51 protein-coding genes and 1 riboswitch (1 of these 52 only partly in view) are annotated in these 56,306 nt (G+C 67.5%); of the genes, 32 read left to right on the forward strand and 19 right to left on the reverse strand.

Annotated elements, in window-relative coordinates:
- From C1922_RS01055 to ubiB, 3 genes are all read left to right on the forward strand, one after another.
- Positions 1-315, forward strand: a 315-nt coding sequence (locus C1922_RS01055) for an IS3 family transposase (protein WP_159092053.1), incomplete at its 5' end; no start/stop codon positions are given.
- A 174-nt stretch (positions 316-489) separates the two neighbouring features.
- A complete protein-coding gene (locus tag C1922_RS01060; RefSeq protein ID WP_108748087.1) occupies positions 490-1,125 on the forward strand; it encodes an SCP2 sterol-binding domain-containing protein in 636 nt (211 codons plus the stop codon).
- On the forward strand, positions 1,122-2,777 hold the full coding sequence (gene ubiB, locus C1922_RS01065; protein ID WP_108748088.1) for a ubiquinone biosynthesis regulatory protein kinase UbiB: 1,656 nt from the start codon (positions 1,122-1,124) through the stop codon (positions 2,775-2,777). Before C1922_RS01060 ends, ubiB begins: the two co-directional genes overlap by 4 nt.
- A 50-nt stretch (positions 2,778-2,827) precedes the next feature.
- On the opposite strand, the gene C1922_RS01070 is transcribed toward ubiB, so the two are convergent.
- From C1922_RS01070 to C1922_RS01085, 4 genes are read right to left on the reverse strand one after another with little or no spacing between them, the layout of a single operon-like run.
- Positions 2,828-3,613 carry a YaiO family outer membrane beta-barrel protein gene (locus C1922_RS01070; RefSeq protein WP_108748089.1) on the reverse strand — a complete coding sequence of 262 codons (786 nt, stop codon included), beginning with the start codon at positions 3,611-3,613 and terminating at the stop codon, positions 2,828-2,830.
- A 5-nt stretch (positions 3,614-3,618) separates the two neighbouring features.
- Positions 3,619-4,224 (reverse strand): acetyltransferase, encoded by a 606-nt coding sequence (locus C1922_RS01075; protein WP_108748090.1) that lies wholly within the window; start codon positions 4,222-4,224, stop codon positions 3,619-3,621.
- Complete coding sequence (locus C1922_RS01080) at positions 4,211-5,350, reverse strand: glycosyltransferase (RefSeq protein WP_108748091.1); 1,140 nt, start codon at positions 5,348-5,350, stop codon at positions 4,211-4,213. Before C1922_RS01080 ends, C1922_RS01075 begins: the two co-directional genes overlap by 14 nt.
- The gene (locus C1922_RS01085; protein ID WP_108748092.1) at positions 5,350-5,961 is read right to left on the reverse strand and encodes a PIG-L deacetylase family protein; all 612 of its coding nucleotides are present in this window, start codon (positions 5,959-5,961) and stop codon (positions 5,350-5,352) included. The genes C1922_RS01080 and C1922_RS01085 overlap by 1 nt, the downstream gene beginning before the upstream one ends.
- Positions 5,962-6,190: 229 nt before the next feature.
- On the opposite strand from C1922_RS01085, the gene C1922_RS01090 reads away from it, so the two are divergent.
- The gene (locus C1922_RS01090; RefSeq protein ID WP_108748093.1) at positions 6,191-6,772 is read left to right on the forward strand and encodes a class I SAM-dependent methyltransferase; all 582 of its coding nucleotides are present in this window, start codon (positions 6,191-6,193) and stop codon (positions 6,770-6,772) included.
- A gap of 88 nt (positions 6,773-6,860) precedes the next feature.
- Entirely contained in the window at positions 6,861-7,586 is a 726-nt protein-coding gene (locus C1922_RS01095; protein ID WP_108748094.1) for a pseudouridine synthase, read from the forward strand.
- 58 nt (positions 7,587-7,644) lie between these two features.
- Here the strand turns inward: C1922_RS01095 and C1922_RS01100 are convergent, their stop codons facing one another.
- Positions 7,645-8,172 (reverse strand): DUF2059 domain-containing protein, encoded by a 528-nt coding sequence (locus C1922_RS01100; RefSeq protein ID WP_108748095.1) that lies wholly within the window; start codon positions 8,170-8,172, stop codon positions 7,645-7,647.
- A gap of 134 nt (positions 8,173-8,306) precedes the next feature.
- Here C1922_RS01100 and arfB point away from each other — a divergent pair, with 134 nt between their 5' ends.
- From arfB to C1922_RS01125, 5 genes are all read left to right on the forward strand, one after another.
- Positions 8,307-8,738, forward strand: a complete 432-nt coding sequence (gene arfB / locus C1922_RS01105) for an alternative ribosome rescue aminoacyl-tRNA hydrolase ArfB (RefSeq protein WP_108748096.1) — start codon at positions 8,307-8,309, stop codon at positions 8,736-8,738.
- A gap of 46 nt (positions 8,739-8,784) precedes the next feature.
- Positions 8,785-9,345: a lysophospholipid acyltransferase family protein gene (locus C1922_RS01110; protein ID WP_233614934.1), complete on the forward strand. Its 561-nt coding sequence runs from the start codon at positions 8,785-8,787 to the stop codon at positions 9,343-9,345.
- A 111-nt stretch (positions 9,346-9,456) separates the two neighbouring features.
- Positions 9,457-11,613, forward strand: coding sequence for a peptidyl-dipeptidase Dcp (gene dcp / locus C1922_RS01115; protein ID WP_108748098.1), 2,157 nt, complete (start codon positions 9,457-9,459; stop codon positions 11,611-11,613).
- Between the two features lie 133 nt (positions 11,614-11,746).
- On the forward strand, positions 11,747-12,373 hold the full coding sequence (gene lepB / locus C1922_RS01120) for a signal peptidase I (protein WP_108748099.1): 627 nt from the start codon (positions 11,747-11,749) through the stop codon (positions 12,371-12,373).
- A 120-nt stretch (positions 12,374-12,493) separates the two neighbouring features.
- Positions 12,494-13,750 (forward strand): MFS transporter, encoded by a 1,257-nt coding sequence (locus tag C1922_RS01125; RefSeq protein ID WP_108748100.1) that lies wholly within the window; start codon positions 12,494-12,496, stop codon positions 13,748-13,750.
- A gap of 106 nt (positions 13,751-13,856) precedes the next feature.
- Here the strand turns inward: C1922_RS01125 and C1922_RS01130 are convergent, their stop codons facing one another.
- Positions 13,857-14,765 carry a LysR family transcriptional regulator gene (locus C1922_RS01130; protein WP_108748101.1) on the reverse strand — a complete coding sequence of 303 codons (909 nt, stop codon included), beginning with the start codon at positions 14,763-14,765 and terminating at the stop codon, positions 13,857-13,859.
- A gap of 131 nt (positions 14,766-14,896) precedes the next feature.
- Complete coding sequence (locus C1922_RS01135) at positions 14,897-15,865, reverse strand: LysR family transcriptional regulator (RefSeq protein ID WP_108748102.1); 969 nt, start codon at positions 15,863-15,865, stop codon at positions 14,897-14,899.
- A gap of 110 nt (positions 15,866-15,975) precedes the next feature.
- Here C1922_RS01135 and aceB point away from each other — a divergent pair, with 110 nt between their 5' ends.
- The 4 genes from aceB (at position 15,976) to C1922_RS01155 (ending at position 22,804) form a co-directional block, all read left to right on the forward strand.
- Complete coding sequence (gene aceB, locus C1922_RS01140; RefSeq protein ID WP_108748103.1) at positions 15,976-17,598, forward strand: malate synthase A; 1,623 nt, start codon at positions 15,976-15,978, stop codon at positions 17,596-17,598.
- Between the two features lie 68 nt (positions 17,599-17,666).
- Positions 17,667-18,968, forward strand: coding sequence for an isocitrate lyase (aceA, locus tag C1922_RS01145; RefSeq protein WP_108748104.1), 1,302 nt, complete (start codon positions 17,667-17,669; stop codon positions 18,966-18,968).
- Between the two features lie 242 nt (positions 18,969-19,210).
- On the forward strand, positions 19,211-20,251 hold the full coding sequence (locus tag C1922_RS01150) for a GGDEF domain-containing protein (protein ID WP_108748105.1): 1,041 nt from the start codon (positions 19,211-19,213) through the stop codon (positions 20,249-20,251).
- Between the two features lie 15 nt (positions 20,252-20,266).
- Positions 20,267-22,804, forward strand: a complete 2,538-nt coding sequence (locus C1922_RS01155) for a putative peptide modification system cyclase (RefSeq protein ID WP_108748106.1) — start codon at positions 20,267-20,269, stop codon at positions 22,802-22,804.
- Here C1922_RS01155 and C1922_RS01160 read toward each other — a convergent pair.
- A complete protein-coding gene (locus tag C1922_RS01160; protein WP_108748107.1) occupies positions 22,758-23,066 on the reverse strand; it encodes an NHLP-related RiPP peptide in 309 nt (102 codons plus the stop codon). The genes C1922_RS01155 and C1922_RS01160 overlap by 47 nt on opposite strands.
- Positions 23,067-23,209: 143 nt before the next feature.
- Between C1922_RS01160 and C1922_RS01165 the strand changes: the two genes are divergently transcribed.
- The gene (locus tag C1922_RS01165; protein ID WP_108751442.1) at positions 23,210-24,379 is read left to right on the forward strand and encodes a putative peptide maturation dehydrogenase; all 1,170 of its coding nucleotides are present in this window, start codon (positions 23,210-23,212) and stop codon (positions 24,377-24,379) included.
- Between the two features lie 5 nt (positions 24,380-24,384).
- Here C1922_RS01165 and C1922_RS01170 read toward each other — a convergent pair whose 3' ends face one another.
- Genes C1922_RS01170 through C1922_RS01180 form a run of 3 tightly spaced genes read right to left on the reverse strand, consistent with a single transcriptional unit; the run spans position 24,385 to position 29,193 of the window.
- The gene (locus C1922_RS01170; RefSeq protein WP_108748108.1) at positions 24,385-26,367 is read right to left on the reverse strand and encodes an acetyl/propionyl/methylcrotonyl-CoA carboxylase subunit alpha; all 1,983 of its coding nucleotides are present in this window, start codon (positions 26,365-26,367) and stop codon (positions 24,385-24,387) included.
- A 41-nt stretch (positions 26,368-26,408) separates the two neighbouring features.
- The gene (locus tag C1922_RS01175; protein ID WP_108748109.1) at positions 26,409-28,019 is read right to left on the reverse strand and encodes a carboxyl transferase domain-containing protein; all 1,611 of its coding nucleotides are present in this window, start codon (positions 28,017-28,019) and stop codon (positions 26,409-26,411) included.
- Positions 28,020-28,029: 10 nt separating this feature from the next.
- Positions 28,030-29,193 (reverse strand): isovaleryl-CoA dehydrogenase, encoded by a 1,164-nt coding sequence (locus C1922_RS01180; RefSeq protein ID WP_108748110.1) that lies wholly within the window; start codon positions 29,191-29,193, stop codon positions 28,030-28,032.
- 158 nt (positions 29,194-29,351) lie between these two features.
- Here C1922_RS01180 and C1922_RS01185 point away from each other — a divergent pair, with 158 nt between their 5' ends.
- From C1922_RS01185 to C1922_RS01195, 3 genes are all read left to right on the forward strand, one after another.
- A complete protein-coding gene (locus tag C1922_RS01185) occupies positions 29,352-29,966 on the forward strand; it encodes a TetR/AcrR family transcriptional regulator (RefSeq protein WP_108748111.1) in 615 nt (204 codons plus the stop codon).
- Between the two features lie 188 nt (positions 29,967-30,154).
- Positions 30,155-30,673 (forward strand): c-type cytochrome, encoded by a 519-nt coding sequence (locus C1922_RS01190; protein WP_108748112.1) that lies wholly within the window; start codon positions 30,155-30,157, stop codon positions 30,671-30,673.
- Positions 30,674-30,813: 140 nt separating this feature from the next.
- The gene (locus tag C1922_RS01195) at positions 30,814-32,259 is read left to right on the forward strand and encodes an ExeM/NucH family extracellular endonuclease (RefSeq protein WP_108748113.1); all 1,446 of its coding nucleotides are present in this window, start codon (positions 30,814-30,816) and stop codon (positions 32,257-32,259) included.
- Positions 32,260-32,377: 118 nt separating this feature from the next.
- On the opposite strand, the gene C1922_RS01200 is transcribed toward C1922_RS01195, so the two are convergent.
- Complete coding sequence (locus C1922_RS01200; protein WP_108748114.1) at positions 32,378-33,235, reverse strand: hypothetical protein; 858 nt, start codon at positions 33,233-33,235, stop codon at positions 32,378-32,380.
- 43 nt (positions 33,236-33,278) lie between these two features.
- On the opposite strand from C1922_RS01200, the gene C1922_RS01205 reads away from it, so the two are divergent.
- From C1922_RS01205 to C1922_RS01220, 4 genes are all read left to right on the forward strand, one after another.
- Complete coding sequence (locus tag C1922_RS01205) at positions 33,279-33,950, forward strand: CocE/NonD family hydrolase (RefSeq protein ID WP_108748115.1); 672 nt, start codon at positions 33,279-33,281, stop codon at positions 33,948-33,950.
- Complete coding sequence (gene zapE / locus C1922_RS01210) at positions 33,947-35,047, forward strand: cell division protein ZapE (RefSeq protein WP_108748116.1); 1,101 nt, start codon at positions 33,947-33,949, stop codon at positions 35,045-35,047. The genes C1922_RS01205 and zapE overlap by 4 nt, the downstream gene beginning before the upstream one ends.
- A gap of 552 nt (positions 35,048-35,599) precedes the next feature.
- Positions 35,600-37,984: a ribonucleoside-diphosphate reductase subunit alpha gene (locus C1922_RS01215; RefSeq protein ID WP_108748117.1), complete on the forward strand. Its 2,385-nt coding sequence runs from the start codon at positions 35,600-35,602 to the stop codon at positions 37,982-37,984.
- A gap of 127 nt (positions 37,985-38,111) precedes the next feature.
- Complete coding sequence (locus C1922_RS01220) at positions 38,112-39,131, forward strand: ribonucleotide-diphosphate reductase subunit beta (protein ID WP_049433139.1); 1,020 nt, start codon at positions 38,112-38,114, stop codon at positions 39,129-39,131.
- Positions 39,132-39,301: 170 nt separating this feature from the next.
- On the opposite strand, the gene C1922_RS01225 is transcribed toward C1922_RS01220, so the two are convergent.
- Positions 39,302-39,937 carry a LysE family translocator gene (locus tag C1922_RS01225; RefSeq protein ID WP_108748118.1) on the reverse strand — a complete coding sequence of 212 codons (636 nt, stop codon included), beginning with the start codon at positions 39,935-39,937 and terminating at the stop codon, positions 39,302-39,304.
- Positions 39,938-40,030: 93 nt separating this feature from the next.
- Here C1922_RS01225 and C1922_RS01230 point away from each other — a divergent pair, with 93 nt between their 5' ends.
- The 3 genes from C1922_RS01230 (at position 40,031) to C1922_RS01240 (ending at position 42,570) form a co-directional block, all read left to right on the forward strand.
- A complete protein-coding gene (locus C1922_RS01230) occupies positions 40,031-40,453 on the forward strand; it encodes an acyl-CoA thioesterase (RefSeq protein WP_108748119.1) in 423 nt (140 codons plus the stop codon).
- Positions 40,454-40,496: 43 nt separating this feature from the next.
- Entirely contained in the window at positions 40,497-41,303 is an 807-nt protein-coding gene (locus C1922_RS01235; protein ID WP_108748120.1) for an NAD-dependent protein deacetylase, read from the forward strand.
- A 163-nt stretch (positions 41,304-41,466) separates the two neighbouring features.
- Positions 41,467-42,570, forward strand: coding sequence for an NADH:flavin oxidoreductase/NADH oxidase (locus C1922_RS01240; protein WP_108748121.1), 1,104 nt, complete (start codon positions 41,467-41,469; stop codon positions 42,568-42,570).
- Between the two features lie 6 nt (positions 42,571-42,576).
- Here C1922_RS01240 and C1922_RS01245 read toward each other — a convergent pair whose 3' ends face one another.
- Entirely contained in the window at positions 42,577-43,488 is a 912-nt protein-coding gene (locus tag C1922_RS01245; protein ID WP_108748122.1) for a LysR family transcriptional regulator, read from the reverse strand.
- A gap of 121 nt (positions 43,489-43,609) precedes the next feature.
- Between C1922_RS01245 and C1922_RS01250 the strand changes: the two genes are divergently transcribed.
- Both C1922_RS01250 and purU read left to right on the forward strand, forming a co-directional pair.
- Complete coding sequence (locus C1922_RS01250; protein ID WP_199912211.1) at positions 43,610-43,864, forward strand: DUF2798 domain-containing protein; 255 nt, start codon at positions 43,610-43,612, stop codon at positions 43,862-43,864.
- A gap of 60 nt (positions 43,865-43,924) precedes the next feature.
- Complete coding sequence (gene purU / locus C1922_RS01255; RefSeq protein WP_108748124.1) at positions 43,925-44,776, forward strand: formyltetrahydrofolate deformylase; 852 nt, start codon at positions 43,925-43,927, stop codon at positions 44,774-44,776.
- 83 nt (positions 44,777-44,859) lie between these two features.
- Here the strand turns inward: purU and C1922_RS01260 are convergent, their stop codons facing one another.
- The 4 genes from C1922_RS01260 to C1922_RS01275 form a co-directional block, all read right to left on the reverse strand.
- Positions 44,860-45,564, reverse strand: coding sequence for an NYN domain-containing protein (locus C1922_RS01260; RefSeq protein WP_108748125.1), 705 nt, complete (start codon positions 45,562-45,564; stop codon positions 44,860-44,862).
- A gap of 186 nt (positions 45,565-45,750) precedes the next feature.
- A complete protein-coding gene (gene pncA, locus C1922_RS01265) occupies positions 45,751-46,377 on the reverse strand; it encodes a bifunctional nicotinamidase/pyrazinamidase (protein WP_108748126.1) in 627 nt (208 codons plus the stop codon).
- 56 nt (positions 46,378-46,433) lie between these two features.
- On the reverse strand, positions 46,434-47,105 hold the full coding sequence (locus tag C1922_RS01270; protein WP_108748127.1) for an epoxyqueuosine reductase QueH: 672 nt from the start codon (positions 47,103-47,105) through the stop codon (positions 46,434-46,436).
- Between the two features lie 158 nt (positions 47,106-47,263).
- Positions 47,264-47,434, reverse strand: a riboswitch (cobalamin riboswitch).
- A 113-nt stretch (positions 47,435-47,547) separates the two neighbouring features.
- The gene (locus C1922_RS01275) at positions 47,548-48,954 is read right to left on the reverse strand and encodes an FAD-binding oxidoreductase (RefSeq protein ID WP_108748128.1); all 1,407 of its coding nucleotides are present in this window, start codon (positions 48,952-48,954) and stop codon (positions 47,548-47,550) included.
- 141 nt (positions 48,955-49,095) lie between these two features.
- On the opposite strand from C1922_RS01275, the gene C1922_RS01280 reads away from it, so the two are divergent.
- Both C1922_RS01280 and C1922_RS01285 read left to right on the forward strand, forming a co-directional pair.
- Positions 49,096-50,988 (forward strand): patatin-like phospholipase family protein, encoded by a 1,893-nt coding sequence (locus tag C1922_RS01280; RefSeq protein WP_108751443.1) that lies wholly within the window; start codon positions 49,096-49,098, stop codon positions 50,986-50,988.
- Positions 50,989-51,031: 43 nt separating this feature from the next.
- Positions 51,032-51,469 (forward strand): hypothetical protein, encoded by a 438-nt coding sequence (locus C1922_RS01285; RefSeq protein WP_108748129.1) that lies wholly within the window; start codon positions 51,032-51,034, stop codon positions 51,467-51,469.
- Positions 51,470-51,801: 332 nt separating this feature from the next.
- On the opposite strand, the gene C1922_RS01290 is transcribed toward C1922_RS01285, so the two are convergent.
- Positions 51,802-53,169 (reverse strand): short-chain fatty acyl-CoA regulator family protein, encoded by a 1,368-nt coding sequence (locus C1922_RS01290; protein WP_108748130.1) that lies wholly within the window; start codon positions 53,167-53,169, stop codon positions 51,802-51,804.
- Between the two features lie 114 nt (positions 53,170-53,283).
- Here C1922_RS01290 and C1922_RS01295 point away from each other — a divergent pair, with 114 nt between their 5' ends.
- The 3 genes in view from C1922_RS01295 to C1922_RS01305 are tightly spaced (at most 14 nt apart) and all read left to right on the forward strand, a layout consistent with a single transcriptional unit that may run on beyond the window.
- A complete protein-coding gene (locus C1922_RS01295; protein WP_108748131.1) occupies positions 53,284-54,789 on the forward strand; it encodes a CoA-acylating methylmalonate-semialdehyde dehydrogenase in 1,506 nt (501 codons plus the stop codon).
- A gap of 14 nt (positions 54,790-54,803) precedes the next feature.
- Positions 54,804-55,970 carry an acyl-CoA dehydrogenase family protein gene (locus C1922_RS01300; protein ID WP_108748132.1) on the forward strand — a complete coding sequence of 389 codons (1,167 nt, stop codon included), beginning with the start codon at positions 54,804-54,806 and terminating at the stop codon, positions 55,968-55,970.
- Positions 55,967-56,306: the start of an enoyl-CoA hydratase gene (locus C1922_RS01305; RefSeq protein ID WP_108748133.1), read on the forward strand. The gene runs 458 nt beyond the window's last position; 340 of the gene's 798 nt are visible here — the first part of the coding sequence; it begins with the start codon at positions 55,967-55,969; the stop codon falls past the right edge of the window. Before C1922_RS01300 ends, C1922_RS01305 begins: the two co-directional genes overlap by 4 nt.

Genomic DNA, 56,306 nt, shown 5'->3' on the forward strand with positions numbered 1-56,306 from the left:
CCCGAAGATCGGCCGATGATCCACTCCGACCAAGGCTGGCACTACCAGCACGAGAACTACCGCCACAAGCTCGAAAAGCACTCGCTGAAACAGAGCATGTCCCGGCGCGGCAACTGTCTGGACAACGCGGCCATGGAGAGCTTCTTCGGGACCCTGAAGTCGGAATTCTTCTACCTGAACACCTTTGACAGCATCGATAGCCTGGAAGCTGGCCTGGTGGAGTACATCCGTTACTACAACGAGAATCGTATCCGCCTGAAATTAAAGGGCTTGAGCCCGGTAAAGTACCGGGAGCAGGCCGCGCTGGCCGCCTGATCCCCCACCTGTCCAACTTCAGGGGGTCACTTCATGGATGGGTTGACGGCGTGTCCCGACTGCCCACCCCAGCCCCACTCCCCACGCAATCTGCAGTTGACGTTGACGTTGCCTCTGCAGGCGCCGGGCGGCAGCCCGGCCCAAGCCCACCACCCACGCAGGTAGAATGGCCACATGGCTCTTTCCCTGCTCAAGTCCCTCAAGCCGGTCGCTGGCCGCGCCCTGCAGATCGCCCTGAACCGCGCCCTGGCGCTGGATCCGGACACCCGCCACGCCCTGGCCAGCCTGCACGGCCGGCACATCGACCTGACCCTGGAAGCGCCGGCACTGGCCATGCGCATCAGCGTGGAAGGCGACCAGCTGCGGGTGGGCCCGGTGGATGCCCTGGAAGCCGACCTGGCCGTGCGCAGCAGCCTGGCCGGCGTACTGGCACAGCTTCCGCTGCTGGCCAACGCGCGGCGCGGCGACGACCACGGCAAAGGCCGTGTACGCGTGGCCGGCGATGCCGAACTGGCGCGGCGCCTGCAACAGTTGGCCAAGGGCTTCGATCCGGACTGGCAGCAGCCGTTCGTGAGCGTGTTCGGCGACGTGCTGGGCGTGCAGGTGGCCAACACCCTGCGCGGCGCCCTGCAGCACGCGCGCCAAGGCGCCATCGACCTGGCCCACAGCGCCGCCGAGTTCGTTACCGAAGAATCGCGCGATGTGGTGCCGCGCGGCGAATTGGATGCCTTCCACGATGACGTGGATGTGCTGCGCGACGACGTTGAACGCTTGCAGGTACGCGTGCAGCGCCTGCGGGGTGCCGCATGAAGGCGCTGCTGCGGGCCAACCGCATCGCCCGGTTGATTCTGCGTTACCGCTTGGACGACCTGCTGCAGGGCACCCCGGCCGAACGCTGGCTGCGCCTGGCCAAGCCGTTCGTGCCGCGTGCACCGGCCGCCATCGCCGCGCAGTCGCGTGGTGCGCGCCTGCGCCTGGCGTTGCAGGACCTGGGCCCGATCTTCGTCAAGTTCGGCCAGATCCTGTCGACCCGTCGCGATCTGGTACCGCCGGACGTGGCCAATGAACTGACCCTGCTGCAGGACCGGGTCAAGCCGTTCGACGGCGATACCGCGCGCCGCATCGTGGAAGAAGCGCTGGGCCTGCCGGTCAGCGAGGCCTTTGCCAGCTTCGATACCGAACCGCTGGCCTCGGCCTCGATCGCGCAGGTGCACGCCGCCACCCTGGCCGATGGCCGCCAGGTGGTGGTGAAGGTGCTGCGCCCGGGCATCGAGAAGCAGATCGACGCCGACATCGCGCTGCTGAACTCGCTGGCCAGCCTGGTCGAGCGCACCCACCCGCGTGCCGACAAGATCCGCCCGCGCGAAGTCGTGGCCGAGGTGGAAAACACCCTGGCCGCCGAGCTGGACCTGCAGCGCGAAGGCGCCAATGCCAGCGTGCTGCGCCGCTTCTGGGAAAACAGCGACGATCTGTACGTGCCGGAAGTGATCTGGAGCCACACCGCCGAACGCGCGCTGACCCTGGAGCGGGTGTGGGGCATTCCGTCCGACGACATCGTCGCCCTGGACCAGGCCGGCATCGACCGCAAGGCGCTGGCCGCCAAGGGCGTGCGGGTGTTCTACACCCAGGTGTTCCGCGACAACTTCTTCCACGCCGATGCGCACGCCGGCAACATCTGGGTCGACACCGATCCGGCGCGCCGCGACAACCCGCGCTTCATCGCGCTGGACTTCGGCATCATGGGCCAGCTCTCGCAGGAAGATCAGTACTACCTGGCCGAGAATTTCATGGCCATCTTCAACCGCGATTACCGCCGCATTGCCGAGCTGCACGTGCAGGCTCGCTGGATGCCGGACAACGTGCGCATCGACGATCTGGAAGCGGCGGTGCGTTCGGTGTGCGAACCGTACTTCACCCGGCCGCTGTCGCAGATTTCGCTGGCCGAAGTGTTGCTGAAGCTGTTCCGGGTGGCCCAGCGCTACCAGCTGACCCTGCAGCCGCAGCTGATCCTGCTGCAGAAGACCCTGCTGAACATCGAAGGCGTGGGCCGCCAGCTGGACCCGCAGATCGACATCTGGGCCGTGGCCAAGCCGGTGCTGGCGAAGATCCTGCGCGAGCGCTACAGCCCGCGCCGGGTGGTGCGCGAAATCGGCAAGCGCCTGCCGGAAATCATGACCCATGCGCCGGACATGCCGCGCCTGGTGCATGCCTGGCTCAGCCAGCAGGTGGAGGGCCGCCACGAACTGGCCATGCGTTCGCGCGATCTGGTGGCGCTGGATGCCAGCCTGCAGAAGCTGCAGAAGCGCGCGGTCGGGGCGATCACCGGCGTGGGCCTGCTGGCCATTGCCGCGCTGCTGTACGTGCTGCAGCCGCCCGGCTGGTACTGGGGCGACCTGCCCATGCTGGGGCTGGGTGCGGCGGTGCTGGGCGCGGTCGCGCTGGCCCGCGCGTGGTGGCGTTGAGCGCGCACGGCTGATCGGCTGGCAGCGCCGCGCGCTGCCAGCCCCTGCGGCTACCAGTGGTAGCCCAGACCCAGATGTGACTGCACGCTCTGGAAGCGATCCAGACGCGTTGAATGCCAGGTCTTGCCCAGTCCGGCTTCCAGCATCAGATGCTGGCCCAGCGGCTGGCTGCGGCGCAGGAAGACGCGCTTGCTGTCGTGTTCGCGCAGCAGCAGCGGGTCCGCGTCGGCGGTATACCCGGAGGTGCCCTGGCCCAGCCACAGCTGGGTGGAGCCGCGCCCACTGCTGTCCTTCAGCCGCAGCGACACCGTGGTGCCGTGGCCATCGGGGCCGTTCGACTGGCGGTGGCGCTCATGCCGCAGCGAGGCGGTCACTCGCGGGAAGTAGTGCGAGGCCCCGACCGACCAGCCGCTGACGTAGGCGCCGGCGTGGTATTCGGCGTATTTGCCGCCCACGCTCAGCACGGTCTGCGGCGCTACCTTCCATTGCAGGTCCTGCTGGATCTGCCGGTTCACGAACACCGGATCGTCGTTGGACGCCGTGGCCGCGGTGCGGGTGGAAAACCGCGGCGACCAAGTGTGATGCAGCGAGCCCTGCACCCGATTACCGCCGAAACGGGCACTGCCGTAGTCACGCTCGCCATGGGCCAGGCCCAGGTGCCAGCGGCTGTCGCCACTGCGCCCGGCCACGTCCAGGGTCTGCACATCGCGGTGGCCGAAGCCATCGGTGTAGTCGGCGTGGTCCAGTTGCAGCGCAACCCGGTCGATGCCGGCATGGGCGCTGGATACGGCCAGCAGCAGGGCGCACGGCAGTGCGCCACGGAAGATCAATCGCATGGTGGTTACTCCAGGGGTTGGGAATGCAGCTGCTGCGCCAAGCGATAGCGGCCCGGCGGCAGATTTCGCTCCACGGTGATGCGTGGGCCGAACTGGCTGCCCGCAGCGACGATGCGCCCGGGCAGGATGATCACGCCGACACCCAGCGCGGCGCGCGCGCCGATCCATGCGCCCAGTTTCTCGCGCTGGCTGTCGTGCACGTTGCCGTCCACATGCACGCAGACAGGGGCTCCATCCAGACGATGGTTGCTGGTGCGCACCAGCGCGCCCAGATAGGCGTGGTCGTCAATGCGGCTGTCACCGATGAAGCACTGCGGGCCGATGCTGACCTGCTGGCCGATCAGCGCGTGCTTCAGTTCGCTGGCGAAGCCAATGCGCGTGCCATCGCCAATCTGCAGCGGCCCACGCAGCAGCGCGTGGTTGCCGATCAGGCAGTCGCGGCCGATCAGCACCGGGCCTTGGATATGCGCGCCATCGCAGACCCGTGTACCGGCGCCGATGCGCACCGCACCCTGCACGGTGGCGCGCGGCGAGACCGGTGCCTGCGGGTCAATCGCGGGCGTCAGCGTGGCCAGCGCGGTGGCCATCGCCTGCAGGTCATTCCACCACATGCGGGTACCTCGTCGGCTTGTCGCGTGCAGGCTCGCGCCCGGTGCACAGTCCCTTCAGCCCGTGCACCAGCCAGATGGCGTAGGCCAGCAGCACGTACAGCATGGAAAACGCGGCGGCGGGCACCAGCCAGGCGCTGCGGTGGTGCACCGCGCTGACCATCGCCAGCGCTATCACGATGCCGATCCACACCAGCGGCATCACCGCCAGCACCAGCCCACCCGGGCCATGCAACTGCGCGGCGCCGAACCACACGTGCAGCGAAGCGGCCACGCCCAGCAGCGCCAACAGCAGCATCGGCAGGATGCTGAACATACCGAAGCGGCTGAGCAGCAGGCCGCGGTGCAGGCGCATGCACACCGCATAGCCCACGATCCAGCGCCGCCAGCGTCGCCATTCCTCCCGCAGCGTGTTGCATTCCTGCGGATAGACCACGCAGCGGATGCTCTGCCGCACGCGGAAGCCCTGCGCCACCAGCGACCACGACATGTCCAGGTCTTCCACCCGGGTGCGGTCGGAAAACCCCACCTTGCGCAGCACCGCGGTTCGGAACAGCCCGCACGAACCGGAGACGATGAAGGGCGCGCCGCCCAACCACTGCTGGAAGCTGCGCTTGATCACGATCATCGGCAGCTTCAAGCTGGCGCGCACATGGGGCAGGAATCCGGCGCCGCGCAGGCAGGAAGAAGGTACGCCGCCCACGGCATCGGCGCCGCGTTCGATCTCGGCCAGCAGGTGGCCCAGGCCATCGCCCTGCGGGTCGATGCGTGTATCGGCATCGGTCAGGAACACCTGTTCGGCGGTGACATGCTGCAGGCCGTGCATCAACGCGCCGCCCTTGCCGGTGTTGGCCTGGTGTACCGCAAGCAGGCGCCCGGGCCACTGCGCCTGCAGCGCGTCCAGCACCTGCGCGGTGGTATCGGTGGAACCATCATTCACGCAGATCACCCGCGCCACGTAGCGGTTGTGCAGCAGGTCGGTGAGCGAGCGCGCCAGGCAGGGTGCTTCGTTGTAGGCGGGCACGATGGCGTCGATGCTGTGCAGCCGCGCGCTGGGCCGGCGGGCGGCGTGCACCCGCAGGCGCGCGCCGATGAAGGCACACATGGCCAGGAACAGCAGCGTCTTCATCACAGCACCATCCGGTGGGCCAGGAAGCCTTCGCACGGCCCCAGCCCGATCTGCTGGCCACGGAACTGCGCATGGCAGCGCAGATGGCTTTCCTGCATGTACTGGCGTTCGCCTTGGCTGGCATGTTCGCGCAGCGCCAGGATCTTCTGCTCCAGCTGTGCGCTGATGTCTTCGAACACCTGTGGCGCGAACTGCGGCAGCGTGCTGGGGCTTTCGTAGCACAGCACCTGGCCTACGCCGCGGCAGGCGATGATCGAGCACTCATGCACGGTGCGATGGTCCTGGTGGTGGTCCTGGCCGCACATGGTGTAGACGCGCTGCGGTGCCACGGCGGCGCAGGCACGTTCGATGGTCGCGATCAGCTCGTTGCGGCAGGCCGGGAAGCACGTATCGGGAAAGTCGCACTGCTGCACGTGCAGGGCGCCCAGCTGCTGCAGGGCGCGATGCGATTCGACACTGCGATCGGCACCCTCGTGGCAGCCGCGGCCGCCACGGCTCAGCACCAGTGCATGCACGCGTGCGCCGTCGCGGGCCAGTTTGGCCAGGCTGCCACCGCAGCCCAGTTCAATATCATCGGGGTGGGCGCCGATCGCCAGAATATCCAGGGGCATGGCGGGTCCTTGCGGGATTCGGGAAACAGGCGCGTGTGCCGGGGCGTGCGCCGAGAGGGCCGGGACTATCGCAGCGCAGATGCGGTCGATCCATGCAACATTTCCGAAAAGCGCGCAGGATCACAGCGCGGTGATAGAACCGCGTGGGTTGCGCCAGTCGCTGCGGCGGCGGCGTTCGCGCGACAATCCTCCGAACGTGCCGAATGCGGCACGCACTGCAGGACGAGACATGGATCTGGCAGCACTGAAGGACGAACTGGCCCGCCACGGCGCGGCCAACGATGCGCGCGAAAGCGAACGTGGCCGGCGCATGCTGAACATCACTGCCGACACCGGCGAACTGCTGTCGGTGCTGGTGCGCTTCGGCCAGGCCCGGCGCGTGCTGGAAATCGGTACCTCCAACGGCTATTCCACGCTGTGGCTGGCCGAGGCTGCCGCAGCGATCGATGGCCACGTGACCACGCTGGAATACGCCGCGGACAAGGTCGCGATGGCGCGCGCGAACTTCGACCGCAGTGGCCTGGCCGACCGCATCACCCTGGTGCAGGGCGATGCCGGGGTCTGGCTGGCCGCGGCGGACGACGCCAGCGTGGACCTGCTGTTCCTCGATTCGGACCGCGACCAGTACGCCGGCTGGTGGCCGCAGCTGCGCCGCGTGCTGCGCCCCGGCGGCCTGCTGGTGGTGGACAACGCCACCTCGCACGCCGCACAGATGCAGCCGCTGCGCGCGTTGCTGGACGGCGACGTGGATTTCAGTACCAGCCTGGTGCCGGTGGGCAATGGCGAACTGCTGGCGGTGCGCAACGGCTGACGGCCGGGCCGCCGCTGTTTGGGGTCGGAGCCCTCTTCCTTCGGAAGAGGAATCCGACCCCACGCGGGGGCCCCCGTATAATCCGGCGGTGAGTACCGATACCGAAACCGCCCCTGAAACCGCCCCCCTGCAGCTGCTGCATCTGGATGAACGCCTGGCCGTGGTCAACAAGCCGGCCGGGCTGATGGTCCATGACAGCAAGCTGGCCCGCGGCGAAGATGATTTCCTGGCCGACCGCCTGCGCGAGCAGCTGGGCCGCCCGATCTTCCTGGTGCACCGCCTGGACCGCGCCACCAGCGGCTGCCTGCTGCTGGCCTTCGACCGCGATACCGCCAGCACGCTGGGCAAGGCGCTGATGGGCGGTGAAGTGAGCAAGGATTACCTGGCCATCTGCCGCGGCTGGCCGGCCGAGGAGGCCTGGCAGGTGGACCACGATCTGGACGGCGGGCCCGGCAAGCCGGTGAAGAAGCCGGCGGTGACCGATTTCCAGCGCCTGGCGACCGGCGAACTCTGCGTGCCGGTGGGCGAATTCGCCAGTTCGCGCTATGCGCTGCTGCGCTGCCAGCCGCTGACCGGTCGCTTCCGGCAGATCCGCCGGCACCTGAAGCACCTGTCGCACCACCTGATTGGCGATACCAGCCACGGTGATGGCCGCCACAACCGCAACTTCCGCATGCAGGGCGTGCACCGCATGCTGCTGCACGCCGAGCGCCTGCGTTTCCCGCACCCCGATGGCGGCACGTTGGATGTGCGCGCACCGGTGGATGCCGGTTTCCAGAAGGCGCTGGACCTGTTCGGCTGGCAGGTGGACTGACGGCGGCGCCGGGGTCAGAGCCCTTTCCCGTCGGGAAAGCGACCCGACCCCGATGGGGTTATTTCTTTTCCGGCTCGTTCACGATCGCTTCCAGATCCTTCTGCAGATCGGTGATCAGCGGCTGCATGCGCGTCTGGATGGCCACCATCACGTTCTGCATCAGCGCCGGGGTCTTGTCCAGCAGGCTCTGGCCGGCTGGGCTCTCGTAGAACTCGGCCATGGCCAGCACGTCTTCCTTGCTGAAGGTCTTCTTGTAGAGATCGACATACATCGGGCGCAGCTGCTGCCACGACAGCGCCTGGCGCAGGGTCTGGTTGGTGCGCGCCTGGATGCGCTGCAGCTGTTCCTGCTGCTGGGCGGTCAGTTGGCGCTGCGCGGTGGCCTGCTGGAACTGCTGCTGCTGCATCGCTTCGATCTGCGGCAGGGCCGCGTCGAGCATGGTCTGCGCGCGCGATGCGGCCAGCAGGCGGTTGATGTCGCTGTCGGTGGGCGGGGCGGCCCAGACCGGGCTGCTGCACGCGGCCAGGGCCAGCAGCAGGGCAACGCGGCGCAGGCGCGCGGGCAGGGCGGGAACAAGGCGGGTCATGCGAAGCTTCCTGCGGTACATGGAAGGCCCAGCATACCTGCTGCGCAGGCGAAGGCGGCGTGTTCGGTACCTGATCGGCGGCATACGCTGCGCGATGCCGGTCACGGCGGCGCCGGTGCCGCTACAATGCGCGCATGGGCAGTGGACCGGTCACCATCAGCGCGCAGCTTGAAATCCCCGACGGCGAGATCGTCGAGCGGTTCGTGCGTGCCAGCGGTGCCGGCGGGCAGAACGTCAACAAGGTGTCCACCGCGGTGGAACTGCGTTTCGATGTAGCCGGCTCGCCCTCGTTGCCCGAGCCGCTGCGCGAGCGCCTGCTGGCGCGCCGCGACCGGCGCATGACCGGCGAAGGCGTGCTTGTCATCGATGCGCAACGGTTCCGCACCCAGGATCGCAATCGCGAGGATGCGCGCGAGCGGCTGGCGGCCTTCATCCAGGCTGGGCTGAACGTGCCCAAGCCGCGCAAGGCCACCAAGCCGTCCCTGGGCTCGAAACTGCGTCGTCTGGACGCCAAACGCGGGCGCGCGCAGATCAAGCGCGGGCGCTCATCACGTGACTGGGAGTGATTGCTTGAACAACCCGACGCCGTTGCTGCCGGCCGTGCCGCCGAACATGCCGCAGGTCAAACCCAACGCCTTCCTGCGCTGGCTGGCGCGCTGCACGCTGCGCCTGGGCGGCTGGAAGGTGACCGGCACGCTGCCGGACATTCCGCGCCTGGTCTTCATCATCGCGCCGCATTCGTCCAACTGGGACGGGCTGTGGGGCATGGCGGCCAAGATCGCGCTGGGCATGAAGGTGAAGGTGCTGGGCAAGGCCTCGCTGTTCTGGTGGCCGCTGGGCCCGCTGCTGCACCGGCTGGGGGTGATCCCGCTGGACCGCAGTGCGCCGCAGGGCACGGTCGGCCAGGCCGTGGACCTGCTGCGCAACAACGAAAAAATGTGGTTCGCCATCACCCCCGAAGGCACCCGCAAGGCGGTGAAGGACTGGAAGGCCGGTTTCCTGAAGATCGCGCGGATGGCCGACGTGCCGGTCCTGGCGGCGTACTTCCACTACCCGGAAAAGACCATCGGCATCGGCCCGCTGTTCACCCCCACCGGCGATGATGCGGCCGACATGGCGGCCATCCGTGAGTTCTACCGCCCGTGGATGGGCAAGACCCGCGGCACGGTCTGAAACGCCCCGCAGCGGCCGCATACACGCCACGTCCGGCACATGCCGGGCGGCCGCGACAGGAGTAGGGTGGAGGGCTGTCATTCCCTACCGCCCGCCCAAGGAGCGTTCTACATGTCGCGTACCGTAGTCCTGGCCGCCGCCATCAGCCTGGCGCTGGCGGCCTGTTCCGGCAAGGAGTCCACCCCCGTGTCCGAAGCCCAGCAGACCCCGGCCCAGCAGCCGGCCGATGCCTCCACCAACCCGCTGCTGAGCGCCAGCACGCTGCCGTTCCAGGCGCCGCAGTTCGACAAGATCAAGGACAGCGATTACCTGCCGGCCTTCGAAGAAGGCATGCGCCAGCACCTGGCTGACGTGCGCAAGATCGCCGACAACCCCGAGCCGGCCACCTTCGACAACACCCTGATGGCGATGGAGCGCAGCGGTGAAACCCTCACCCGCGTGTCGCGCATCTTCTTCGGCCTGGTCCAGGCCGATGGCACCGACGCGCGCCAGAAGATCCAGGAAGAAATCGCACCGAAGCTGGCCGCGCACCAGGACGAGATCAACCTCGATCCGAAGCTGTTCGCGCGCGTGAAGTCGCTGTACGACCAGCGCGACACGCTGGAACTGGACCCGGTGCAGAAGCGCCTGGTCGAGCATTACTACGACAACCTGGTCCGCGCTGGCGCCCAGCTGTCCGACGCCGACAAGGCCAGCCTGCGCAAGCTGAACGTGGAAGAGACCACGCTGTCCACCCAGTTCCACACCCGCCTGGTCGCGGCCACCGCCGCCGCCGCCGTTGTGGTGGACGACAAGGCCAAGCTGGCCGGTCTGGACGAGAACGCGATCAACACCGCGGCCAACGACGCCAGCGCTCGCAAGCTGGACGGCAAGTTCCTGCTGCCGCTGCAGAACACCACGCAGCAGCCGGTGCTGGGTTCGCTGAGCGATCGCGACCAGCGCGCCGCCGTGCTGAAGGCTTCGGAAACCCGCGCCGAGCGCGGCGATGCCAACGACACCCGGCAGACCGTGCAGCGCCTGGCCCAGCTGCGTGCGCAGAAAGCCAAGCTGCTGGGCTTTGACACCTACGCCGATTACAACCTGGGCGACCAGATGGCGAAGACCCCGGCCGCGGCGCTGAAGCTGCTGACCGACACCGTGCCGGCGGCCACCGCCAAGGCGCGCGAGGAAGCGGCCGACATCCAGAAGGTGATCGACGCGCAGAACGGCGGCTTCAAGCTGGCCGCTTCGGACTGGGACTTCTACGCCGAACAGGTGCGCAAGGCCAAGTACGATCTGGACGAATCGCAGATCAAGCCGTACTTCGAACTGGACAACGTGCTGCAGAACGGCGTCTTCTACGCCGCCACCCAGCTGTACGGCATCACCTTCAAGCCGCGCACCGACATTCCGACCTACAACCCGGACATGAAGGTGTACGAAGTGTTCGACAAGGACGGCACTTCGCTGGCCCTGTTCTACACCGACTACTTCAAGCGTGACACCAAGTCCGGCGGCGCCTGGATGGACGTGTTCGTTGAACAGGACGGCCTGACCGGTGCCAAGCCGGTGGTCTACAACGTCTGCAACTTCACCAAGCCGGCCGCTGGCCAGCCGGCGCTGCTCAGCTTCGACGACGTCACCACGCTGTTCCATGAGTTCGGCCATGCGCTGCACGGCATGTTCTCCAACGTGAAGTACCCGTCGATCGCCGGCACCGCCACCTCGCGCGATTTCGTCGAGTTCCCCTCGCAGTTCAACGAACACTGGGCGCTGGACCCGAAGGTGTTCGCCAACTACGCCAAGAACTACAAGACCGGCGAACCGATGCCGCAGGAGCTGGTGGACAAGATCCTGAAGGCACGCAGCTTCAACCAGGGCTATGCCACCACCGAATACCTGTCGGCAGCGCTGCTGGACCTGGCCTGGCACACCCAGAAGGCCGATGCCCCGCTGCAGGATGTGGGTGCCTTCGAAGCCAGCGCGCTGAAGAAGTTCAAGGTGGACCTGCCGCAGGTGCCGCCGCGTTACCGCACTACCTACTTCGACCACATCTGGGGCGGCGGCTATTCGGCCGGCTACTACGCCTACTTCTGGGCCGAAGTGCTGGACCACGACGCGTTCCAGTGGTTCACCGAACACGGTGGCCTGACCGCGGCCAACGGCCAGGAGTTCCGCGACAAGATCCTCTCGCGTGGCAACAGCGTGGAACTGTCGACCCTGTACCGCGATTTCCGCGGCAAGGACCCGTCGGTGGAACCGCTGCTGAAGTTCCGCGGGCTGAAGTAAGAAACAGAAGACGGCGGGGGCAACCCCGCCGTTTTCCATTATGTAGAGTCGAGCCATGCTCGACTGGCCGTACCCGGGAACCTCTCCCGCCGATGTGTGGTCTGATGCAGCGACCACCCACCCGGAGCCTGTCATGGATGCTGTCGCCCGCCCTCCCTTTTCCCAACGCGCACTGGTCTGGCTGAAGAAAGAAGCCCTGCCGCTGCTGGTGATGCTGGGCCTGCTGGCGGCCGCCCGCGACACCCTGGCCAACCACTACGTGGTGCCCAGCGGCTCGATGCAGCCCACCCTGCAGCCCGGCGACCGCGTGGTGGTGGACATGCGCGCCTACGGCCTGCGCCTGCCGTTCACCCACCAGCAACTGCTGGCCACCGGCACCCCGCAGCGCGGCGAAGTGGCCGTGTTCGATTCGCCGGCCGACGGCACCCGATTGATCAAGCGCGTGGTGGCCGTGGCCGGTGACCATGTGCAGCTGCACGGCGGCCACCTGACCATCAACGGCCAGGCGCTGCAGATCGCCGGGCTGGTCGATACCGAAGCCTTCGGCCCGCGCCAGGCCCAGCTGGACCTGGACATGGGCGGTGGCCCTGACATCGCCGACCTGCAGGTGCCGGCCGGCAAGGTGCTGGTGCTGGGCGACCACCGCGGCAACAGCTTCGACGGCCGCTTCTTCGGCTTCGTCGATGCCGATGCCCTCTACGGTCGCGCGGTGTCGGTGTACTACCGCCGCGGCGACGGCTTCGAATGGCAGCGCCTGTAAACTGAATCGATACGTGCTACATATCAATCCTGACCTATCGGGTTATGGATCGACTGGATAAGGCGGCCTACGCTGGCCGCCTGATCCCCACCTTGGCCGCCCCCACGGCCACCCGATTCCATGACTGGCGAACCCGCGGCGGCCGACAGCGCCCGCCCCCGTACCCTCGATTCCGGCACTGACACCCGCATCCAGCAGGGCACCCCGGCGTTCCGCCGTACCGCGGTGGCGCTGTTCCTGGCCGGCTTTTCCACCTTCGGCCTGCTGTACACGGTGCAGCCGCTGCTGCCCGAGTTCAGCCGCCACTTCGGCGTGTCCGCCGCCGGCAGCGCGATGTCGCTGTCGCTGAGTACCGGCACGCTGGCCGTGGCGATGCTGCTGGCCGGCCTGCTGTCCGATGCGGTGGGCCGCCGGCCGTTGATGATCGCGGCCCTGATGGCGTCGGCGCTGCTGTCGCTGTGCACCGCGCTGGTGGATGACTGGACCACGATGCTGGTGCTGCGCACGCTGCTGGGCCTGGCCCTGAGCGGCGTGCCGGCGGTGGCCATGACCTACCTGGTGGAGGAGATGGACAGCCGCGCGCTGGGCCTGGCCATGGGCCTGTACATCGGCGGCAATGCCATTGGCGGCATGAGCGGGCGCCTGCTGGCCGGCATCATTGCCGACCACTGGGGCTGGCGCTGGGGCATCGGCGCGGTGTCGATCATTGCGGTGGCCAGCACCGTGCTGCTGTGGCTGCAGCTGCCGGCGTCGCGGCACTTCCAGGCCCGTCGCGGCGGCCTGCGCCAGTTGCCGTCGCGTTGGCGCACGCTGTTTGCCGACCCCGGTCTGCCGTGGCTGTTCGCCACCTCGTTCGTGCTGATGGGCGTGTTCGTCACCCTCTACAACTACCTGGGCTATCACCTGCTGGCGCCGCCGTACCACCTCAGCCAGACCGTGGTCGGGCTGATCTTCAGCGTGTACCTGGTGGGCACCTTCAGCTCGGCATGGATGGGGCAGCTGGCGATGCGGCACGGGCGTGGCCGCATCCTGACCATTTCCTTCGGCCTGATCGGCGCCGGCATCGTGCTGCTGATGCTGCCGTGGCTGGCGACCATGGCGCTGGGCATCGCGCTGGTCACCTTCGGTTTCTTCGGCGGGCATTCGGTGGCCAGCAGCTGGGTCGGCAGCCGCGCCGGTTCGATGCGTGCCGAAGCCTCGGCGCTGTACCTGTTCGCCTACTACCTGGGCAGCAGCGTGCTGGGCGCCGTGGGCGGGCTGGCCTACGCCGCGTGGGATTGGCTGGGCGTGTGCCTGTTCACCGGCGTGCTGACCCTGCTCGGCGGCGGCATCATCTGGGCGCTGCAGCAGCGCGCCCCGCAGCCGGTGACTGCCTGAACCCCGCCGGGTTCCGCGCGCGTCCGCTCTGGTAGGTGCCGACCTTGGTCGGCGCCTGGGCGCGGGCCAACCAAGGTTGGCCACCACCACTACAAGGTGTCCGCGGTCATTCCGCCGCGAACGCGCCACGCAGCAAGCTGGCGAAATTGCGGATCAACGGCGTCACTCCTTCGCGGCGCCAGGCCAGCTGTACTTCCGAATGCGCACCGGCGTCAGCCAGCGCGACGAAGCGCGCGCCTTCCACGCGGATGTGATCGCACGACGCCGGCAGGATCGCCGCACCGAGGCCCGCGGCGGCCAGGCTGATCAAGGTCGACGCCTCGCCCGCCTCCTGCACGATGCGCGGGGTGAACCCCGCCGCCGCGCACAGCGCGATCATGTGGTCGTGGATACCGGCACCGGCGCTGCGGCGGAACGCCACGAAGGGCTCCTGGGCGAAATCGCGCAGCGACAGCGCGCCGTTGGCCGACAACCGGCGCAGGGCAGGGTGGTCGGCATGCACGATCAGCGCCAACGGATCGACGAACAGGCTGTGCGCCACCAGTTCCGGCGGCAGCGCACGCTTGCGGATGATGCCCACGTCCAGGCTGCCATCCAGCAGCGCATCGATCTGCTGCAGGGTGTTCATCTCGCTCAGCTGCAGCCGCACCTGCGGGTACTGCTGGCGGTAATGCAGGATCGAACGCGGAATCTGCGGCGACAGCGGCGTGGCCCGGGTCAGGCCGATATGCAGTTCACCCTGCTCGCCGCGCTGCGCACGCTGCACTTCCTCCACCGCACTTTCCACCTGCAGCACGATGGCCCGCGCGCGCTCCTGCAGCAGCTCGCCGGCAGGGGTCAGCTGCACCCGGCGATGGCTGCGCACGAACAGGCGCGCCCCGATCAGTTCTTCCAGCTGCCGGATCTGCTGGCTGAGCGGCGGTTGCGACATGCCCAGCCGCTCGGCCGCCTGGCCGAAGTGCAGCGTATCGGCAACGGCCAGGAAGTAGCGCAGGTGGCGGAGTTCGATGGACATGGGCCCAGTCTATACATGGGGTCAGACCCCGTCGCGCAGCGGCGGGCTATGACCCCCGGTAGGTCAAGCGTATCCACGCAAGGCGTGGATCTACCGTGTCGACCAAGGTCGACACCTACCAAGAGCAGGCCCTACCGTTCCGAATGCCCGCTCTGGTCGTAATCGCGCGGGCTGAACAACTCCGGCTGCACCAGATCAATGAACGCCCGCGCCTGCGCCGACAACGCCTTGCCCCGGCGCACGATCACCCCGTAGCTGCGCTCGGGGAACCAGCGCTTCATCGACCGCGCCGCCAGCCGCTCGCCGTCGCTTTCGTGCAGGCACAGCGCCGGCACGATGGAAATGCCCATGCCCATCGCCACGTACTGCTTGATCACCTCCCAACCGCCCACTTCCAGCGCAACGGTGTACGCAATGCGGTGGCGCTGGAATACCTGGTCCACCAGCCGGTAGGTGATCTGCCGCTTCGGTGGCAACACCAGCGGATAGCGCGCGATGTCGGCCAGTTCCAGCTCGCCGCCGCTGGCCAGCGGATGGTCGTGCGGGGCAATCAGCACCTGCTCGAAACGGTAGGCCGGGGCATAGGTGAGGTCGGCCGGCACGTCGGTCATCGAACCGATGGCCAGGTCGGCCGCATCCTCGCGCAGCAGGTCGGTGCCGTCGGCGCTGATCGCGTTGTGCAGGGTCAGGCGCACATCGGGATGGTGCTGGCGGAAGCGTTCAACGATCTTCGGCAGCAGGTACAGGATGGTGGAACTGTTGGCGGCGATGTTCAGTTCGCCCGCGTCCATCCCCCGCACCTTGTCGCGGAAGCGCGCCTCCAGCCCGTCAAGGCTTTCCACCAGCGGCTGCGCCATTTCATACAGAAGCTGGCCCTCGCGGCTGGGCACCAGACGCCGCCCGCTGCGCTCGAACAAGGGTACCCCCAGCTCGCGTTCCAGCGCCTGCAACTGCAGGCTGATGGCCGGCTGGCTGACGAAAAGCGCCTCAGCCGCCCGTGAGACCGAGCCCAGGCGTACCGTCTGGCAGAACGCGCGCAGCGGCTTCAGTCGGTCGGATTTGTAGGAAAAACGCGGACTTGGCGGGCTGCGTGTGGGCATGGCGTCACAAGTATTAGCACGTTTTATGTAAAGCATTGCAAAAACTGTTTTGCCAAATACTGGGGTGCGGCGGCACTTTGGGGGCGTTCCCCCACCGCTGGAGTTGCCCCATGTCCGCCGTCGCTTCCGCCGTTCCCTACACCCCGGCCAAGGCCACCCCCGGCATCGCCCTGGCGACCCGCGTGGCCGGCCAGGACACCGTGCTGCCGGCGCCGCTGCTGGCCCTGCTGGTGTCGCTGCACCGCGCGGTGGAACCGGGTCGGCAGGCACGGCTGCAGGCCCGTCGCGAGCGCCAGGCGTTCTTCGACCAGGGCGGCCTGCCGGATTTCCGCACTGACACCGCCGCGATCCGCAGTGGCGACTGGACCGTGGCCCCGCTGCCGGCCGCGCTGCAGGACCGCCGCGTGGAGATCACCGGCCCGACCGACCCGAAGATGGTCATCAATGCGCTGAACTCCGGCGCCAAGGTGTTCATGGCCGACTTCGAGGATTCCACCTCGCCCACCTGGCGCAACCTGCTGGCCGGGCAGCAGTCGCTGGCTGCCGCCGTGCGCGGCGATCTGGAATTCACCGCCGCCAATGGCAAGCACTACACCCTGCGCCCCTTTGAGGAACAGGCGGTGCTGATCGTGCGCCCGCGCGGCTGGCACCTGGACGAGAAGCACGTGGCCGTGGACGGCCAGCCGCTGGCCGGCGGCCTGTTCGACGCGGCCGTGTTCGCCTTCCACAACGCCCGCGCGCTGCAGGCCAAGGATCGCGGCCCGTACTTCTACCTGCCCAAGCTGCAGAGCATGGAAGAGGCCGCGCTGTGGGAAACCGCGCTGTCGCACATCGAAGGGATGCTGGGCCTGCCGCACGGGCAGATCAAGGTGACCGTGCTGATCGAAACGCTGCCGGCCGTGTTCGAGATGGACGAGATCCTGCACGCGCTGCGTGACCGCATCGTCGGCCTGAACTGCGGCCGCTGGGATTACATCTTCTCGTACCTGAAGACCTTCCGCCGCCACGCCGACCGGGTGCTGCCCGAGCGCGGCCAGGTGACCATGACCCAGCCGTTCCTGAAGGCGTATTCGGAACTGCTGATCCAGACCTGCCACCGCCGCGGAGCGCATGCGATGGGGGGCATGGCCGCACAGATTCCGATCAATCACGATGCCGCCGCCAACGAACAGGCCATGGCCCGCGTGCGCGCCGACAAGCTGCGCGAAGTCAGCGCCGGCCACGATGGCACCTGGGTGGCTCACCCGGCGCTGATTCCGGTGGCGCAGGCGATCTTCGACGAACACATGCCCGGCCCGAACCAACACAGCGTGCTGCGCCAGGATGTGCGGGTGGGCCGTGATGAACTGATCGCACGGCCGCCTGGCAGCATCACCCGCGCTGGTTTCGAGGGCAACGTGGAAGTCTGCGTGCGCTACCTGGCCGCCTGGCTGGACGGCAACGGCTGCGTGCCGATCCACCACCTGATGGAAGACGCGGCCACCGCCGAGATCAGCCGCAGCCAGCTGTGGCAGTGGCTGCACACGCCGGGCCAGCAGCTGGATGACGGCACCGCCATCGACCTGGGCCTGCTCGATACCACCCTGGCCCAGCTGCCGGCGCGGCTGGGCGACACCCGTGCGCTGCCCGGCGGCAACCGCATTGCCGAAGCCATCGCCCTGCTGGGCGAACTGAGCCGCAATGACGACCTGACCGATTTCCTGACCCTGCCGGCCTACGCGCGCATCGACTGACTGCTGCGCGCTCCCACCCCGCTTCCTTCCCCGCTGCACCCGCTGCACGAACCGAACTGGAGAAAGACATGAGCACGCTGCCCACTGCCGAACAGATCCAGCACGACTGGGACACCCACCCGCGCTGGGAAGGCATCCAGCGCAACTACAGCGCCGCCGACGTGGTGCGCCTGCGTGGCACGGTCCACATCGAGCATTCGCTGGCCCGGCTGGGCGCGGAAAAGCTGTGGGCCTCGCTGCACGAGCGTGAGTTCGTCAATGCGCTGGGCGCGCTGACCGGCAACCAGGCCATGCAGCAGGTCAAGGCCGGGCTGAAGGCGATCTATCTGTCGGGCTGGCAGGTGGCCGCCGATGCCAACCTGGCCGGGCAGATGTACCCGGACCAGTCGCTGTACCCGGCCGATTCGGTGCCGGCGGTGGTCAAGCGCATCAACAACACCCTGCTGCGCGCCGACCAGCTGCACCATGCCGAAGGCAAGGACGAGATCGATTTCCTGCAGCCCATCGTGGCCGACGCCGAGGCCGGTTTCGGCGGCGTGCTCAATGCCTTCGAGCTGATGAAGGCGATGATTGAAGCCGGTGCGGCGGGCGTGCACTTCGAAGACCAGCTGGCGTCGGTGAAGAAGTGCGGGCACATGGGCGGCAAGGTGCTGGTGCCGACCCGTGAAGCGATCGAGAAGCTCAACGCCGCGCGCCTGGCCGCCGACGTGCTGGGCGTGCCGACCCTGCTGGTGGCGCGCACCGATGCCGAAGCGGCTGATCTGCTGACCAGCGACATCGATGCCAACGACCGCCCGTTCACCACCGGCGAGCGCACCGTGGAAGGCTTCTACAAGACCCGCAACGGTCTGGACCAGGCCATCAGCCGCGGCCTGGCCTACGCCCCCTACGCCGATCTGGTGTGGTGCGAGACCGGCAAGCCGGACCTGGAATTCGCACGGAAATTCGCCGAAGCGATCCACGCGAAGTTCCCCGGCAAGCTGCTGGCCTACAACTGCTCGCCCAGCTTCAACTGGAAGAAGAACCTGGACGACGCGACCATCGCCAAGTTCCAGCGCGAGCTGGGCAGCTATGGCTACAAGTTCCAGTTCATCACCCTGGCCGGCTTCCACGCGCTGAACTACGGCATGTTCAACCTGGCCCACGGCTATGCGCGCCGCCAGATGAGTGCCTTCGTGGAACTGCAGGAGGCCGAATTCGAAGCGGCCGAGCGTGGCTTCACCGCGGTCAAGCACCAGCGCGAGGTCGGCACCGGCTACTTCGATGCGGTCACCCAGGCCATCCAGCAGGGCCAGTCCTCGACCACCGCGCTGACCGGCTCGACTGAGGAAGAGCAGTTCCATGGCGGGCGCAGCGAACGCGCGGCCTGAGCCGAATCCGGCAACGGCCTATAAGTCCCGATCAGGGTGGCCAGGGAAGGGCCAGACGACGCCGGCAGGTCGGGGGACCTGCCGGCGTTGTTGTAAGCGAACTGAGCACTGCGTCAGCTGAATAGGCGCTGCGCGGGGCAACCGACCGGGATCTGCGGCGATTTGATGCAAAATGAGAAGCGGCGCACAGTTTCAAGCGGTGCTATGCTCCGATGCTCACCAGGGGACGCTGGCGGCAGGGAATGACCGGCAGGGGTTCAGCCGAGACATCAGACATGACATCCGGTATCGCCACAGCGGCGATGGCCGGGATGACGCATGCCGTGCTTTCCGACGCTGAAGTGGCCCTGTTCGCGCAGTTTGCCCAGCCGCGCCCGTTGCCGGCCGGCCAGTGGTTGTTCCTGCGCGGGCACCCGGGGCAGAGCATGTACGTCATCCTGGAAGGCCAGATTGAACTGGACTTCGGCGAGGACCTGCTGGTGAAGACCCTGGGCCGCCACGAGTTCTTCGGCGAACTGGGCCTGCTGATGGGCAACCACGCCCGCAGCGCCGGCGCCCACGCCATGACCGACTGCACGGTGCTGGAACTGGGCCCGGATGCGTTCCAGCGTCTGGTCGATGCCGATCCCGGTCTGGTGGCGCAGTTCCTGCGCCGCACGATCATGCGCGTGCTGGCCAACGAACAGGCCCTGATCAGCCAGCTGCGGCGGCGCAACCACGACCTGGAAACCGCGCTGGACAACCTGTACATCACCACCCACCAGCTCACCCATACCCGCGAGCTGGTGCGTACCGATGAACTGACCGGACTGCACAACCGCCGCGGCCTGACCCTGTACCTGAAGGAATCGCGCGCGCACCCCGACGGCCCGCCGCAGGCGTTGCTGCTGATCGACTGCGACCACTTCAAGCAGATCAACGACCGCCATGGCCACCAGGCCGGCGACCGGGTGCTGCAGAGCATGGGCAACATCCTGCGTTCGATGGCCGGCGAGCACGATCTGGCCTGCCGCCTGGGCGGCGATGAGTTCTGCCTGATCCTGCGCCGCGCCGACCGCGAGGCCGCCCAGCACGCCGCCGAGTTCATCCTCAGCGCTGTGCACGGCCTGCTGGAACGCGGCCACGGCACCCCGCACGTCAGCCTGGCCAGCATTGGCGTCAGCCTGCTGGTACCTGAGGCCGACTGGAGCGAGTGGTATGCCGGTGCCGATCGGGCGCTTTACGAAGCCAAGCGCGCCGGCGGAAACTGCCTGCGATGGGCCCACGGCCCGGACGGACAATGAGCGGAGACCCAGGTGATGAACGGCGACACCGGAACGTCGACCCCGCACAGCCCTCAGCTGCGCGCGTTGCTCTTCACCGATCTCTGCGACTCACTTACCCTGGTTGAACACATAGGTGACAGCGCAGCCGCAGAACTTTTCCAGGACCATGACCGCTTGGTACTGCGGCTTCAGCAAACCTGGAACGGACGCCTGATCGATCGGTCCGATGGCCTGTTCCTGCTGTTCGAACGCCCGATCGACGCACTGGGGTTCGCACTTGACTACCAGAGTGAACTGGCCGTGCTTGGCACCGCGCGCAATGTCAGCCTCCGTGCCCGCGCGGGCTTGAACGTGGGCGAAGTCATCCTCTGGAACAACAGTGCCGAGGCCGTGGCCCACGGTGCCAAGCCGGTCGAGGTCGAGGGGCTGGCCAAGCCCATGGCTGCGCGGCTCATGCAGCTGGCCCGCTCTGGGCAGATCCTGGTATCGGCGTCGGCTGAATCGACGGTCCGGCGCAGCGCCGGCGAGCTGGGTAGCCGAGGACAGAGTCTTCAGTGGAAATCACATGGTCGCTGGCGCTTCAAGGGCATCGCCAGTGAGCAAGAGGTGTTCGAGGTCGGCGTGCCGGGTGACGCCGAATTCCGCAGGCCTCGCAGCCACGGCAAGGCGCGCCGCTCGATTGCGTGGTGGCGCAGACCCCTGCCTATGGCGATGAATGCCGTAGCGGCGCTGGTGTTGGCTTTCATCGGCTGGTCGCTGTTGCGACCCGCGCCTGCCATCGCTTTCGCCGAACGCGAATGGATCGTGCTGGCGGACGTACAGAACCTGTCCGGCAACATGTTGCTGGACGATGGCTTCGAACAGGCCTTCCGCATCAGCCTGGAGCAGTCCCGGTACGTCAATGTTCTCAGCAACATCAAGGTGCAGGACACGTTGGAGCGGATGCGCCAGGAGCGTGGCCTTCTGGACACGCAGGCTGCAGTGGAAGTCGCGCTGCGTGAAGGCGCACGTGCGGTCGTGGTGCCGCGTGTGGAAGAGCTGCATGGTCGCTTGCGGGTGACCGCGCAGCTGATCGATCCCACCACCGGCAAGGTGGTGTGGACAACGCATGCCGAGCAGCGGGGGATGGAATCGCTGTTTGTCTCCACTGATGCGGTTACGGTGGCCCTGCGCAACGAGCTGGGCGAGGCCATGAAGCAGGTTTCGCAGACGTCGCTGCCGCTGCCGCAGGTGGCCACCAGTGATCTGGATGCACTGCACGCCTATGCGATAGGCCTGCAGGCCTACGGCGATGGTCATTACAACGAAGCGCTGCGCTTCTTCGAGCAGGCATCGCGCTTCGATCCCCTGTTCGCCTTCGCTTATCTGGGGCAGATGCGGGTCTATGTCGCCCGCGGTGATCTGGACAACGCCCGGCGCATGCTGAACCGTGCCGGTGGCATCCGTGCCCGCCTTCCCGGCCGTGATCGCCTGTATCTGGATGCATGGCGTACCGAGCTGGAAGATGGCCGCCTCGAGGAGGTGTCCGCCAAATGGAAGCTGCTGGCTGATCTGTATCCGGATTATCACGGTGCCCACGCGAACTACGCCTGGGCCATGCAGACCCTGGGGCGCTATCCCGAATCCGAAGCGTCGGCCAGGAAGGCCACCGTTGCCGCCAATCCCCTGCAGTCCATCGCATGGCAGGATGTCGGCCGCGCGCAGCTTGCCCAAAACAACTATGCCGGTGCATTGGAAAGCTACCGCGTATCCGCCAGGTTGGGGCGATGGACCAGCAACCGCCACCTCGTCGCGGCCACGGCAGCGTCAGGTGACCTCGCCGGTGCACAGCGAATGATCGACGGCGAACCCGATCGGGGGTTTGGCAACGGTTTGGAAGGCGTTGCCGTGGCGGTCGATGCCGGCGACACCGCGCGTGCCGCCGCCGCCAACAAGCGCGCGCTGAAGGCTTGCGGGGAAAGCGTGCTGGCCTGCCAGATGTTCGAACTCCAGGCGTTGCTGCTGGCTACCGAAAGCGGTCGTCCAGCGGACGCTTCCGCTTTTGATCGCGTCACTCGCGGACTGCTGGCCCGCGTCAAGGCGACCAAGGGACAGGATCGCGCCGAATGGATGTTTCTGGCCGCAGCGGCGGCCTATGGCGCGCAGCGGGCAGACCATGCACAGGTGGCAGGCGATCTATTGCCTGCCCTGAAGGAACTGTCCGATTCGGTCGGCGACCTGCGGAGTCGGCAGATGGTGACCTTGGTCGAGGCCAACGCCGACCGCCTGCAGGGGCATGCGGCAGAAGCCCTTGCCCGTCTGCAGCCTCTGTTGGATGGTACTGAACTGTTCCAGGCGCGCGTTGTGCGCTGGCAAGCGCTGGCGGCCGAGCACGACCCGGGCGAGCCAGAAGCACGCCAGTGGCTGCTGGCCAATGCAGGCCGTGCCTATGCGGAAAGTGCGGGGTCCTACGTGATGCAGCTGGTCAACACCAGCGAACTGCGCCAGGCCCGCACTTGGGCCTCGGCGCAGCAGAACGCATCCCTTACGGTGCCGGCGGGTGCCGCAGCTGCGCGTCAATCTCGCCACTGACGAAGCAGTGGGGCACGCGGAACACTGCATCGGCGGTGAGGCGTTCCACCAAGCGGTCGCGCGCCTGGGCAAACTCCTCCTTGCTGGCCAGTGGGCCCTGGGTGCTGCAATCCTTGCACGCCTCGGCGACATCGGGTGCAATCGCGCGCAGCGCCTTGCCCGGATTTTCATGGAAAACAGCTCGGAACGCGTCGTCGCTGGACAGCAGGTCGAGCAGCTGCAGCGCTTGCTCGGGGGAGAGCAGGGGAAGATCGGGGGTCATTCTACGGCCTCTGGTTCTGGGAAAAAGCGCGATGGCAGTTGCATGATGCCAGTGCAGGTAGCGGCGGCCGCCGCGATGGCTTGAGCCGACAGTTCCAGCTGCTGCGGCCGAAAACCTCTCTGTCGACTTCCCGGACCACCGCCATGCCCGTACCCCGCTTCCGCCGCTGCCAGCAGCTCATGATCGAACTGCGCACGGTCGAACACTACGCTGTGGCCGACCTGCTGGCGGGTGGAACCTCGGTCGTCAGCAGCACGCAGTGGGTTGCCGTTGCTCCGCATCTGGACGCAGCGGTCGTGCTGGACGAGGACATGCTGCTGGCATTGGGGCGGATGCCCGCTGAGCAATGGACGGAAGACGGTCCGCAGTTTTCGCGTGGCGTCATCGCGCGTCTGTGCCAAGCCGGCCTCGTGTTCGCCGATGGCGATGAGGATCACGCGTGGCAGGAGGCCGAGCGAGCCTTGTCAGCCACCTCCTGGTGGACGCCTGCGGCGGTCATGCATCGGCTCGCGCGCTGGCAGAACCAGGACAGTGTGACAGCACTGCGCGAAGCGGGACTGGAGACGGCAGCGGGCCTGTGCAGGCAACTGGGTCCGCCACCGCCGGCATGTGCCGAGCCTGGAGCGCGCACCATCGATCTGGAGGTACCTGATGAAGTGCCCTTCGATGCCTGGCTCAAACAGCGCGCTACCTGCCGCAACTTTGATCGCACACGCCTGCTCGACCTTGCCACGCTCTCACAGCTGCTATGGCGGGTGTTCGCCAGTCATGGAGAGCAGCGCGAAGGTGATGACGCGATCTTCCTGAAGAAGAACGTGCCCTCTGCGGGGGGATTGCATCCCACCGAGGCCTTCCTGCTGGTCCAGTCCGTCCTGGGCCTGGAGCCCGGCCTGTACCGCTACCATCCCATCGACCACAGCCTCAGCCCCGTTGCTGGGCCGGTTGACGATCCCGCTGCGTTGGCCCGGCGGTTTGTTGCCGGGCAGCAGTGGTTCGCCGATGCCCATGTTCAAGTGATTCTTGCACCACGCTTTGCGCGCACCTTCTGGAAGTATCGCCAGCATCCGAAGGCCTACCGTGCGGTGATTCTCGACGTTGGTCACGCCTCGCAGCTGCTGCTTTCGTGTGCGACCGAGGCCCGGCTGGGCGCCTTCGTCACCGCCGCGATCAATGAGCAGGATATCGAGCAGGTACTCGAGCTGGATCCGATACAGCAGAGCCCCATGGCCATCTGTGGGATTGGCTGGCGCAGTGAGCTGATGACAACCAGTGAGTTCGATCCCGGCCGCCAGGTCTGGCAGCCGGGAACCTGAAACCGTCACCCCGCCTCGAAATCCACCAGCACCGCGCCATCCCCCACCTGGTCGCCCGCCTTGGCGCGGTACCCCTTCACCGTGCCATCGGCCGGTGCCTGCAGGGTGTGCTCCATCTTCATGGCCTCCAGCACGACCAGCGGCGTGCCGCGCTTCACCTGGGTGCCGGCCTGGACCAGGGTGGCCACGATCCTGCCCGGCATCGGTGCCAGCAGGCTGCCGGCATCGGCGCTGGCGGTGTCCGATTCGGCAACCGGATCGTGCAGGGTGAAGCGGTGCTGGCCCGCTGCATCGAACAGGAACAGCTGGCCGCCGTCGCGCAGCAGCTGCGCCGACCGGCGCCGGCTACCCACCTGCAACGTCAGCTGCTGTGCATCGGCGGTGCCGATCAGCGTTGCCGGCGCCGCGTCATCGCACTGCACGCGCCAGCCGTCGGCCTGCGCCCACACCTTCAGGGTGCGGGTGCGCTCGCCCTGCTGCAGCGGCAGCACGCGCGCTGCGGCGGCACCCAGGCGCCAGCCATCCTGCGTCTGCCAGGGCGAATGCGGATCGCGCGCATCGCTGCCCGCACGCGCGGCGCTGGCCACGGCCGCGACGGCCGCCAGCTGCCACAGATCGTCATCGGCATCGCCCACCGCATTCAGTGCGGCCTGCTCGCGTTCGATCAGCGCGGTATCCAGCTTCGCGTTGGCGAACGAATCGGTGTTCACCAGCCGGCGCAGGAAGCCGGCATTGGTGGTCACGCCCACCACCTGGCAGTCGGCCAGAGCCTGGCTCATGCGGCGCAGTGCGGCATCGCGGTCCACGTCCCAGACGATCAGCTTGGCAATCATCGGGTCGTAGTACGGGGTGATGCTGTCGCCTTCCTCTACGCCGGTATCCACGCGCACGTTCGCCGAGGGCGTCGGCAGGCGCAGGCGGCGCAGGGTGCCGGTGGACGGCAGGAAGCCGCGGTCGGCATCTTCGGCGTACAGCCGCGCTTCGATGGCGTGGCCGTGGATAGCCAGTTGCTCCTGGTGCAGCGGCATCGGCTGGCCGGCCGCCACGCACAGTTGCCATTCCACCAGGTCGGTGCCGGTGATGAACTCGGTCACCGGATGTTCCACCTGCAGGCGGGTGTTCATTTCCATGAAATAGAAATCGCCGTCCGGGCCGGCAATGAACTCCACCGTGCCGGCGCCCACATAGCCCACCGCGCGCGCGGCATCGACGGCCGCCTTGCCCATGGCCGCGCGGCGCTCGGCGCTCATGCCCGGCGCCGGTGCTTCTTCCAGCACCTTCTGGTGGCGCCGCTGCACCGAGCAGTCGCGCTCGAACAGGTAGACCGCATCACCGTGGGTATCGCCGAACACCTGGATCTCGATGTGACGCGGGCGCTCGACGTACTTCTCGACCAGCACATGGTCGTTGCCGAAGGCCGATGCGGCCTCGCGCTGGCAGCTGGCCAGCGCATCGACGAAATCGTCGCTGCGTTCAACCTTGCGCATGCCCTTGCCACCGCCGCCGGCGCTGGCCTTGATCAGCACCGGGTAGCCGATGGCATCGGCCTGTTCGCGCAGGAAGGCCGGTGCCTGCTGGTCGCCGTGGTAGCCCGGGGTCAGCGGTACGCCGGCCTGGGCCATCAGCGCCTTGGCCGCGCTCTTGTCGCCCATCGCGCGGATGGCGCTGGCCGGCGGGCCAATGAAGGTGATGCCCGCAGCGGCACACGCATCGGCGAAGTCCGCATTCTCGGACAGGAAGCCATAACCGGGATGGATGGCCTGCGCACCCGTGCGCCACGCCGCGTCCAGCAGCACGTCGCCGCGCAGGTAGCTGTCGCGGGCGGCGGCCGGGCCGATATGCACGGCCTCGTCGGCCAGGCGCACGTGGCGCGCGGTGCGGTCGGCATCGGAATACACCGCCACGGTGGCGATGCCCAGGCGACGGCAGGTGGCAATCACGCGGCAGGCGATCTCGCCACGGTTGGCGATCAGGATCTTGGTGAACATGGCAACGGGCTTCATGGGAGCGTGCTCGGTCATGGCATGGGTTACATGCGGAACACGCCGAAGCGCGTCTGCTGCGGGGCGGCGTTCAGGCTGGCCGACAGCGCCAGGGCCAGCACACGGCGGGTGTCGACCGGATCGATCACGCCGTCATCCCACAGGCGCGCACTGGCGTAGTAGGGGTGGCCCTGCTGTTCGAACTGGTCGCGGATCGGCGCCTTGAAGGCGTCTTCTTCCGCCGCCGGCCACTGCCCGCCCTTGGCTTCGATGCCATCGCGCTTGACCGTAGCCAGCACGCTGGCGGCCTGTTCGCCACCCATCACGCCGATGCGCGCGTTCGGCCACATCCACAGGAAGTTGGGCGAATAGGCGCGGCCGCACATGCCGTAGTTGCCGGCGCCGAACGAGCCGCCGATCACCACGGTGAACTTGGGCACCTTGGCGCAGGCCACGGCCATCACCAGCTTGGCGCCGTCCTTGGCGATGCCGCCCTGTTCGTACTTGCGGCCGACCATGAAGCCGGTGATGTTCTGCAGGAACACCAGCGGGATGTTGCGCTGGGTGCACAGTTCGATGAAGTGCGCGCCTTTCAGGGCCGATTCGGAGAACAGGATGCCGTTGTTGGCGATGATGCCGATCGGGTAGCCGTTCAGATGGGCAAAGCCGGTGACCAGGGTGGCGCCATAGCGCGGCTTGAACTCATCGAAACGCGAGCCGTCCACCAGCCGCGCGATCACTTCGCGCACGTCGTAGGGCTTGCGCGTGTCGGCGGGAATCACCCCATACAACTCATGCGCCGGCAGCAGCGGTTCTTCGGGCGCCTGCACGGCCATCGCCGGTTCCGGCTTGCGCCAGTTCAGCTGGGCGATGATCGCGCGCACCCGCGCCAGTGCCTGCAGGTCGTTGTCGGCCATGTGGTCGGCCACGCCGGAAATGCGCGTGTGCACATCGGCGCCGCCCAGCTCTTCGGCAGTTACCACTTCGCCGGTGGCGGCCTTCACCAGCGGCGGGCCGCCCAGGAAGATCGTGCCCTGTTCGCGCACGATCACCGTTTCATCGCTCATGGCCGGCACGTAGGCACCACCGGCGGTGCAGCTGCCCATCACGCAGGCGATCTGGGGAATGCCCTGCGCCGACAGGTTGGCCTGGTTGTAGAAGATGCGGCCGAAATGATCGCGGTCGGGGAACACCTCGTCCTGCAGGGGCAGGAAGGCGCCGCCCGAATCGACCAGGTAGATGCACGGCAGGCGGTTCTGCTCGGCCACTTCCTGCGCGCGCAGGTGCTTCTTCACCGTGACTGGGTAGTAGGTGCCGCCCTTCACCGTGGCGTCGTTGGCCACGATCACGCACTCCACGCCGCTCACCCGGCCGATGCCGGCCACCACGCCAGCCGCAGGTACGGCATCGTCATACATGCCGTGCGCGGCCAGCGGCGCGATTTCCAAAAAGGCGCTGCCCGGGTCGAGCAGGGCATCGATGCGGTCACGCACCAGCAGCTTGCCGCGCGCGGTGTGCTTGGCACGCGCGGCTTCGTTGCCGCCCAGCGCGGTGCGCGCCAGGGTCGCGTGCAGGTCATCAACCACGGCCTGCATCGCTGCGCGGTTGCTTTCAAACGTGTCGCTGCCCGGTTGCAGCTGGGTGTTCAGTACGGTCATCGCGGTGGCCTTACAGGGTGCGCTGGAACAGTTCGCGGCCGATCAGCATGCGGCGGATTTCGGAGGTGCCGGCGCCGATTTCATACAGCTTGGCGTCGCGCCACAGGCGGCCGGTCGGGTATTCGTTGATGTAGCCGTTGCCGCCCAGGATCTGGATCGCCTGGCCGGTCAGCCAGGTGGCCTTTTCGGCGGCATAGAGGATGGCGCCGGCGGCGTCCTGGCGGGTGGTGCGGCCCTGGTCGCAGGCGCGTGCCACGGCGTAGACGTAGGCGCGGCAGGCGCCCAGGCCCACGTACATGTCGGCGATCTTGGCCTGGATCAGCTGGAAGCTGCCGATCGCCTCGCCGAACTGGTGGCGTTCGTGCACGTAGGGCATCACCACGTCCATGGCCGCCGCCATCAGGCCCAGCGGGCCGCCGGAAAGCACCACACGCTCGTAATCCAGGCCGGACATCAGCACGCGCACGCCGCCGCCGACGGCACCCAGCACGTTTTCTTCCGGCACTTCGCAATCCTGGAACACCAGTTCACAGGTGGGCGAGGAGCGCATGCCCAGCTTGTCCAGCTTCTGCGCGGTGGAAAAGCCCTTCATGCCCTTTTCCACCAGGAAGGCGGTGATGCCCTTGGCGCCGGCGTCCATGTCGGTCTTGGCGTAGACCACCAGCACGTCGGCGTCGGGGCCGTTGGTGATCCACATCTTGTTGCCATTCAGTATGTAGCGGTCGCCGCGCTTGTCCGCGCGCAGCTTCATCGACACCACGTCCGAACCGGCGCCCGGTTCGCTCATCGCCAGCGCACCCACCTTGGCGCCGCTGCACAGGTCGGGCAGGAAGCGCTGCTTCTGTTCCTCGCTGCCGTTCTTGCGCAGCTGGTTCACGCACAGGTTGGAGTGCGCGCCGTAGGACAGGCCGATGCCACCCGAAGCGCGCGAGATCTCTTCCATCGCCACCACGTGGGCCAGATAGCCCATGCCGGTGCCGCCGTATTCTTCTTCCACGGTCAGGCCGAGCAGGCCCTGTTCGCCCAGCTTCGGCCACAGCGCCAGCGGGAACTGGTTGCTGGCATCGGCCTCGGCAGCGAGCGGAGCGACCTCAGCGGCGGCAAAATGGGCCACGCTCTGGCGCAGCAGGTCGATCTCTTCGCCAAGATCGAAGTTCAGGGATGGCACGTGCATTGCGGTGGCTCCACGAGGGAAGGTGGGGAATGGACGCACCCGTGAAGGGGGAGCGGGGCCTGTTGAAGGCAGGCCCCGCACGGGCGATTCGGGCCCAGCGTAGCGGGGTTCGATGAAGAAGTGAATACAAATTCAAAAATTGAAAATAGAATCAGAACATGGCCTACAAACGCTCTGCATTAATGGAAGAACGCCTGGCCGGGGCCCGTGAACGGATCCTGCTGGCCACCCGTGCGCTGGTGGCCGCTGGCGGCTGGCGCAATGCCCCGGTGACTGCCGTGGCCACCCAGGCCGGCATGTCCACCGGGCTGATCTACCGGCATTTCCCGTCCAAGGCCGATCTGTTCGTGGAAGTGCTGAACGCGGCCGTGGCCCACGAAGTGGCGATCATGGAGCGCATTGCCGCCGAGCCGGGGCCGGTGGGCGAGCGCCTGCGCCTGGCCATCACCGCCTTCGTGCGCCGCGCCTTGGCCGGGCCGGGGCTGGCCCATGCCTTCATCGTCGAGCCGGTGGACCCGGACGTGGAAGCCGAGCGCATGCGCGGGCGTCGCGCCTTCGGTGATGTGTTCCTGCGCCTGCTGGAAGAAGGCGTGGCCAGCGGCGAACTGCCGGCGCAGGACACCCATGCCGCCGCCGCGTGCCTGGTGGGGGCGTTCACCGAAGCGATGGTCGGCCCCACCGCGCCCAGCCGCGAAGCACACCGCGACGAAGACGCGCTGGTGGACGCGATCTGCAGCTTCTGCCTGCGCGCCGTCGGCGCCCGCCTTCTGTAGAGTCGAGCCATGCTCGACTGCTTCTGTTCGCCGGGCATGGCCCGGCGCCACCCGCATGCGGCCACGGCCGCATGCTGCGCCGCACCAGCACGGGCGCCTGTTGTCGCGCGCAAAGCGCGTTCTATACTCGCCCCTACACGCAGTCGCTCAGCCGTGGTCCCACGACTACCAGCCAGGGGTAACGAAGAGTGCGGAATTACGATCTGGAGTTCCTGAAACGCTTTTCCATGGTGATCGCCCTGTTGGCCGCCATCACCCTTGGCCTGATCCTGCTGGCCGCATACATCCACACGCGTATTCCGCCTGAAGTGTCGCCCACGGCGGCCAAACGCACCGAGCAGCGCATTGCGCCCACCGGCGCGGTGTATGCCGGCAGCACCGGCGCCGCCGCGCAGGCCGCGGCCAAGGCGGCCGCACTGGCCAAGGCCGCTTCGCAGGTTGCCTACGGCGGCACCAAGGACGGCAAGGTCATCTTCGACAACCTCTGCACCGCCTGCCACACCACCGGCGTCGGCCAGGCGCCCACGCTTGACCACGCGCACTGGGACCAGCGCCTGGCGCAGGGCAAGGACACCCTCTACAAGCACGCCATCGAGGGCTACACCGGCCCGGATGGCGGGATCATGCCGCCCAAGGGCGGCAACCCGGCGCTCACCGAAGAGCAGATCCACGCCACCGTGGACTGGATGCTGGGCAACCTGAAGTAGCGTCGACTGTCAGCCGACCCTCGCGCAGCACGGGCTTTGCCGGCGGCGGCTTTGCCGGCCAAGGCCAAAACCGCCCGCGTCGCGGGGGTTTCGCATTTCAGGGTTAGTCTGTGCGCCTCAATTCATGGAGTCGTGAGTCGATGCGCCGCCGTTCCCTCGCCCTTGCTCTGTCCCTGTTGCTGCCGGCCGCTGCGTTCGCCCAGGCCCAGCCGCAGGCCACGCCGGCCCCGGCCACCAGCCCGGCCCCGCGCAGCAGCGCCACCGTGGTGCTTACCGCGGCCCCGGCCGACTGGCGCACCCTGCAGGGCCAGCACGTGCGCATCGCCGCGCCGCTCACCCTGGCCGGCACCGACGGCCTGGAACGCTTCGGCGAGCTGACCGTGGCCTTCGACGGCCGCCTGTGGCAGCCCAGCGAAGTGGCCGCCCCGGGTACTGCCGGCAGTGAGCAGGTGATGGCCGACAACCAGCGCCGCCGTCTGCTGCTGGACGACGGCAGCGACGCCCGCGACCCCGGCAGCGTGGCCTACCTGCCGGGCAACCCGGTGCTGCGCACCGGCATGCAGCTGCGCAACGTGGAAGGCACCGTGCGCGTGGACGCGCAGGGCCGTGCCCGCCTGCAGGTGGACGGCGCCTTGCAGCTGCCGGAACTGCAGCGCCCGGCCGTGCCGAAGGTGCCTGGCAGCCTGCAGATCGCGGCGTTCAATCTGGAAAACTTCTTCAACGGCGACGGCCAGGGTGGCGGCTTCCCGACCCTGCGCGGCGCGCGCACGCTGGACGAACACAAGGCACAGGTGGCCAAGCTGGTAGCCACCATCAGCGCCCTGGACACCGATATCGCCGCGCTGATGGAACTGGAAAACGACGGCTACGGTCCGCAGTCGGCCATCGCCGAGCTGGTGGGCGCGCTCAACGTCGGCCTCCCGGCCGCGCAGCACTGGGCGTTTGTTGACGCCGGCGAAGGCCCGGGCACCAATCCGATCCGGGTCGGCATCATCTACAAGCGCGGCGCGTTCAAGCCGCTGGGCAAGCCGCTGACCAAGCTCGACGGCCCGTTCGCCGAGCACAGCCGTGCGCCGCTGGCGCAGGCGTTCCAGGGCAAGGGCGCACCGTTCATGGTGGTGGCCAACCACTTCAAGTCGAAAGGCTGCCGCGACGCCAGCGGTGCCGATGCCGACCAGAACGACGGGCAGGGTTGCTGGAATGCCACGCGCGTGGAATCGGCGCGCCAGCTCAACCAGTGGGTGAAGGCCGAAGCCGCGCGCCTGAAGGTGAAGGACATCGTGCTGCTGGGCGACTTCAATGCCTACGCGATGGAAGACCCGATCCGCAGCCTGCACGACCTGGGCTGGCAGGATGCATTCAAGGTGGCCAAGGTCGAGCACCCCTACAGCTACGTCTACAACGGCTACAGCGGCCGCCTTGACCACGCGCTGCTGAGCGCCAGCATGGCCCAGCGCCTGGCCGGTGCCGCCGAATGGCACAGCAATGCCGACGAACAGGACGCCAGCGGCTACCAAGGCCGCAACGTGCAGGGCCCGTGGCGCAGTTCCGACCACGACCCGCTGCTGCTGGGTTTCGATAAATAAGATAGCGCCGGGCCACGCCCGGCGGCTTTCTGTAGAGTCGAGCCATGCTCGACTGCTTTGCGGAGACGCCGGGGTCAGAGCCCATTCCGTTGGAATGGGATCTGACCCCGGTCATGCCTCACCCCCAGGCGATCAAGCCGATTGCCAGCACCGCCAGCGCCAGGCCGGCGCGGTTCCACTTGGTGGTGGCCTCGCCGAAGGCGAACACACCCACCAGCGCGCCCAGCACCACCACGCCGATGTTCATGCCGGCGAACACGGTGGCCGGATTGTCCGGCATCGACTGGTGCGCGTGCACATAGAAAAGAATGTTGCCGCCGTTGAGCAGGCCCAGCAGCGCGCCGGCGCCAAGGTTGCGCCAGGCCAGCCGGCTGCGCCCGCTGAAGTGCCGCCACAGCTGCAGCGCCAGCATCAGCACGAAGGCCACGCTGAAACTGGCCAGCACCGCCGCCATCGACGGCGTACCGGACAGCGCCACCTGCTTCAGCAGCACGTCCACCACCGCAAATCCGCCCCACACGCCCAGCAGCCAGCCCCAGCCACCTGGCGAGGCCGCCACTGCCGGCCCACGCGGGCGCAGGCTGATGGCCACCATCGCCAGCACGCCCAGACCCAGCCCGGCCAGCTTCCACGGCGTGGCGGTCTGGCCGAAGAACAGGAAGGCCGCGGCAAGCGACAGCAGCAGCGACAGGCGCTGGGCCACATCGCTGCGCACGATGCCGGCCACCGCCACCGCGCGGCCCAGCACCAGGAAGATCGAGGGCAGCACCACCGCCAGCGCCAGCAATGCCAGCCACGGCGCATGCGGCGCGCGCAGCGCATCCAGCGGCGGCTGCAGCACCACGGCAGTCAGGGTGGCGGCGACCAGGTAGTTCCAGGTCACCATCTGCGGCACGTCCAGCGCGTGGCGGTTGGCCAGCTTCAACAACACCGAAACCAGCACACTGCAGATCACGGCCAGGGACAGGTAGAGCATGGGGCGGGCACAGGGCAGGGGCGGGGGACGGTATCATGGTGCCATGCACAAGCCCTCGTTCCCCGTTGCTCCCGGCGAAACCGCCTGTCTTGAACTGGACGGCCCGGCCGGTCCGCTGGAAGTGGTGGTCGACCTGCCCAAGGCCGACGTGCCGGCGCAGCCGATCGTGGCCATCGTCTGCCATCCGCTGTCCACCGAAGGCGGCACCCTGCACAACAAGGTGGTCACCATGACCGCCACCACCCTGCGCGAGCTCGGCATCGCCACGGTGCGCTTCAACTTCCGCAGCGTGGGCGGTTCGGCCGGCGACTTCGACCATGGCAACGGCGAACAGGACGACCTGAAGGCCGTTGCTGCCTGGGTGCGCAGCCAGCGCCCACAGGACCGCCTGTGGCTGGCCGGCTTCAGCTTCGGGTCGTTCGTTTCGCTGAAGGCGGCAGGCGAATTGCAGCCGGAGGCGCTGATCTCGATCGCACCGCCGGCCGGTCGCTGGGATTTCAGCGGCGTGCAGCCGCCGGCCCGCTGGCTGGTCATCCAGGGCGAGCAGGACGAGATCGTCGACCCGCAGGCCGTCTACCAGTGGCTGGAGACGCTCGAATTCCCGCATGAGCTGGTGCGCATGCCCGAAACCAGCCACTTCTTCCACCGCAAGCTGATCGACCTGCGCGGCGCGCTGACCCACGGCGTCAAGCACTGGCTGGGCGCGGCGGCATGAGCGAGCAGGCGTTGACCCCGTCGCAGCGGTACGCGGCCGGGGTTGCCAGCGGCGACTGGCAGGACGACCCGGCCCAGCACGCGGCCCTGGCCGAGCTGGACCGGATCCACCTGGGGCTGGTGGACAGCGCCGAAGACGGCTGGCTGGACCGCCTGTCTTCGTTCTGGAAGAAGCCCGAGCCGGTCAAGGGCCTGTATTTCTGGGGCGGCGTGGGGCGCGGCAAGACCTTCCTGGTGGACCTGTTCTACGACGGCCTGCCGATCAAGCAGAAGTACCGCACCCACTTCCACCGTTTCATGCGCAGCGTGCACGAGCGCCTGCGCGAGCACCAGGGGCAGAGCGACCCGCTGGCGAAGATCGCCCAGGAGTGGCGCAGCAACCTGCGCGTGCTGGTGCTGGACGAGTTCTTCGTCACCGACATCGGCGATGCCATGCTGCTGGCGCGGCTGCTGGAGCGCCTGTTCGCCGAGGGCGTGACCCTGGTCACCACCTCCAACACGGCGGTGGAGAACCTGTACCTCAACGGCCTGCAGCGCGAGAGCTTCATGCCGGCCATCGGCCTGCTGCAGCGCTTCTGCGTGGAACTGTATGCCGAAGGCACCGAGGACTACCGCATGCGCGCGCTGACCCGTTCGCCGGTGTACCGCGCGCCGCTGGCCGCCGACAGCGATGGCTGGCTGGCCAGCCGCTGGGGCGAACTGAGTGGCGGGCAGGCGGCCAAGGCCGGCAACATCGAGATCGAGGGCCGCAAGATTCCGGTGCGGGGCCGCGGCAAGAGCATTGCCTGGTTCGATTTCGCCGCCCTGTGCGAAGGCCCGCGCGGCCCGTCCGATTACATCGAGATCGCGCACGAGTTCAACACCGTGCTGCTGGGCGGCATTCCCGCCTTCGACCGCCTGAACGAAGATGCCGCGCGCCGCTTCGTGAACCTGATCGACGAGCTGTACGACCGTCACGTCAACCTGGTCTGCACGGCAAGCACCTCGCCGGTGGAACTGTATGCCGGCGAGCGCCTGCAGGGCGCCTTCGAGCGCACCGCCTCGCGCCTGATTGAAATGCAGAGCGCCGAGTACCTGGGTACCCCTCACCGGGCGTGAGCGCTTCTGCTGCCCGGCATCCGCTTTCGTAGCGTCGAGCTTGCTCGACTGCTTTTGGCACCGCGCGGAAAGCAGTCGAGCGAGCTCGACTCTACCGGTACGGCGGCCCCATACCGGCTTGCCCACCACCTATCCACAGGGTTGTCCCTAGCCAGCTTCATCACTGTCATGTGAAGCTGTCATTGTTCCGTTTCCGCAGCACGTTGTACCGCGCTTGTGACGCCTTTCGGTCTTGACTGCGCAGCCGGTTCCAGCAGGTCTGAAGCGTCCAAACGCGCCGCCGATGGCATGATCCTTGCGCCGCAAGGGATTACCAGATTTCACTACATTTGGCGTTGACGGCCCCCTCTACCCCCACTATCTTGTGGCCGTCGGTCGCAGCGACCCCAAGTGCCGGGGTCCCCGGCAGTACCGTTCCGCGACCGTCACCGGCAGTGGCAGGCGCAGGGTCTCAATCCCTGCGACGCCCTCCTGCCACTCTGGGGCGTCAGGTCCCAGGTCGCGTCACCCGATGCATCGAGCACCCCCAATCACGCCAAGAGGACACACGCCGTGACCACCGAATCCAGCGCCACCATCGAAAAGGAAAGCGAATTCCTGTTGACGTCGCCGCCGACGGCCAACGCGATGAGCGTGACCAAGCGCAACGGCACGACCGAGCTGGTGGATCTGAACAAGATCGTGCGCGCGGTGCAGCGTTCCTCCGAAGGCCTGCACGCCGTCGATCCGATGCGCGTGGCCACCCGTACCATCTCCGGCCTGTACAACGGCGCCACCACCCGCGAGCTGGACGAACTGTCCATCCGCACCGCCGCCCTGCTGATCGGTGAAGAGCCCGAGTACGGCCGCCTTGCGGCGCGCCTGCTGGCCAACTACATCGCCAAGGAAGTGTCGGGCCAGGAAATCTACGCCTTCTCGCAGTCGGTCAGCCGTGGCCACGAAGTCGGCCTGATCAACGACCGCCTGCTGAACTTCGTGCAGACCAACGCACGCAAGCTCAACGATGCCATCGACATCTCGCTGGACCTGAACTTCGATTACTTCGGCCTGCGTACCCTGTACGACCGCTACCTGCTGCGCCACCCGCACACCCGCAAGGTGATCGAGACCCCGCAGCAGTTCTTCCTGCGCATCGCCAGCGCGCTGAGCGAGGACGTGTCCGAGACCCTGGCGCTGTACAAGCGCATGGGCAACCTGGACTACCTGCCGTCCAGCCCGACCCTGTTCAATTCCGGCACCACCCACGAGCAGCTGTCCTCGTGCTTCCTGCTGGATTCGCCGCAGGATTCGCTGGAATCGATCTATTCCAAGTACGGCGACATCGCCCAGCTGTCGAAGTTCTCCGGCGGCATCGGCGTCAGCTACACCCGCGTGCGTTCGCGTGGTTCGCTCATCAAGTCCACCAACGGCCATTCCAACGGCATCGTGCCGTGGCTGAAGACCATGGATTCGTCCGTGGCCGCGGTGAACCAGGGCGGCAAGCGCAAGGGCGCGGCCTGCGTCTACCTGGAAACCTGGCATGCCGACATCGAGGACTTCCTCGAGCTGCGTGACAACACCGGTGACGAAGCCCGTCGTACCCACAACCTGAACCTGGCCAACTGGGTACCGGACCTGTTCATGAAGCGCGTCGAGGCCGACCAGGAATGGTCGCTGTTCGATCCGCGCGTCGTGCCGGAGTTCACCGACCTGTTCGGCGAAGCCTTCGAAGCCGCTTACCTGCAGGCCGAAGCCCAGGGCAAGGCCAACCGCACCATCTCCGCCCGCAAGCTGTACGCACGCATGATGCGTACGCTGGCCGAGACCGGTAACGGCTGGATGACCTTCAAGGACAAGTGCAACCGCGCCAGCAACCAGACCCTGCGTCCGGGCAACGTGATCCACCTGTCCAACCTGTGCACGGAAATCCTGGAAGTCACGTCCAACGATGAAACCGCAGTGTGCAACCTGGGTTCGATCAACCTGGGCAACCACTTCGACGAGCACAACGACTTCGACTTCGAGAAGCTGGCCGAGACCGTGCGCCTGGCCGTGCGCCAGCTCGACCGCGTCATCGACCTGAACTTCTACCCGATCGAAACCGCCCGCCGCGCCAACCTGCGCTGGCGTCCGGTCGGCCTGGGCTGCATGGGCCTGCAGGACGTGTTCTTCCGCAAGCGCCTGCCGTTCGACAGCGCCGAAGCCCGCGCCCTGTCGAAGAAGATCGCCGAAACGATCTACTTCCACGCCCTGGAAACCTCTTCGGAGCTGGCCCAGGAACGCGGCAAGCACCCGTCGTTCAACGACACCCGTGCCGCCAGCGGCGAACTGCAGTTCGACGCCTGGAACGTGGTGCCGGAAGACACCGCACGCTGGGATGCCCTGCGCGCCCGCATCAAGGAACACGGCCTGCGCAACTCGCTGATGATCGCGATTGCCCCGACCGCGACCATCGCCTCGATCGCCGGTTGCTACGAATGCGTCGAACCGCAGGTGTCCAACCTGTTCAAGCGCGAGACCCTGTCCGGTGACTTCCTGCAGGTCAACCGCTACCTGGTGAACGAGCTGAAGAAGCTGGGCCTGTGGACCGCCGATATGCGCGATGCCATCAAGCTGGCCGAAGGTTCCATCGCCGGCGTGGCGCAGATCCCGGAAGCCCTGCGCGAGGTCTACCGCACCGCGTGGGAACTGCCGATGCGTTCGCTGATCGACATGGCCGCCGAGCGTGGCGCCTTCATCGACCAGTCGGCCTCGCTCAACCTGTTCATGGAAAGCCCGAACATCGGCGCGATGTCTTCCATGTACATGTACGCCTGGAAGCAGGGCATCAAGACCACCTACTACCTGCGTTCGCGTCCGGCCACCAAGATCGCCAAGACCACGGTCAGCACGTACACCCCGACCGAAGCGGTGGCCTGCTCGCTGGAAAACCCGGAAGCCTGCGAGGCGTGCCAGTAAAACGCGCTGTGCCGGCCCCGCCGGCACCTCGCACCTGTAGAGCCGAGCCATGCTCGGCTGCGAAAAAACACCCACGGTAGCGCCGGGCCATGCCCGGCGGCTCACCCAGGAATTCAAGGAAACACCCATGGCCGACAAGCCCAAGCAGATGCTGCTCGATCCCGGTTTCGAACTGACCCTGCGCCCGATGCGCTACCCGCAGTTCTATGACATGTACCGGAACGCGATCAAGAACACCTGGACGGTGGAAGAGATCAACTTCCAGATCGACATCACCGACCTGCACAGCAAGATGTCGCCGGGTGAGCGCCACCTGATCCACCGCCTGGTTGCGTTCTTCGCCACTGGCGATTCGATCGTGTCCAACAACCTGGTGCTGAACCTGTACCAGCACTTGAACGCGCCCGAAGCGCGCATGTACCTGTCGCGCCAGCTGTACGAAGAAGCGCTGCACGTGCAGTTCTACCTGACCCTGCTCGACAACTACCTGCCGGACCCGGAAGAGCGCGTCAAAGCCTTTGCCGCGGTGGAAAACATCGACTCGATCAAGAAGAAGGCCGACTTCTGCTTCAAGTGGATCGACTCGATCCAGGACCTCAAGCGCATCGAGACCCGTGCCGAGCGCCGCCAGTTCCTGCTGAACCAGATCTGCTTCGCCGCGTGCATCGAAGGCCTGTTCTTCTTCGCCGCCTTCGCCTACGTGTACTACTTCCGTTCGCGCGGTCTGCTGCCGGGCCTGGCCTCGGGCACCAACTGGGTGTTCCGCGACGAGAGCGCGCACATGGACTTCGCGTTCGAGTCGGTGCGCGTGGTTCGCGAGGAAGAGCCGGACCTGTTCGACGAGGAAATGAAGCAGCAGGTCTACGACATGCTGGCCGAAGCGATCGAGTGCGAAGTGCAGTTCGCCGAGGACGTGCTGTCGGGTGGCGTGGCTGGCATTTCGACCCGCGACATGCGCCAGTACCTGCAGCATTGCGCCGACCAGCACTTTGCCAAGCTGGGCATGGAAAAGAAGTACAACGTGCGCAACCCGCTGCCGTTCATGGAACTGCAGGACGTGCAGGAACTGACCAACTTCTTCGAACGCCGCGTTTCCGCCTACCAGGTCGGCGTGCAGGGCGAAGTCGCCTTCGACATGAACTTCTGATCGAACCGGTCAGGCCTGTCGCAACGAAAAACCCCGGCAATGCCGGGGTTTTTTGTTTCTGTAGAGTCGAGCCATGCTCGACTGCCGTGCTTCTGTAGAGTCGAGCCATGCTCGACTGCCGTGCTCTTCGCGAACAGCAGTCGAGCATGGCTCGACTCTACAAAGAGCGGTTACCGCCGCCCTTCCACCGCCATGCGCACGGCCAGCCCGGCCAGCACCGTGCCCATCAGCCAGCGCTGCGCGGCCTGCCAGCTCGGTCGTGCGGCCAGGAACGCCGCAATGCTGCCGGCCATCAGCACGATCACCGTGTTCACTGCCAGGCTGACCGCGATCTGGGTGAAGCCCAGCACCACGGATTGCGCCAGCACGCTGCCGTGGCCGTCCGGGTGCAGGAACTGCGGCAGCAGGGACAGGTACATCACCGCGATCTTCGGGTTCAGCAGGTTGGTCAGGAAACCCATCGCGAACAACCGGCGCGGGCTGTCCACGGGCAACGCATGGACCGCGAACGGCGAGCGGCCGCCCGGCTTCACCGCCTGCCAGGCCAGGTGCAGCAGGTACAGCGCGCCGCCGATGCGCAGCGCGTCGTAGGCGAAGGGCACGGTCATCAGCAGGGCGGTGATGCCCAGCGCCGCGCACAGCATGTAGAAGACGAAGCCCAGCGCCACCCCGCCCAGCGACACCAGCCCGGCGCGGCGGCCCTGGCAGATCGAGCGCGAGACCAGGTAGACCATGTTCGGCCCGGGCGTGAGCACCATGCCCAGCGACAGCAGGGCGAAGGCCAGCAGGTCGGTGGCGGCAGGCATGGCGACGTTCCGTGCGGTGGGCGTGGCGCAGTGTAGCGCCGCCTGCACCGGGCCTGGCTTAACATTGCCGCACCCCACACCGATGGCCCCGCCATGACCCCCATCCCCGAAACCGTGCCGCCCATCGAAGTGCGCATGGCCGAAATCGTCTTCCCCAACCACACCAACCACATGGGCACCCTGTTCGGTGGCCAGGCGCTGGCGTGGATGGACAAGGCCGCCTTCCTCGCCGCCGCCCGCTATTCGCGCCGCACCGTGGTGACCGCGCGCAGCGACCAGGTCGATTTCAAGCTGCCCATCCGCATCGGCCAGATGGTGGAAACCGTGGGTCGCATCGTCGAAGTGGGCCGCAGCTCGATGAAGGTCGAGGTGGAACTGATTGCCGAAGACCTGCACAGCGGCGAGCGCAAGCTGTGCACCCGCGGCCACTTCGTGATGATCGCGCTGGGCGAAGACGGCCAGCCGACCGCCGTGCCGCGCCTGCCGGGCGCCCCGGCGGCCGACCCGGCCAGCTGACCACGCGCTTGCGGGGGCGCCCGCGCGCCCCCATTTCGCTGCCATGACCCCGCAGCTGACCGACTTCATCGACCGCGCCCAACGCCTGTTCGTGCTCACCGGCGCCGGCTGCAGCACCGCCTCGGGCATTCCCGATTATCGGGATACCGACGGCCAGTGGAAGCGCACGCCGCCGGTGACCTACCAGGCCTTCATGGGCGAGGCGGCCACCCGCCAGCGCTATTGGGCGCGCAGCCTGCTGGGCTGGCCGCGCTTCGGCCTGGCCCTGCCCAACGGCACCCACCAGGCGCTGGCCGCGCTGGAAGCCCGCGGCACCCTGCAGGTGCTGCTGACCCAGAACGTGGATGGCCTGCACCAGCGTGCCGGCAGCACGAACGTGATCGATCTGCATGGGCGGCTGGACCTGGTGCGCTGCATGGGCTGCGAACGCCGCAGCGGGCGCCAGGATTTCCAGCAGCGCCTGCTGGACGCCAACCCCGGCTGGGACGCGCTGGAGGCCGGCATCGCCCCCGATGGCGATGCGGATCTGGAGACGGATTTTTCCGCGTTCGTGGTGCCGGACTGCCCGTACTGCGGCGGCCTGCTGAAGCCAGATGTCGTCTTCTTCGGCGAAAACGTGCCGCGCGAACGGGTAGCGGCGGTGCATGAGCATCTGCAGCAGGCCGATGCGGTGCTGGTGGTGGGCTCCTCACTGATGGTCTATTCCGGCTTCCGTTTCGTTCAGGCCGCGGCCAAGGCCGGCCTGCCGGTAGCGGCGCTGAACCGCGGTCGCACCCGCGCCGACGACCTGCTGCAGTTCAAGGATGAACGCGACTGCGCCGAGGCCCTGGCCGGCTTCGTCAGCCGGTAGCGCCGGGCCATGCCCGGCGAGCGCGCAGCGCGGCCGCCGTTGCCCGCCGGGCATGGCCCGGCGCTACCGCTCACCCCCCCGCGAAACAGCGATCCATCCAGACGGTTGATCCGCAGGCCGTGCAGCGGTGCAATACGCACCCCCTCCGCATGTCGCTATCGCCTTGAGCCAGTTGTTCTCGCCGGTCACCCTCGGCCCGCTTACCCTGTCCAACCGCATCGTGATCGCGCCGATGTGCCAGTACTCCGCCGAAGATGGCCGCGCCAGCGACTGGCATGCCCAGCACCTGGGCAGCCTGGCGCAGTCCGGCGCCGGCCTGCTGATCCTGGAAGCGACCGCAGTGGAACCGCGCGGGCGCATCAGCTATGCCGACCTGGGGCTGTGGGACGACGGTACCGAAGCGGCGCTGGCGCAGGTGCTGGCCAGCGTGCGGCGCTGGTCGCCGATGCCGCTGGGCATCCAGCTGGGCCACGCTGGCCGCAAGGCTTCCACCGCTCGCCCGTGGGACGGTGGCCGCCAGCTGCCGGCCGACGATGCCCGTGGCTGGCCCACCGTGGCGCCGTCGCCGCTGCCGTTCCATACCAACGACCCGGCGCCGCAGGGGCTGGATGAAGCCGGTATTGCCGAGGTGGTGGCCGCCTTCGCCGCCAGCGCGGTGCGCGCCGAGCGCCTGGGCTTCGAGCTGATCGAAATCCACGCGGCCCACGGCTACCTTCTGCACCAGTTCCTGTCGCCGCTCAGCAACCGCCGCACCGACGACTATGGCGGCTCGCTGCCGAACCGCCTGCGCCTGCTGGTGGAAGTGTTCGACGCGGTGCGTGAAGCGGTGTCGGACAAGGTGTCGGTGGGCGTGCGTATTTCCGCCAACGACTGGGTCGAAGGCGGCTGGGACGTGGTGCAGAGCGAAGCCCTGGCACAGGTGCTGGACGCGCGCGGCTGCAACTTCCTGCACGTGTCCAGCGGCGGCCTGGACGAGCGCCAGAAGATCAGCGTGGGCCCGGGCTACCAGGTGCCGTTCGCCGCGGCCATCAAGGCCAAGAAGCTGCGCATGCCGGTCATCGCGGTCGGCCTGATCACCGAGCCGGAACAGGCCGAATCGATCCTGCGCCACAACCAGGCCGATGCCATCGCCCTGGCCCGCGGCATCCTGTACGACCCGCGCTGGCCGTGGCATGCCGCTGCCGCCCTGGGCGACAGCGTGGTGCCGGCGCCGCAGTACCTGCGCTGCGAACCGCGCGAAGCGCGCAACGTGTTCCGCGCGCGCTGAGGCCGATCACACCTGCCAGGCCGGCGGCAGGCCGGCCTGCAGGTGCTCGAACAGGGCGCGGATGCGCGCGGTGAAGTCGCGCCGGTCGCTTACGCAGAAGAACACTTCCATTGGCTCCGGCTGCCACGCGCTGGCCGGGCCGAACACCGTCTGCAGCCGGCCATCGCGCAGGTACGGGTCGGCCACGAAGGCGGCCAGCCGGGTGATGCCGGCACCGGCGGCGGCCAGCTCGGCCAGCGCGTCGATGTCATCGCAGACCATGCTGGGCGGCAGGGCCGCGTCCACCCGCGCATCGCCACGCCGCAGGGCCCAGCGCAGCGGCCGGCCATCGGTGGGGAAGCGGTGCAGCAGGCCGCGGTGGTGCTGCAGCGCGGCCGGTTCCTGCGGCGTGCCGTGCGCGGCCAGGTAGGCCGGGGCGGCGCAGAACAGGAACGGAATGCGCGCCAGCGGCCGCGCCACCAGCCCATCTTCCAGCTGCGCGCCGATGCGCAGGCTGACATCCACCGTTTCCGGACCGTGCTGTACCGCGCGATCGCTCAGGCGCAGTTCCAGCTGCAGTTGCGGGTAGCGCTGCTGCAGCGACGGCAGCAGCGGCGCCAGCACATGGCGGCCGAAGGCGCGGCTGCTGGCAATGCGCAGCGGCCCACTGGGCACGATGTCGTCGGCGGTCACCAGCGCCTGCGCACGGGCCAGGTCGGCCTCAATGTGCTGCACCTGGGCCAGGTACAGCGCCCCGGCCTCGCTCAGGGCCAGTTGCCGCGTGCTGCGGTTGAGCAGGCGCACGCCCAGGTGGGTTTCCAGACGCTGGATGTTCTGGCCCACGGCGGTGGCACTGATGCCCAGGCTGCGCGCGGCCGCGGCAATGCTGCCGGTCTGCGCAGTGCGGGTGAAGCTGCGGATGAGCTGCAACAGGTTCATGACCGCCCAGCTTGCCACGGAAACCGGCAAGCGTGGCTTGGGTCTGCACCAAGCGCGACGGGGCTGTGCACAGGCCGTCGCCCCGCTAGCCTGCCGGCCCACTTCACCGATGCGATGTGCGATGGCCCACCCCCGATCTTTCCGCTGGAAGCTGCACGCCCGCAGTACGCCGTTCGTGTTCGCCTTCTTCATGGCCAGCCTGATGGCGCTGCTGATGTGCCTGGTCATCACTGCGGCCAACGCCGGGCTGGGCAGCGGCTATCTGGCGCGGGTGCTGGCGGCCTACCAGATGGCCATGCCGGTGGCGTTCTGTGGTGTGCTGCTGGTGCGCCCGCTGGTGGTGCGCCTGGTGGCGCTGACGGTGCATCCGCACTGAAGATCGGTTGCATCTGACAGCATTGTGCACCGCCGCAGGGTGCTGCCCTAAACTTGGGTCATGCGACCCGATTCCATTCTTACCCTGTCCTGTCCCGACCGCACCGGCATCGTCTACCGCGTGTCGGGGCTGCTGTTCGACCACGGCTGCAACATCCTCGACGCCCAGCAGTTCGGCGATGAGGAGAGCGGTCGTTTCTTCCTGCGCGTGCATTTCGACCGCGACGCTGGCCTGCCGCTGGACACGGTGCATGGCGCCATGGCCGCGCTTGCCGCCGATTTCGGTATGGACTGGCAGCTGCACGACGGCCGCCGCCGCGCGCGCCTGCTGGTGCTGGTCAGCAAGCAGGGCCACTGCCTGAACGACCTGCTGTTCCGCGCGCACAGCGGGCAGCTGAAGGTGGATATCGCCGCGGTGGCGTCCAACCACGCCGACTTCGCGCCGCTGGCCGCGTCCTACCAGGTGCCGTTCCACCACCTGCCAGTGAATGCGGAAACGCGCGCGGTGCAGGAACAGCAGATCATCGATCTGGTCGAGCGCGAGCGCATCGACCTGGTGGTGCTGGCGCGCTACATGCAGATTCTGTCGCCCACCCTGTGCCGCGCGCTGGCCGGCCGTGCGATCAACATCCACCACAGCTTCCTGCCCAGCTTCAAGGGCGCGCAGCCGTACCACCAAGCGCACGCGCGCGGGGTCAAGATCATCGGCGCCACCGCGCACTACGTGACCGAAGACCTGGACGAAGGCCCGATCATCGAACAGGACGTGGCCCGCGTGGACCACGCCATGACGCCGCGCGACCTGGTGCGGCTGGGCAGCGATACCGAATCGCAGGTGCTGGCGCGGGCCGTGCGCCGCCATGTCGAACACCGCATCCTGCTCAATGGGCATCGCACGGTGGTGTTCCGCTGACAGCGGGTTGCGTGGCCGCCGGGCATGGCCCGGCGCTACCGACCGTCACCTTGGGTAGCGCCGGGCCATGCCCGGCGATGTGGTTAATCGCTTCCCGCAACAGAGGCCTTCGCACCCCATGTGTAGTGCCTGACGGCAGGTCTGGGGCATGTGGATCGAACGTCATCGATGTGCTCCAAGAGACCCGGTGGAATCGATGACCACATCGGGTCCAGCACGAAATCCACGCCCTCCCGCCGCGCGAGCTTGGCGGCTGGAATGAAGTCGGAATCACCAACGACAAGCACGATCTGACGTACCTGTCGTTTCAACGACAGCGAGGAAATATCCAAGCCGATACGCATATCCACCCCTTTCTGCCGAACTTCCGGATGCAGTTCGCTCGGCAGGAGCGCGGAGAATGTGCGCTTGCCCTTCAGCAGGGCATCGAGCGTTCTGGAGTCGGTCGTCCACGCGTTGGAGTCTGCGAGATGGCCAAGTCGCAAGGCCACTTTCCGCTTCTGCTTCAGGGCGTCATGCAGGGCGACCCTGAACAGTGCTTCGGGTGATCGCGCGTAATCAATGCAGGCACCCGATATCGGGTTGTGCATCCGTTTCCGTAAGGGTGGGCAATCGTAGAAGAAGATGCGGTAGAGATCGCGCCTGTCGCAACCCGAGGATGCGAGATGCGCCAGCGCCCAACGGTGTGCCAGTTCGGCTGCACGTTCAGGGTTGTAGGCGTTATGAGGTTCAATGCGGCGGAATCGCTTGACGAAGTAGCCGCCATCTATGAGAACTGCCGTTGGCATGCCGTTGCCTTCCCGCTTTCATCCAATGAAAAGCCCCTGGTTCGGCCGTCCCGCGATCTGTAGGGGGGCGTACTGGAGGGGCTGGATGGCTCATTGTGTTGCCGCATGAAGCGGCGCACAAGCGGCAGATCCGACACGGCGACCGGGACGATCAGGTAGCGTCGGGCCATGCCCGGCGGGCGCTCCTCAGATGACCGCAATCCCCGCCTTGCCCAAGGCCTCGCCCACCATCGCGTCGTTGGCTTCGGTCACCGGCCGGGTCAGGTCCCACAGGAACTTCACCCGGAAACCGGATTTCACCGCGTCCTGCGCACTCCACAGCACGCAGTAATCGCGTGCCAGGCCGCATACATGCACCTCGCGGATGCGGCGCTCATGCAGCCAGCCGGCCAGCCCGGTCGGCGGCCGTTCGCCCTCCGGGCCATGGTTCTCGCGGAACGCGCTGTACGAATCCACCTGCGGGCGGGTGCCCTTGCGCAGGATCAGGTCGGCCACGTTCCAGTCCACGCCCGAGTGCAGCGCGGCACCGTCGCTGCCCTGTACGCAGTGGTCGGGCCACAGGGTCTGCGGCTGCGCGTGCAGCAGGATGGTCTCGAACGGGCGCGTTCCCGGGTGCTGGCTGGCGAAGGAGGCGTGGTCGGCCGGGTGCCAGTCCTGGGTGGCCACCACCGTGCGGTAGCGGCGCTGCGCCAGCAGCTCGGCAATCGGCGCCACCAGCGCGTCGCCGTCGGCGCAGGCCAGCGCACCACCGGGCATGAAGTCCGGCTGCAGGTCGATCACCAGCAGGGCGACATCGGCGGGCAGGACGGTCATGGCAGATCCACTACAACAGAAGGGGGCGACCAGCGTGGCCGCCCCGTGCGCGTGCGTCAATCGCCCTTGGGCGTTGCCGCATCCTGGCCGTAGTACAGCAGGCCGATCTTGATGCGCTCGCGGCCGGTTTCGCGGCGGTGGCGGTTGGCATCGCGCAGCGAGTACACGCAGCCGCAGTATTCCTGCTGGTAGAACTGCTCGCGCTTGCTGATCTCGACCATGCGGCTGGCGCCGCCGCCCTTGCGCCAGTTGTAGTCCCAGTACTGCAGGCCCTGGTAGCGCGACGCGGCGCGGATGCCGCAGTCATTGATCTGCGCCATGTTCTTCCAGCGCGAAATACCCAGCGACGAACTGATGGTGTCGTAGCCGTGCTCGTGCGCGTACAGCGCCGTGCGCTCGAAGCGCATGTCGAAGCACATGGTGCAGCGGATACCGCGCTCGGGCTCGTTTTCCATGCCACGCGCGCGGCTGAACCAGTTGTCGGTGTCGTAGTCGCAGTCGATGAACGGAATGCCGTGCTGCTCGGCGAAGCGGATGTTTTCCTGCTTGCGCAGCTCGTATTCCTTCACCGGGTGGATGTTGGGGTTGTAGAAGAAGATCGCGTAGTCGATCCCGGAGGCGGTGATCGCCTCCATCACTTCACCCGAACACGGGGCACAGCAGGAATGCAGCAGCAGGCGCTTGCCGTCGGCGGGCAGGGTCAGGGTGGGGCGTTGAAGCTCGGTCATCGTCGGGTGCGTGGCAGCGTGGGGAACGGATCGGGCCGGACACCGTGAACAGGACGCACGCGGCCACAGCGCCCGCGCGCGCAGGACGACGATGGCCCCGGCACCCTCCCCGCGGAGAGTCCAGGTCGAATCAGGGGACGGTCGTGTCCCCCGGCCGGGGCCGGTATTCGGGCTGATGGACACGGGCCGCAGCCCACCTACTCCCTGCCGCTTCCCAGGCATGCGCCCAGTGCTGTTGGCAGGCTTCGTTTCCATTCACCGCTGCGGGGCAGCTCCGGAATGGGCGCGCCAGGCGCCTTCACCGGATTCCCATTCAAACCCCTGCCACCATCCAGCCGCGCCAGGGATACCTTCGGCGCGCCCACGGTGGACGCGTTGGCCGCGCGGGTCAAGGGGGTTGGGGTCAGAGCCCGTTGCGCTGCAACGGGATCCGACCCAATTGCTATGGCACCGCGAGGTAGCGCTGCCACAGATGGTTCACCAGCTGCATCGGTGGGTCGTACTGGCGCTTGGCTTCAACGAATCGCTGCCACTGCGGGTAGGCGCGGCGGAATTGTTCGCGGGTGGCATGCGGGCGATAGGGCAGGTAGTAGCTGCCGCCGCAGTCCAGCGCGGCATCGATCAGCGCCCGCGTCCAGCCGGTGGCCAGGGTATCGCTCCACGGGAAGCGTCGCTGCTTGTGGTACAGCACGAAGCAGAACACCTCCTGGCGCGCCCACGCCAGCAGCGAAGTGGTATCGGCCGGCGCGTGGCGGATCGACACGTTCAGTGCGTCCACATGGTGGTGCTGCAGGATCGCCGCCATGCGCGTGGCGAACGCCTGGAACTGCCGCACCGGGATGAAGTACTCCTGCAGCAGGTAGGTGGACATCGCGCGCGTGCGCGGCTCCAGCGAGGCTACGTCCAGGCTCGCTTCCAGGTTGCGGTGGATCACCCGCGGCTGCTGCAGCTGCTTCTGCACCACCGAACTGTCGCGCAGCTGCGCGCCGCCCGGCAGTTCGGACACTGCCCAGATCATGTTCTGTTCGTAGGCATAGCGGTCGCCCACCGGCACCAGCCGGCGGGTGTCGGTCAGCGCGCCGTTGCTGCGGCGCCAGGTCACCGCTACCGGTGCATCGAAACGCGGCGGCAGCAGATCGGCGTTGTGCATCAGCGCATCACCGCGCGCCTGCACGTTGTCGGCGAACCACCGCGGGTAGTCGGCCAGCGCGATGCGCTGCATGTGCCGCGCCATGCGTGTGTTGTCGGCCAGATCCAGTTCCACTTCGGTCACCACGGCCAGCAGCCCATAGCCGCCGATCACCGCTGCGAACAGGTCCGGGTGCTGGTTGCGCGATGTTTCCAGTACCTCGCCCGACCGCAGTACCACCTGCAGGGCGCGGATCGTCGCGGCCAGGCTGCCGCTGCCGACGTAGCGGCCATGGCAGTTCACGCCGACCGAGCCGCCCACGGTGAAGCTGCTGAAACTCTGCATCACCTTCACCGACAGGTCGTGCGGGTCCAGCAGGGCCTGCAGTTCGCGCCAGCGCATGCCGGCCTGCACGCGCACCACCTTGCCCGGCACATCCAGCCGCAGCAGCCGGTTGTGGCCGGTCATGTCCAGTTGCAGGGCGCCGTTGGCACTGGTCTGCCCGCCCATGCTGAAGCGACCACCGGCCACGCAGACCGGGCCACGATGTCGCTGTAGAACGTCTACCAGCGGGCGCTGGCCGTCGATACGGGTGATGCCCGCCAGTGGGGTGGGTTCGAGCTGGCTGATGTCGTTGCCGATGGGGGCCTGCCCGGGTGAACAGGCGGTGGCCGCCGCAGCGGCGCCGCAGCCAGCAATGAAGGCGCGTCGGGTGGTCATGGGCAGTCCCTGCAGTCCGCTTCCTGGCCGCAGTGTGCACGCGGCACGGCGCCCGGCCAAGGGGGAATCACGCTGACTGCGCAGCGGTTCTCAGGCCCTGAGAAGCCCCTGCGCCATACTGGAACCCACGCGGTGGACGGCATGCACGGGGGCAGGGCAGTGGCGGACAAATATTGCGATCTGGTCATGAAAGGCGGCATCACCAGCGGCATCGTGTATCCCAACGCGGTGCTGGCGCTGGCCCAGCAGTACCGCTTCAAGAGCATCGGCGGCACCTCGGCCGGGGCCATTGCCGCGGCGGTGGCTGCGGCGGCCGCGTATGGCGACCGCCGCCAGCAGGCCGGCGAAACATTGGCCGGTGAGGCGGGCTACGGTGGGCTGTCGGCGGTGTCGGCGCAGTTGTCGCGGCGCGGCTTCATCTACGGGTTGTTCCAACCCGCGCGCGGCGCGCGTTCGGCATACCGGTTGCTGGTGGTGCTGACCGGCAAGGCACGCTGGCCGCGCAAGCTGCTGTGCCTGGCCGTGGCCGTGTTCACCATCGCACCGCTGGAAGTGCTGGTGTCGCTGGCCCTTCTGCTGGCGCTGGGCGGCTTGGGCGGCGGCTGGAGCGGTGTGGCGGCCACCCTGCTGCCGTCGCTGCTGTGCGCTTATGGCGCAGGTGTGGCTGGCGCGGCACTGCGCGTGGCCCGTGTCGCCCGGCGCAACCTGCTGGGCCTGTGCAGCGGGCTGGGGCGCGACGCGCAGACTCCTGCGCTGACCGACTGGCTGCACGCGCGCCTGCAGCAGTTGGCGGGCAAGCCGCTGGACGCTCCGCTCACCTTCGCCGATCTGCACGATGCACCGCGCTATGCCGGCGAACCGCACAGCCCGCAGGCCATCAGCCTGCAGATGATCACCACCTGCGTGTCCCACAACGAACCGCGCACCCTGCCGCTGGGCGGGGCGCAGTTCTGGTTCCTGCGCGAGGAATTCGCCCAGTTGTTCCCGGCCAGCGTGGTGGACTGGCTGGTACAGCAGGCCGGGGCGCCGCTGCAGGTGGATGGGCGCCAGTACTACCATCTGCCGCAGGGCGCGCAGTTGCCGGTGCTGGTGGCCACACGCATGAGCCTCAGCTTCCCGCTGCTGATCAGCGCCGTGCCGCTGCACGAACCCGCCCGCCGCGAGCGCCGTTGCGAACCGGCGGCGGCGCCGGCCACGCAGGAGCACAACGTGGCCGACAGCATGGAAGGGCTGACCAGCGCCGGCCAGGCGTGCGGCCCGGTGATCACCGCCTTCCGCGTGTGCTGGTTCTCCGATGGCGGCATCAGCAGCAACTTCCCCATCCACCTGTTCGACGCGGCAATGCCGCGCTGGCCCACGTTCGCCATCAACCTGGTGTACCCGCAGCACGCTGAAGAAGTCAGCCACGGCGGCAGTACGCGCGCGGCCCTGGAAAAGTCGGTGTTCCTGCCTACCGGCAACCGCCATGGCTGGCAGCGCCACTACCAGTCCATCGCCACGCCGCTGGCCGCCGGGGAACTGGGGCGCTTCCTGTTCGCCGTGGTGGCCACCATGCAGAACTGGCGCGACCTGCTGCAGGCGCGCGCGCCCGGCTACCGCGACCGCATCGTGCACGTCAGCCTTCAGGGCGACGAGGGCGGCATGAACCTGGACATGCCGCAGGACGTGCTGACCCGCATTGCCGACAAGGGCAGCCTGGCCGGCGCGCGCTTCTGTGCGTTCTCGTTCGAGAACCACTACTGGATCCGCTGGCGCAACCTGGCGTCGGCCTACCAGCGCTACACCCTGGAAGTGGCGCGCACCGACGACCCGGCGCAGCAGGTGCTGGCCTACCGCGCCGCGTATTCCAGCGTTGCCGTGGGTGAGCCGGTGCCGCCGTCGTACAAGCTGGGTTCGGAAGACAAGCGCCAGGCGTCGCAGCAGTTGTGGGGGCTGATGGTGGAACAGGGCCGCACCTGGGAAGACCTGGGCCCGGACCTGACCGACGGCGCACCGCGCCCGCTGCCGCAGATGAAGGTGACACCGATCTACTGAGCGCGATCGATACAATCGTGCTTCTTGCTGCAAGGAGCTGTGGATGTCTGCCCGCCAGGAACTGCTGGATCTGCTTGAACGCCTTGATGCCCGCGACCCGGAGCACCTGCCGGTGGTGCCACTGGCCGCGTACTTCGAAGGCAATGATTTCGAAGAATGCATCGCGCCCAACCAATGGGGTTTCGGCCGCCCGCCGATTGCCGAGCTGTACGCGCGCCTGGCCGTGATTGCAGCAAAGCCGGAAGTGGAAGGCGTGTATGTAGGCCTGCACCAGGACTGGGGCAGCGCATTGGAAGACGACAGCGAATGGCCTGCTGCGGAGAACGTGCACGTGCTCACCCGCGCCGACGTCGAGACCGTAGAAGGGTGGCTGCAGGGCCTGGAATGTGACGGCGTGGGCGAAGGCTGGCCGTACGGCCAACACATCGACGCACCCGTGCCCTCGGAAGGTCACCGCGTGCTGACCGTGTATTGGGATTAGTAGATCCACGCCACGCGTGGATGCATTCCGCGCAGGGCCAGAGCGTGCCCACCAAGGCGGGCACCTACCCACGGCGACATCCGGATGGGGTCAGAGCCCGTTGCGCCGCAACGGGATCTGACCCCGTGCTGTTCCCACCGCTCGCAAAAAACTGTCAAAGGCGGGGTGGGTCCGGTTGCGGGGGCGTGAGCGCCATGGATGGCGCGACCGAGCTTACAGGTACTTACTTGCAGCGTCCCCCGCAACCGGACCCACCCCGCCTGCTCACAGGAAGCCCGCTCTTGACGTTGACGTTGACGTTGAGCAGGTGCAGGGCGCGGCCCTGCAAACCCCTACCTCCCCGGCAACTGCACGAACGCGCGCTGCATGCAGTCCTCGCGCGGGCACACCCGGCAACCCGGCCCGATCGACACCGAATTACCCGGGCTCTGCACATCCAGCCCCAGCGAGTACACCAGCCGCTCGGCATGCTGCAGGTCGCAGCCCAGCGCCACCGCGAAGGTCTTGCGCGGCTGGCCATGCCCCACCGGCCCGCTGCTGACCTGCCGCGCCAACCAGAAATGACGACGCCCATCGGGCATGCGCGCGGTCTGCGTCAGGATGCGCCCGGGCTGGTTGAACGCCTCGTAGACGATCCACAGCGGGCACGAACCGCCTACCTGCGAGAAGTGGAAATCGGTGGCCGAATGGCGTTTGGACACATTGCCGGCACGGTCCACGCGGATGAAGAAGAACGGCAGCCCGGGCGCACTGCGCCGCGCCAGCGTGCTCAGCCGGTGGCAGACCGCCTCGAAGCCCACGCCGAACTGGTGTGCCAGCAGTTCGATGTCGTAACTGCTGGCCTCCGCCGCGCGCAGGAAGCGCATGTACGGCATCACCAGCGCGCCGGCGAAGTAGTTGGAAAGGCCGATCCGCGCCTGCGCGATACGCGCTTCATCGTGGAAGCCCGCGCGCGCCACCACCGCATTGATCTGCGGCAGGTAGCCGCGCAGGGCCAGCTCGGCCGCCATCTGGAACGCCTGCTGGCCCGGTTCCAGATAATCCGGCAGCCACAGCGTGCGGCTGCCGGCGTCGTACTGGCGCTTCTCGCGCCCGGCCTGCAGCGCGGCCACTTCCACCAGCACGCCGTGGCGGTCGGCCAGCAGCTGGCGCAGGCGCGGCGCCACGTGGCCCGGCGCCAGTCCCCATTCGGCGAACAGGCGCTCGGCCAGTTCGTCCAGTTCGGGAATGTGGTTGTGCATGCGGTTGAAGAACTCGCGCACCTGGTCACCGGCCGGCAGGGTGCTGCCGGCGCCGGGCTCGCCCAGCTGGAACTCCAGTGCGGCGGCATGCTCGCGCAACGCCAGGTGGCGGCGGTGCAGGTCCAGCAGGGCGCGGCTGACCTGCGGCAGGTTGCCGGCCAGTGCCCGCAGTTCGGTGGCACTGACATCGGCCAGGCCCAGGTCGCGCAGGGTCTCGCCCAACGATTCCTGCAGTGCCGCGGGCTCATCGTCGTCGAACAGGGCGGAAACATCGCCCAACACCTCGCCCAGCTTCTGCTGTACGGCCGGCGTCAGCGGGCGCTTGTTGCGCTCGATCTGGTTCAGGTAGCTGGCCGACAGGCCCAAGGCACGGGCCAGATCCACCTGGCTGTAGCCGCGCTGCTCGCGCAGGCGCAGCAGGCGCAGGCCCAACTGGCGCTGGGAGGGCTGGAAATTCACAGAATTAACAGGAATCGTCTGGCGTGTTGGCCAGATTAAGCGGATTCAGCCCGGAAATCGAGGTGGGTGCTGTGAATAATGCCAAGCATCTTTCGAGCCCGTGGGATTGTCGTCATGACTGTTGCAGCGCCCCGTATCCGCATGCTGATCGATGGCCAGTTCATCGAATCGGCCACCTCCCACTGGCAGGACGTGGTCAACCCGGCCACCCAGGACGTGCTGGCGCAGGTGCCGTTCGCCACCACCAGCGAAGTGGATGCCGCAGTCGCAGCCGCCAAGGAAGCCTTCAAGACCTGGCGCAAGACCCCGATCGGTACCCGTGCGCGCATCTTCCTGAAGTACCAGCAGCTGATCCGCGAAAACATGAGCGAGCTGGCCCACATCCTCACCGCCGAACAAGGCAAGACCCTGCCCGATGCGGAAGGCGATGTGTTCCGCGGCCTGGAAGTGGTCGAGCACGCCGCCGCCATCGGCAACCTGCAGCTGGGCGAGCTGGCCAACAACGTGGCCAACGGCGTGGATACCTACACGATCATGCAGCCGCTGGGCGTGTGCGCCGGCATCACCCCGTTCAACTTCCCGGCGATGATTCCGCTGTGGATGTTCCCGATGGCGATTGCAACGGGCAACACCTTCATCCTCAAGCCGTCCGAACAGGACCCGATGGTGACCATGCGCCTGGTCGAACTGGCGCTGGAAGCCGGCATTCCCAAGGGCGTGCTGAACGTGGTGCACGGTGGCGAAGAAGTGGTCAATGCGATCTGCGACCACCCGGACATCAAGGCGGTGTCGTTCGTCGGTTCCACCCGTGTCGGCACCCACGTCTACAACCGCGCCTCGCTGGCCGGCAAGCGCGTGCAGTGCATGATGGGCGCCAAGAACCACGCCGTGGTGCTGCCGGACGCCAACAAGGAACAGACCCTCAACGCGATGGTCGGCGCCGCCTTCGGTGCGGCCGGCCAGCGCTGCATGGCCGCCTCCACCCTGGTGCTGGTGGGTGAGGCACGCGGTTGGGTGCAGGACCTGGTGGCCAAGGCCAAGACCCTCAAGGTCAGCGGCGGCACCGTGGCCGGCACCGATGTCGGCCCGGTCATTTCCTGCAGCGCCCGCGAGCGCGTGGAAGGCCTGATCGCCTCGGGCGTGGAGCAGGGCGCCAAGCTGGTGCTCGACGGCCGCAAGCCGCAGGTGGATGGCTTCGAGAAGGGCAACTTCGTCGGCCCGACCATTTTTGCCGGTGTCACCACCGACATGCGCATCTACCAGGAAGAAATCTTCGGCCCGGTGCTGGTCATCCTGGAAGCGGAAACGCTGGACGAGGCCATCGCCATGGTCAACAGCAACCCGAACGGCAACGGCACTGCGCTGTTCACCCAGTCCGGCGCCGCTGCACGTAAGTTCCAGGAAGACATCGACGTGGGCCAGGTCGGCATCAACGTGCCGATTCCGGTGCCGGTGCCGCTGTTCTCGTTCACCGGTTCGCGCGCATCCAAGCTGGGCGACCTGGGCCCGTATGGCAAGCAGGTGGTGCTGTTCTACACCCAGACCAAGACCGTCACCGCACGTTGGTTCGATGACGAGACGCTGAGCCACGGCGTCAACACCACCATCAGCCTGAAGTAAGGGCGGGAGCAGCCATGAGCCACTCGATGACGACGGACCAGGAAGAAGCGCAGCAGGCGTACCGCGAAGCCGCGCGTGACTTCGCACAGGCCGAACTGGCGCCGCACGCCGCGCGATGGGATGCGGAGGGCATCTTTCCGCGCGAGGCGATCGCCAAGGCCGGTGAACTGGGCTTCTGCGGTCTGTACATGGACCCGGAAGTCGGCGGTAGCGGCCTGAGCCGTCTGGACGCCGCCGTCGTCATCGAGGAGCTCGCCAACGTCGATCCGTCGACCGCGGCGTACATCAGCATCCACAACATGGCCTCGTGGATGGTGTCCAAGTGGGGCCAGGACGCACTGCGCGACGCGTGGGGCACCGATCTGTCCTCGGGCAGCAAGCTGGCCTCGTACTGCCTGACCGAGCCGGGCGCCGGCTCCGATGCGGCCTCGCTGAAGACCACCGCCGTGCGCGATGGCGACGTCTATGTGCTGAACGGCTCCAAGGCCTTCATCTCCGGCGCCGGTGCCACCGAGCTGCTGGTGGTGATGGCGCGTACCGGCGGTGCCGGCGCGGGCGGTGTCAGTGCCATCGCGGTGCCGGCCGACCTGCCGGGCATCAGCTATGGCCGCAAGGAAGAGAAGATGGGCTGGAACAGCCAGCCCACCCGCGGCATCACCTTCGAAAACGTCCGCGTGCCGGTCAGCCACCTTCTGGGAGAGGAAGGCGGCGGCTTCAAGCTGGCGATGAAGGGGCTGGACGGCGGCCGCATCAACATCGCCGCCTGCTCGCTGGGCGCCGCGCAGGGCGCGCTGGATGCCGCACGCCGCTACATGGGCGAGCGCCGCCAGTTCGGCAAGGCGCTGGCCGATTTCCAGGCACTGCAGTTCAAGCTGGCCGACATGGCCATCGAACTGGTCGCCGCGCGGCAGATGGTGCACTCGGCCGCGCGCAAGCTCGATGCCGGTGCCAGCGATGCCAACGTGTGGTGCGCGATGGCCAAGCGCTTCGCCACCGACGCCGGCTTCAGGATATGCAACGAAGCGCTGCAGATCCACGGCGGTTACGGCTACATCCGCGAATACCCGATCGAGCGCCTGCTGCGCGACAGCCGCGTGCACCAGATCCTGGAAGGCACCAACGAGATCATGCGGGTGATCGTTGCCCGCCACCTGCTCAACACCGAAGAGGAACTGCGATGAAGGATTGGCGTACCCAGGAGCACGTGGGCCTGAAGGTCGAGGCCGACGGCCACACCGCCGTGGTCACCCTGCACAACCCGCCGGCGCACACCTGGACCGTGCACAGCCTGGCCGCGCTGCGCGACCTGGTGGGCGCGCTCAACGCAGACCGCGACATCTACGCCCTGGTGATCACCGGTGACGGCGAGAAGTTCTTCTCCGCCGGCGCCGACCTCAACCAGTTCGCGTCCGGCGACAAGGCCGCTGCACGCGAAGCCGCGCGTCGTTTCGGTGAAGCCTTCGAAGCGCTGTCCGCATTCCGTGGCGTGTCCATCGCCGCCATCAACGGCTACGCCA

It is taken from the genome of Stenotrophomonas sp. ZAC14D2_NAIMI4_7, from assembly GCF_003086675.1.
GTDB lineage: Bacteria > Pseudomonadota > Gammaproteobacteria > Xanthomonadales > Xanthomonadaceae > Stenotrophomonas.

Excerpts from the sequence above, each read along its gene's own strand:
- C1922_RS01225 (WP_108748118.1), bottom strand. The coding sequence starts at position 39,937 with ATGCCTGCCGCCACCGACCTGCTGGCCTTCGCCCTGCTGTCGCTGGGC.
- C1922_RS01200 (WP_108748114.1), bottom strand. The coding sequence starts at position 33,235 with ATGCTCTACCTGTCCCTGGCCGTGATCTGCAGTGTGCTGGTTTCGGTG.
- C1922_RS01165 (WP_108751442.1), top strand. The coding sequence starts at position 23,210 with ATGCCCGTACCCCGCTTCCGCCGCTGCCAGCAGCTCATGATCGAACTG.
- C1922_RS01150 (WP_108748105.1), top strand. The coding sequence starts at position 19,211 with ATGACCGGCAGGGGTTCAGCCGAGACATCAGACATGACATCCGGTATC.
- C1922_RS01235 (WP_108748120.1), top strand. The coding sequence starts at position 40,497 with ATGACCCCGCAGCTGACCGACTTCATCGACCGCGCCCAACGCCTGTTC.
- C1922_RS01175 (WP_108748109.1), bottom strand. The coding sequence starts at position 28,019 with ATGACCGTACTGAACACCCAGCTGCAACCGGGCAGCGACACGTTTGAA.
- C1922_RS01090 (WP_108748093.1), top strand. The coding sequence starts at position 6,191 with ATGGATCTGGCAGCACTGAAGGACGAACTGGCCCGCCACGGCGCGGCC.
- zapE (WP_108748116.1), top strand. The coding sequence starts at position 33,947 with ATGAGCGAGCAGGCGTTGACCCCGTCGCAGCGGTACGCGGCCGGGGTT.
- aceA (WP_108748104.1), top strand. The coding sequence starts at position 17,667 with ATGAGCACGCTGCCCACTGCCGAACAGATCCAGCACGACTGGGACACC.
- C1922_RS01180 (WP_108748110.1), bottom strand. The coding sequence starts at position 29,193 with ATGCACGTGCCATCCCTGAACTTCGATCTTGGCGAAGAGATCGACCTG.
- aceB (WP_108748103.1), top strand. The coding sequence starts at position 15,976 with ATGTCCGCCGTCGCTTCCGCCGTTCCCTACACCCCGGCCAAGGCCACC.
- C1922_RS01060 (WP_108748087.1), top strand. The coding sequence starts at position 490 with ATGGCTCTTTCCCTGCTCAAGTCCCTCAAGCCGGTCGCTGGCCGCGCC.
- C1922_RS01170 (WP_108748108.1), bottom strand. The coding sequence starts at position 26,367 with ATGTTCACCAAGATCCTGATCGCCAACCGTGGCGAGATCGCCTGCCGC.
- C1922_RS01085 (WP_108748092.1), bottom strand. The coding sequence starts at position 5,961 with ATGCCCCTGGATATTCTGGCGATCGGCGCCCACCCCGATGATATTGAA.
- C1922_RS01205 (WP_108748115.1), top strand. The coding sequence starts at position 33,279 with ATGCACAAGCCCTCGTTCCCCGTTGCTCCCGGCGAAACCGCCTGTCTT.
- C1922_RS01275 (WP_108748128.1), bottom strand. The coding sequence starts at position 48,954 with ATGACCACCCGACGCGCCTTCATTGCTGGCTGCGGCGCCGCTGCGGCG.
- C1922_RS01185 (WP_108748111.1), top strand. The coding sequence starts at position 29,352 with ATGGCCTACAAACGCTCTGCATTAATGGAAGAACGCCTGGCCGGGGCC.
- C1922_RS01100 (WP_108748095.1), bottom strand. The coding sequence starts at position 8,172 with ATGACCCGCCTTGTTCCCGCCCTGCCCGCGCGCCTGCGCCGCGTTGCC.
- C1922_RS01080 (WP_108748091.1), bottom strand. The coding sequence starts at position 5,350 with ATGAAGACGCTGCTGTTCCTGGCCATGTGTGCCTTCATCGGCGCGCGC.
- C1922_RS01135 (WP_108748102.1), bottom strand. The coding sequence starts at position 15,865 with ATGCCCACACGCAGCCCGCCAAGTCCGCGTTTTTCCTACAAATCCGAC.
- C1922_RS01280 (WP_108751443.1), top strand. The coding sequence starts at position 49,096 with ATGCACGGGGGCAGGGCAGTGGCGGACAAATATTGCGATCTGGTCATG.
- C1922_RS01195 (WP_108748113.1), top strand. The coding sequence starts at position 30,814 with ATGCGCCGCCGTTCCCTCGCCCTTGCTCTGTCCCTGTTGCTGCCGGCC.
- C1922_RS01155 (WP_108748106.1), top strand. The coding sequence starts at position 20,267 with ATGAACGGCGACACCGGAACGTCGACCCCGCACAGCCCTCAGCTGCGC.
- C1922_RS01270 (WP_108748127.1), bottom strand. The coding sequence starts at position 47,105 with ATGACCGAGCTTCAACGCCCCACCCTGACCCTGCCCGCCGACGGCAAG.
- dcp (WP_108748098.1), top strand. The coding sequence starts at position 9,457 with ATGTCGCGTACCGTAGTCCTGGCCGCCGCCATCAGCCTGGCGCTGGCG.
- C1922_RS01250 (WP_199912211.1), top strand. The coding sequence starts at position 43,610 with ATGGCCCACCCCCGATCTTTCCGCTGGAAGCTGCACGCCCGCAGTACG.
- C1922_RS01260 (WP_108748125.1), bottom strand. The coding sequence starts at position 45,564 with ATGCCAACGGCAGTTCTCATAGATGGCGGCTACTTCGTCAAGCGATTC.
- C1922_RS01300 (WP_108748132.1), top strand. The coding sequence starts at position 54,804 with ATGAGCCACTCGATGACGACGGACCAGGAAGAAGCGCAGCAGGCGTAC.
- C1922_RS01125 (WP_108748100.1), top strand. The coding sequence starts at position 12,494 with ATGACTGGCGAACCCGCGGCGGCCGACAGCGCCCGCCCCCGTACCCTC.
- C1922_RS01230 (WP_108748119.1), top strand. The coding sequence starts at position 40,031 with ATGACCCCCATCCCCGAAACCGTGCCGCCCATCGAAGTGCGCATGGCC.
- C1922_RS01110 (WP_233614934.1), top strand. The coding sequence starts at position 8,785 with ATGCCGCAGGTCAAACCCAACGCCTTCCTGCGCTGGCTGGCGCGCTGC.
- purU (WP_108748124.1), top strand. The coding sequence starts at position 43,925 with ATGCGACCCGATTCCATTCTTACCCTGTCCTGTCCCGACCGCACCGGC.
- ubiB (WP_108748088.1), top strand. The coding sequence starts at position 1,122 with ATGAAGGCGCTGCTGCGGGCCAACCGCATCGCCCGGTTGATTCTGCGT.
- C1922_RS01130 (WP_108748101.1), bottom strand. The coding sequence starts at position 14,765 with ATGTCCATCGAACTCCGCCACCTGCGCTACTTCCTGGCCGTTGCCGAT.
- pncA (WP_108748126.1), bottom strand. The coding sequence starts at position 46,377 with ATGACCGTCCTGCCCGCCGATGTCGCCCTGCTGGTGATCGACCTGCAG.
- C1922_RS01070 (WP_108748089.1), bottom strand. The coding sequence starts at position 3,613 with ATGCGATTGATCTTCCGTGGCGCACTGCCGTGCGCCCTGCTGCTGGCC.
- C1922_RS01075 (WP_108748090.1), bottom strand. The coding sequence starts at position 4,224 with ATGTGGTGGAATGACCTGCAGGCGATGGCCACCGCGCTGGCCACGCTG.
- C1922_RS01220 (WP_049433139.1), top strand. The coding sequence starts at position 38,112 with ATGGCCGACAAGCCCAAGCAGATGCTGCTCGATCCCGGTTTCGAACTG.
- C1922_RS01245 (WP_108748122.1), bottom strand. The coding sequence starts at position 43,488 with ATGAACCTGTTGCAGCTCATCCGCAGCTTCACCCGCACTGCGCAGACC.
- C1922_RS01160 (WP_108748107.1), bottom strand. The coding sequence starts at position 23,066 with ATGACCCCCGATCTTCCCCTGCTCTCCCCCGAGCAAGCGCTGCAGCTG.
- lepB (WP_108748099.1), top strand. The coding sequence starts at position 11,747 with ATGGATGCTGTCGCCCGCCCTCCCTTTTCCCAACGCGCACTGGTCTGG.
- C1922_RS01295 (WP_108748131.1), top strand. The coding sequence starts at position 53,284 with ATGACTGTTGCAGCGCCCCGTATCCGCATGCTGATCGATGGCCAGTTC.
- arfB (WP_108748096.1), top strand. The coding sequence starts at position 8,307 with ATGGGCAGTGGACCGGTCACCATCAGCGCGCAGCTTGAAATCCCCGAC.
- C1922_RS01285 (WP_108748129.1), top strand. The coding sequence starts at position 51,032 with ATGTCTGCCCGCCAGGAACTGCTGGATCTGCTTGAACGCCTTGATGCC.